Source organism: Pseudomonas sp. B1(2018), from assembly GCF_003097365.1.
Classification (GTDB): Bacteria; Pseudomonadota; Gammaproteobacteria; order Pseudomonadales; family Pseudomonadaceae; genus Aquipseudomonas; species Aquipseudomonas laurylsulfatiphila.
The window spans coordinates 1-56,594 of sequence record NZ_PYUK01000018.1 but is presented as its reverse complement, the minus strand read 5'-3'; the positions used below and the strand labels follow the sequence as shown (position 1 = coordinate 56,594).

At 61.5% G+C, this 56,594-nt stretch carries 52 protein-coding genes and 1 pseudogene (1 of these 53 running past the window's edge); 23 read left to right on the top strand and 30 right to left on the bottom strand.

The features are described from left to right. The 3 genes from speA to C9422_RS24485 form a co-directional block, all read left to right on the top strand. On the top strand, positions 1-1,559 hold the 3' portion of the coding sequence (gene speA, locus C9422_RS24495) for an arginine decarboxylase (RefSeq protein ID WP_007971353.1). Its footprint begins 355 nt before the window's first position; the window shows 1,559 of its 1,914 coding nt (coding positions 356-1,914); the start codon falls outside the window, past its left edge; it ends in the stop codon at positions 1,557-1,559. Positions 1,560-1,791: 232 nt separating this feature from the next. Beyond that, entirely contained in the window at positions 1,792-3,111 is a 1,320-nt protein-coding gene (locus tag C9422_RS24490; protein ID WP_116582439.1) for a type VI secretion system Vgr family protein, read from the top strand. Next, positions 3,108-3,908 (top strand): DUF4123 domain-containing protein, encoded by an 801-nt coding sequence (locus C9422_RS24485; RefSeq protein WP_116582438.1) that lies wholly within the window; start codon positions 3,108-3,110, stop codon positions 3,906-3,908. The genes C9422_RS24490 and C9422_RS24485 overlap by 4 nt, the downstream gene beginning before the upstream one ends. Before the next feature lie 11 nt (positions 3,909-3,919). Here the strand turns inward: C9422_RS24485 and C9422_RS24480 are convergent, their stop codons facing one another. Beyond that, a complete protein-coding gene (locus C9422_RS24480) occupies positions 3,920-5,269 on the bottom strand; it encodes an MATE family efflux transporter (RefSeq protein WP_116582437.1) in 1,350 nt (449 codons plus the stop codon). Positions 5,270-5,429: 160 nt separating this feature from the next. Continuing rightward, on the bottom strand, positions 5,430-5,723 hold the full coding sequence (locus C9422_RS24475) for a hypothetical protein (protein ID WP_116582436.1): 294 nt from the start codon (positions 5,721-5,723) through the stop codon (positions 5,430-5,432). A 259-nt stretch (positions 5,724-5,982) separates the two neighbouring features. On the opposite strand from C9422_RS24475, the gene C9422_RS24470 reads away from it, so the two are divergent. The 5 genes from C9422_RS24470 to C9422_RS24450 all read left to right on the top strand — a co-directional run bounded on the left by C9422_RS24470 (position 5,983) and on the right by C9422_RS24450 (position 10,386). Next, positions 5,983-6,285 (top strand): MazG-like family protein, encoded by a 303-nt coding sequence (locus C9422_RS24470; protein WP_007971343.1) that lies wholly within the window; start codon positions 5,983-5,985, stop codon positions 6,283-6,285. Continuing rightward, positions 6,285-7,034 (top strand): methyltransferase domain-containing protein, encoded by a 750-nt coding sequence (locus tag C9422_RS24465; RefSeq protein ID WP_095964778.1) that lies wholly within the window; start codon positions 6,285-6,287, stop codon positions 7,032-7,034. Before C9422_RS24470 ends, C9422_RS24465 begins: the two co-directional genes overlap by 1 nt. 12 nt (positions 7,035-7,046) lie before the next feature. Beyond that, positions 7,047-7,655 (top strand): DUF4136 domain-containing protein, encoded by a 609-nt coding sequence (locus C9422_RS24460; RefSeq protein ID WP_102700480.1) that lies wholly within the window; start codon positions 7,047-7,049, stop codon positions 7,653-7,655. A gap of 37 nt (positions 7,656-7,692) precedes the next feature. Continuing rightward, on the top strand, positions 7,693-8,256 hold the full coding sequence (locus C9422_RS24455) for a DUF4136 domain-containing protein (protein WP_102700481.1): 564 nt from the start codon (positions 7,693-7,695) through the stop codon (positions 8,254-8,256). Between the two features lie 147 nt (positions 8,257-8,403). Next, positions 8,404-10,386, top strand: coding sequence for a pilus assembly protein TadG-related protein (locus tag C9422_RS24450; protein ID WP_116582435.1), 1,983 nt, complete (start codon positions 8,404-8,406; stop codon positions 10,384-10,386). On the opposite strand, the gene C9422_RS24445 is transcribed toward C9422_RS24450, so the two are convergent. Then, complete coding sequence (locus tag C9422_RS24445; protein WP_116582434.1) at positions 10,383-13,124, bottom strand: PAS domain-containing sensor histidine kinase; 2,742 nt, start codon at positions 13,122-13,124, stop codon at positions 10,383-10,385. The two genes, C9422_RS24450 and C9422_RS24445, sit on opposite strands and share 4 nt — an antisense overlap. Further along, positions 13,121-13,561, bottom strand: coding sequence for a TadE/TadG family type IV pilus assembly protein (locus tag C9422_RS24440; RefSeq protein ID WP_116582433.1), 441 nt, complete (start codon positions 13,559-13,561; stop codon positions 13,121-13,123). Before C9422_RS24440 ends, C9422_RS24445 begins: the two co-directional genes overlap by 4 nt. A gap of 75 nt (positions 13,562-13,636) precedes the next feature. Between C9422_RS24440 and C9422_RS24435 the strand changes: the two genes are divergently transcribed. From C9422_RS24435 to C9422_RS24420, 3 genes are all read left to right on the top strand, one after another. After that, entirely contained in the window at positions 13,637-14,107 is a 471-nt protein-coding gene (locus C9422_RS24435; RefSeq protein ID WP_116582432.1) for a prepilin peptidase, read from the top strand. A gap of 114 nt (positions 14,108-14,221) precedes the next feature. After that, entirely contained in the window at positions 14,222-15,004 is a 783-nt protein-coding gene (locus tag C9422_RS24430) for a response regulator transcription factor (RefSeq protein WP_116582431.1), read from the top strand. 938 nt (positions 15,005-15,942) lie between these two features. Beyond that, the gene (locus tag C9422_RS24420; RefSeq protein ID WP_116582430.1) at positions 15,943-16,206 is read left to right on the top strand and encodes a DUF6124 family protein; all 264 of its coding nucleotides are present in this window, start codon (positions 15,943-15,945) and stop codon (positions 16,204-16,206) included. On the opposite strand, the gene C9422_RS24415 is transcribed toward C9422_RS24420, so the two are convergent. From C9422_RS24415 to cpaB, 5 genes are all read right to left on the bottom strand, one after another. After that, complete coding sequence (locus tag C9422_RS24415) at positions 16,203-17,093, bottom strand: type II secretion system F family protein (protein WP_116582429.1); 891 nt, start codon at positions 17,091-17,093, stop codon at positions 16,203-16,205. The genes C9422_RS24420 and C9422_RS24415 overlap by 4 nt on opposite strands. Before the next feature lie 2 nt (positions 17,094-17,095). Further along, positions 17,096-17,980 (bottom strand): type II secretion system F family protein, encoded by an 885-nt coding sequence (locus C9422_RS24410; protein ID WP_116582428.1) that lies wholly within the window; start codon positions 17,978-17,980, stop codon positions 17,096-17,098. A gap of 9 nt (positions 17,981-17,989) precedes the next feature. Further along, a complete protein-coding gene (locus tag C9422_RS24405; protein ID WP_007980918.1) occupies positions 17,990-19,270 on the bottom strand; it encodes a CpaF family protein in 1,281 nt (426 codons plus the stop codon). Next, complete coding sequence (locus tag C9422_RS24400) at positions 19,267-20,457, bottom strand: pilus assembly protein (protein ID WP_116582427.1); 1,191 nt, start codon at positions 20,455-20,457, stop codon at positions 19,267-19,269. Before C9422_RS24400 ends, C9422_RS24405 begins: the two co-directional genes overlap by 4 nt. Positions 20,458-20,576: 119 nt before the next feature. Continuing rightward, complete coding sequence (cpaB, locus tag C9422_RS24395; RefSeq protein ID WP_116582426.1) at positions 20,577-21,524, bottom strand: Flp pilus assembly protein CpaB; 948 nt, start codon at positions 21,522-21,524, stop codon at positions 20,577-20,579. A gap of 323 nt (positions 21,525-21,847) precedes the next feature. Here cpaB and C9422_RS24390 point away from each other — a divergent pair, with 323 nt between their 5' ends. Continuing rightward, positions 21,848-22,045, top strand: coding sequence for a Flp family type IVb pilin (locus C9422_RS24390; RefSeq protein ID WP_116582425.1), 198 nt, complete (start codon positions 21,848-21,850; stop codon positions 22,043-22,045). A 75-nt stretch (positions 22,046-22,120) separates the two neighbouring features. Next, positions 22,121-22,534, top strand: a complete 414-nt coding sequence (locus tag C9422_RS24385; protein WP_116582424.1) for a response regulator — start codon at positions 22,121-22,123, stop codon at positions 22,532-22,534. A gap of 420 nt (positions 22,535-22,954) precedes the next feature. Here C9422_RS24385 and C9422_RS24370 read toward each other — a convergent pair whose 3' ends face one another. Next, positions 22,955-23,809, bottom strand: coding sequence for a MaoC family dehydratase (locus C9422_RS24370; RefSeq protein ID WP_116582421.1), 855 nt, complete (start codon positions 23,807-23,809; stop codon positions 22,955-22,957). Positions 23,810-23,811: 2 nt separating this feature from the next. After that, entirely contained in the window at positions 23,812-25,164 is a 1,353-nt protein-coding gene (locus tag C9422_RS24365) for a 3-oxoacyl-ACP reductase (RefSeq protein ID WP_116582420.1), read from the bottom strand. Positions 25,165-25,385: 221 nt separating this feature from the next. Between C9422_RS24365 and C9422_RS24360 the strand changes: the two genes are divergently transcribed. Next, complete coding sequence (locus C9422_RS24360; protein WP_116582419.1) at positions 25,386-26,663, top strand: acetyl-CoA C-acetyltransferase; 1,278 nt, start codon at positions 25,386-25,388, stop codon at positions 26,661-26,663. An 84-nt stretch (positions 26,664-26,747) separates the two neighbouring features. Here the strand turns inward: C9422_RS24360 and C9422_RS33000 are convergent, their stop codons facing one another. Both C9422_RS33000 and C9422_RS32995 read right to left on the bottom strand, forming a co-directional pair. Beyond that, positions 26,748-27,476 (bottom strand): methyl-accepting chemotaxis protein, encoded by a 729-nt coding sequence (locus C9422_RS33000; protein ID WP_371317838.1) that lies wholly within the window; start codon positions 27,474-27,476, stop codon positions 26,748-26,750. A 129-nt stretch (positions 27,477-27,605) separates the two neighbouring features. After that, positions 27,606-28,694, bottom strand: a pseudogene (locus tag C9422_RS32995) (cache domain-containing protein); the annotation flags it as partial. 446 nt (positions 28,695-29,140) lie between these two features. On the opposite strand from C9422_RS32995, the gene C9422_RS24350 reads away from it, so the two are divergent. Further along, positions 29,141-30,034, top strand: a complete 894-nt coding sequence (locus C9422_RS24350) for a PA4780 family RIO1-like protein kinase (RefSeq protein WP_116582418.1) — start codon at positions 29,141-29,143, stop codon at positions 30,032-30,034. Positions 30,035-30,159: 125 nt separating this feature from the next. On the opposite strand, the gene cueR is transcribed toward C9422_RS24350, so the two are convergent. From cueR to C9422_RS24325, 3 genes are all read right to left on the bottom strand, one after another. Then, positions 30,160-30,567, bottom strand: coding sequence for a Cu(I)-responsive transcriptional regulator (gene cueR, locus C9422_RS24340; protein WP_116582417.1), 408 nt, complete (start codon positions 30,565-30,567; stop codon positions 30,160-30,162). Further along, positions 30,564-32,957: a heavy metal translocating P-type ATPase gene (locus tag C9422_RS24335; protein WP_116582416.1), complete on the bottom strand. Its 2,394-nt coding sequence runs from the start codon at positions 32,955-32,957 to the stop codon at positions 30,564-30,566. The genes cueR and C9422_RS24335 overlap by 4 nt, the downstream gene beginning before the upstream one ends. Before the next feature lie 191 nt (positions 32,958-33,148). Next, positions 33,149-33,532: a hypothetical protein gene (locus tag C9422_RS24325; RefSeq protein WP_007971844.1), complete on the bottom strand. Its 384-nt coding sequence runs from the start codon at positions 33,530-33,532 to the stop codon at positions 33,149-33,151. A 148-nt stretch (positions 33,533-33,680) separates the two neighbouring features. Between C9422_RS24325 and C9422_RS24320 the strand changes: the two genes are divergently transcribed. Continuing rightward, positions 33,681-33,878, top strand: coding sequence for a heavy-metal-associated domain-containing protein (locus tag C9422_RS24320; protein ID WP_116582415.1), 198 nt, complete (start codon positions 33,681-33,683; stop codon positions 33,876-33,878). Between the two features lie 90 nt (positions 33,879-33,968). Beyond that, positions 33,969-35,165, top strand: coding sequence for a multidrug effflux MFS transporter (locus tag C9422_RS24315; protein WP_116582414.1), 1,197 nt, complete (start codon positions 33,969-33,971; stop codon positions 35,163-35,165). Positions 35,166-35,173: 8 nt separating this feature from the next. Here the strand turns inward: C9422_RS24315 and C9422_RS32300 are convergent, their stop codons facing one another. Beyond that, a complete protein-coding gene (locus tag C9422_RS32300; RefSeq protein ID WP_007971850.1) occupies positions 35,174-35,347 on the bottom strand; it encodes a hypothetical protein in 174 nt (57 codons plus the stop codon). 236 nt (positions 35,348-35,583) lie between these two features. Beyond that, positions 35,584-36,597: a zinc-binding alcohol dehydrogenase family protein gene (locus tag C9422_RS24310; RefSeq protein ID WP_116582413.1), complete on the bottom strand. Its 1,014-nt coding sequence runs from the start codon at positions 36,595-36,597 to the stop codon at positions 35,584-35,586. 126 nt (positions 36,598-36,723) lie between these two features. On the opposite strand from C9422_RS24310, the gene C9422_RS24305 reads away from it, so the two are divergent. Continuing rightward, entirely contained in the window at positions 36,724-37,653 is a 930-nt protein-coding gene (locus tag C9422_RS24305; RefSeq protein WP_116582412.1) for a LysR family transcriptional regulator, read from the top strand. A gap of 316 nt (positions 37,654-37,969) precedes the next feature. Further along, positions 37,970-38,704 (top strand): helix-turn-helix transcriptional regulator, encoded by a 735-nt coding sequence (locus tag C9422_RS24300; protein WP_007971857.1) that lies wholly within the window; start codon positions 37,970-37,972, stop codon positions 38,702-38,704. Positions 38,705-38,782: 78 nt separating this feature from the next. Here C9422_RS24300 and C9422_RS24295 read toward each other — a convergent pair whose 3' ends face one another. The 3 genes from C9422_RS24295 to C9422_RS24285 form a co-directional block, all read right to left on the bottom strand. Further along, on the bottom strand, positions 38,783-39,736 hold the full coding sequence (locus tag C9422_RS24295) for an adenosine deaminase (RefSeq protein WP_116582411.1): 954 nt from the start codon (positions 39,734-39,736) through the stop codon (positions 38,783-38,785). Between the two features lie 82 nt (positions 39,737-39,818). Beyond that, complete coding sequence (locus C9422_RS24290) at positions 39,819-40,784, bottom strand: isopenicillin N synthase family oxygenase (RefSeq protein ID WP_116582410.1); 966 nt, start codon at positions 40,782-40,784, stop codon at positions 39,819-39,821. A 113-nt stretch (positions 40,785-40,897) separates the two neighbouring features. Next, the gene (locus C9422_RS24285; protein ID WP_116582409.1) at positions 40,898-41,980 is read right to left on the bottom strand and encodes a BMP family ABC transporter substrate-binding protein; all 1,083 of its coding nucleotides are present in this window, start codon (positions 41,978-41,980) and stop codon (positions 40,898-40,900) included. Positions 41,981-42,258: 278 nt separating this feature from the next. Here C9422_RS24285 and C9422_RS24280 point away from each other — a divergent pair, with 278 nt between their 5' ends. Further along, positions 42,259-43,347 carry a calcium:proton antiporter gene (locus C9422_RS24280; protein ID WP_116582408.1) on the top strand — a complete coding sequence of 363 codons (1,089 nt, stop codon included), beginning with the start codon at positions 42,259-42,261 and terminating at the stop codon, positions 43,345-43,347. A 125-nt stretch (positions 43,348-43,472) separates the two neighbouring features. On the opposite strand, the gene C9422_RS24275 is transcribed toward C9422_RS24280, so the two are convergent. The 3 genes from C9422_RS24275 to C9422_RS24265 form a co-directional block, all read right to left on the bottom strand. Further along, on the bottom strand, positions 43,473-44,831 hold the full coding sequence (locus C9422_RS24275) for an 8-oxoguanine deaminase (RefSeq protein ID WP_007971866.1): 1,359 nt from the start codon (positions 44,829-44,831) through the stop codon (positions 43,473-43,475). Between the two features lie 258 nt (positions 44,832-45,089). Then, a complete protein-coding gene (locus C9422_RS24270; RefSeq protein WP_116582407.1) occupies positions 45,090-45,779 on the bottom strand; it encodes an SDR family oxidoreductase in 690 nt (229 codons plus the stop codon). A gap of 19 nt (positions 45,780-45,798) precedes the next feature. Beyond that, entirely contained in the window at positions 45,799-46,155 is a 357-nt protein-coding gene (locus tag C9422_RS24265) for a MerR family transcriptional regulator (protein WP_116582487.1), read from the bottom strand. An 82-nt stretch (positions 46,156-46,237) separates the two neighbouring features. Here C9422_RS24265 and C9422_RS24260 point away from each other — a divergent pair, with 82 nt between their 5' ends. After that, positions 46,238-46,729: a hypothetical protein gene (locus C9422_RS24260; protein WP_116582406.1), complete on the top strand. Its 492-nt coding sequence runs from the start codon at positions 46,238-46,240 to the stop codon at positions 46,727-46,729. Here C9422_RS24260 and C9422_RS24255 read toward each other — a convergent pair. The 6 genes from C9422_RS24255 to C9422_RS24230 form a co-directional block, all read right to left on the bottom strand. After that, positions 46,726-47,652 (bottom strand): ABC transporter permease, encoded by a 927-nt coding sequence (locus C9422_RS24255; RefSeq protein WP_116582405.1) that lies wholly within the window; start codon positions 47,650-47,652, stop codon positions 46,726-46,728. The genes C9422_RS24260 and C9422_RS24255 overlap by 4 nt on opposite strands. Next, complete coding sequence (locus tag C9422_RS24250) at positions 47,652-48,758, bottom strand: ABC transporter permease (RefSeq protein ID WP_116582404.1); 1,107 nt, start codon at positions 48,756-48,758, stop codon at positions 47,652-47,654. Before C9422_RS24250 ends, C9422_RS24255 begins: the two co-directional genes overlap by 1 nt. Before the next feature lie 11 nt (positions 48,759-48,769). Beyond that, positions 48,770-50,335 (bottom strand): ABC transporter ATP-binding protein, encoded by a 1,566-nt coding sequence (locus tag C9422_RS24245; protein WP_116582403.1) that lies wholly within the window; start codon positions 50,333-50,335, stop codon positions 48,770-48,772. A gap of 606 nt (positions 50,336-50,941) precedes the next feature. After that, entirely contained in the window at positions 50,942-51,523 is a 582-nt protein-coding gene (locus C9422_RS24240; RefSeq protein ID WP_015093345.1) for a YigZ family protein, read from the bottom strand. Positions 51,524-51,529: 6 nt separating this feature from the next. After that, positions 51,530-52,180: a TetR/AcrR family transcriptional regulator gene (locus C9422_RS24235; RefSeq protein ID WP_116582402.1), complete on the bottom strand. Its 651-nt coding sequence runs from the start codon at positions 52,178-52,180 to the stop codon at positions 51,530-51,532. A 161-nt stretch (positions 52,181-52,341) separates the two neighbouring features. After that, positions 52,342-53,262 (bottom strand): LysR family transcriptional regulator, encoded by a 921-nt coding sequence (locus tag C9422_RS24230; protein ID WP_102702270.1) that lies wholly within the window; start codon positions 53,260-53,262, stop codon positions 52,342-52,344. 139 nt (positions 53,263-53,401) lie between these two features. On the opposite strand from C9422_RS24230, the gene C9422_RS24225 reads away from it, so the two are divergent. Continuing rightward, complete coding sequence (locus tag C9422_RS24225) at positions 53,402-54,751, top strand: aspartate aminotransferase family protein (protein WP_116582401.1); 1,350 nt, start codon at positions 53,402-53,404, stop codon at positions 54,749-54,751. A 74-nt stretch (positions 54,752-54,825) separates the two neighbouring features. After that, positions 54,826-56,319, top strand: coding sequence for a CoA-acylating methylmalonate-semialdehyde dehydrogenase (locus tag C9422_RS24220; protein WP_116582400.1), 1,494 nt, complete (start codon positions 54,826-54,828; stop codon positions 56,317-56,319). The last annotated feature ends 275 nt before the right edge of the window (positions 56,320-56,594 follow it).

Genomic DNA, 56,594 nt, shown 5'->3' with positions numbered 1-56,594 from the left:
AAAACATCATCGCCACCCAGAACGTTTCCATCGGTCTGGAAGCCGGGTCCAAGCCCGAACTGCTGGCGGTGCTGGCACTGGCGCCGAAGGGTGGCACCATCGTCTGCAACGGTTACAAGGACCGTGAGTTCATCCGCCTGGCGCTGATGGGCCAGAAGCTCGGCCACAACGTGTTCATCGTGATCGAGAAAGAATCCGAAGTCGGCCTGGTGATCGAAGAAGCGACCTCGCTCAAGGTCAAGCCCCAGGTCGGCCTGCGCGTGCGCCTGTCGTCCCTGGCATCGAGCAAGTGGGCAGACACCGGCGGCGAGAAATCCAAGTTCGGCCTGTCGGCGGCGCAACTGCTGTCGGTGGTCGAGCGTTTCCGCGCGGCCGGCCTGGACCAGGGCATCCGCCTGCTGCACTTCCACATGGGCTCGCAGATCGCCAACCTGGCGGACTACCAGCACGGCTTCAAGGAAGCGATCCGTTACTACGGCGAGTTGCGCAACCTCGGCCTGCCGGTGGACCACATCGATGTCGGTGGCGGCCTGGGCGTGGACTACGACGGCACGCACTCGCGTAACGCCAGTTCGATCAACTACGACATGGACGATTACGCCGGCGTCGTGGTCGGGATGCTCAAGGAGTTCTGCGATGCGCAGAGCCTGCCGCACCCGAACATCTTCTCCGAAAGCGGCCGCTCCCTGACCGCGCACCATGCCATGCTGGTGATCCAGGTGACCGACGTCGAGAAGCACAACGACGACGTGCCGCAGATCGAGAACAAGGAAGCACTGCCGGAAACCGTGCAGTGGCTGGTGGACCTGCTCGGCCCGACCGATATCGAGATGGTCACCGAAACCTACTGGCGCGCCACGCACTACATGAGTGACGTTGCCTCCCAGTACGCCGACGGCAAGCTGACCCTGGCCGAGAAAGCCCTGGCCGAGCAATGCTACTTCGCGGTGTGCCGTCGCCTGCACAACTCGCTGAAGGCGCGCCAGCGTTCCCACCGTCAGGTGCTGGACGAGCTCAACGACAAACTGGCCGACAAGTACATCTGCAACTTCTCGGTGTTCCAGAGCCTGCCGGACACCTGGGCCATCGACCAGGTCCTGCCGATCATCCCGCTGCACCGCCTCGACGAAGAGCCGCTGCGTCGTGCGGTGCTGCAAGACCTGACCTGTGACTCCGACGGCAAGATCAACCAGTACGTCGACGAGCAGAGCATCGAAACCAGTTTGCCGGTGCACGCGCTGAACGAAGGTGAAGACTACTTGCTGGGTGTGTTCCTGGTCGGTGCTTACCAGGAAATTCTTGGCGACATGCACAACCTGTTCGGTGACACCGACTCGGTGAACATCTACCAGAACGCCGACGGCAGCGTGTACCACGCCGGTATCGAAACCCACGACACCATCGAAGACATGCTGCGTTACGTGCACTTGTCGCCGGAGGAACTGATGACTCACTACCGCGACAAGTGCGCCAGTGCCCGTATCAGCGCAACCGAGCGCACACAGTTCCTCGATGCCTTGCGTCTGGGGCTGACCCGTTCGTCTTACCTGTCTTCCTGAGGTAAGCACCACGCTCATCAGGTTGTCTGAAAATTTTCCTTTTGCCTCGGAAATTTCAGATGACCTGGTGCGGCAATTCTCCTATTCCACGGGAAACTCCCTGCCTTTTCGACTACCCAACGCATTTGGTCTTCTTTTCGCGTAGGTTATTTCCTAATTTGTATTTCGGCACTCTACTCGGCCATGTCTCTCAGCGAGAATCCCCGGCCGCCCCTCCCGTAGAGAAACGCCGATGTTCAATCCAGTCAGCGAACCGCCATTTCGTCTGGATGTTGCAGGTTTGCCCGACGCCTTTGAGGTCCTGGCCTTTACCGGTAGAGAAGCCATCAGCGAGCCATTCGTGTTCGACCTGGAGCTGCTGATCGATGACCCGGTGCTTGACCTTGCCAGTTTGCTGTACCGCCCGGCCTCTTTGCATTTCGGGCCAGCCGGAAACCATGTGCATGGGCAATTGCATGAACTCGTCCAGCGTGATCATGCCTCGGGGCCCCGACTCTGCCAGGTGCGCCTGGGACCAGGACTGGCTTGTCTGGCCCAGCGCTTCAGCCAACGAATTTTCAGCGCCCGTTCGGTGCCGCAAATCCTCGATCAGGTGCTCAAGGAGCATGGCATTACTGGTAAAGATCGACGCCTGGCGCTGAGCGGCGACCACCCGCTCCGGGATTTCTGCACGCAATATCGAGAGTCGGACCTGCAATTTGTCCAGCGACTCTGCGCCCAGGAAGGATTGCATTACCACTTCGAAAACCGGGTCGGGGGGCACTGCGTGGTGTTCAGCGACGATCAGCAACATTTTCGAACCGCAGAGCCTGCGGTTTTGCGCTGCGAGGGCGATCAGCCGGGAGTGCGGCAGCTCGAACGCCAGCGTAGCGCTGCGACAGCGGCGCAAAGTGTCGAATGCCGGACAGACCTGGCGACCTTGCGCAGCGGTCGGGTGATGCCGCTGTCCGGTCATCCGGTTGCCGATTGCAATCGGCTCTGGCTGGTGACCCACGTTGAACATTGGGGCTGCCAGGATACGGCGACGCCGTACCACAACCAGGCCCGTGCCCTGCAATGGCCGACCCGCTTCGACCCACCCAGTGCGATGAGCAAACCACAGATGCACAGCCTGCAGCGGGCGTGGGTCGTGGAGGTCGATGAGCAATCCCCCGACCCGGCAAGACCGGTACCGGTGCAATTCGACTGGCTCTATCAGGGCGAAGGGGCAGCGCCCAGTCACTGTTGGCTGCCATTGGCCGGGCCTTTGCAGGCCGAAACATACTCGCCATTGCGCGAAGGAACCGAGCTGGTCGTGAGTTTCATCGAAGGTGATCCCGACCAGCCGCAGATAACCGGAGTGCTGCATGCGCCGGCAACGATCGAGGAGACCAACGCGGACACTCCCCAGGCCATTTGCACCCCTGATGAGGGCCTGGAGCAATGGTTGCACTCGGCAGAGCCGCTGCTGATGCTGTGCCTGCTGCCCGGCGGTGGCAGTTTCAATCATTGCGCACAGGCGTTGTGCACCTGTCGTCTGGCGACGCAGCTTGGCCAGAGCTCTGGAGCATGATCGCCACACGTACGCCCGAGGCGCCCCTGCAGTGGTTGTTGCTGGATGTGCCGGGCACGCCGCAGGCGGGTGTCATGCTTCGGCAGATGTTTGCACAAGCCCGGTGGTACAAGTTGTTCGAAGGTACGGAGTGGCATGCGCTGCGTGAGCAGGGGCCGCTCCTGATCGATCTGCGCACCTGCCCGGCACTGGCCGATCTGTGCATCGTCGACGGCCAACGCTGGCCCGGATTGCTGATGGTCAGCGAGGTCGGCGCTGCATCGTTGCTCGCGCATTTACGGCGCATGCTCACGGTGACGCTTGGCTTGCACCGGGCCCTTTTGAACTACTACAACCCGATCACGGCCAGCTATTTTTTCGATGCCTGCGATGCCGCTGAACTGAGTCGCTGGCTAGGACCGATCCAGCAGTTGCGCTGGTTCGGCGGCAGTTGGGCCGATCGCGCAACGGGATGTGAGGGGTGGCAGCGCTTGTCCAGCCCCGGGTTGGCGGTCAGCCCGTTGGCCGTCGAGGAGAGCCTCAGTGCCGGGCAACAGGGAAAACTGCAAACCTGCCTGCTCGAACAACTTGCCTGGCGCTGGAACCGATCCACCGGTGCCGATTTCTCCCGCCTGTGGGCCCATGTGCAGGAAGGGCTGGCGCTGGGTTTCAGCGAGCGCCCGGTGCTTGATGGCTGGATATGGCTACGTTTGCAGTATCCCGACGCCGTGCCCGTGCAGCCATTGCCGGGCAGGACGCAGCAGGAACGCCTCGATAGCCTGCGCCACCTGTGGCAGAACGACCGCCCCTGGCCATGAGCTCGATCCGCTCAGTGAGTGCTGCCGGCAAACCAGCCATCGTGACGGCGCAGGCGCCAGGCGATCACGCCGAGGGTCAGGCTGCGCAGCAGCATGAACAACAAAAAGGTTATCCACAGGCCATGGTTGCCCAAGCCTTGCAGTGCCCAGCCGAAAGGCAGCACCAGCACCACGGTAAGCACCATGCCGTTGCGCATTTCCCTGGCGCGGGTGGCGCCGATGAAAAGGCCGTCGAGCAGGTAGCTCCAAACGGCAATCAGCGGCAGCACGGCGAGGTAGGGCAGGTAGATGAACGCGGTGTCGCGCACACTTTGAATGTCGGTCTGCATCTCGATGAACAAATGCCCGGCGAACAGAAACAGCGCGGCAAAGCCCAGGCTTGCCAGCAACGACCAGCCGCCCGCCACCACCAATGAACGTCGCAGGGCATCTCGGTCGCGGGCGCCGAGGGCATGCCCGCACAGCGCTTCCACGGCGTGGGCCAGGCCATCGAGGGCGTGGGCGGTCAGCAGCAAACCGTTGAGCAGCAGGGCATTGGCCGCGACCGTGGCGTCGCCCAGCCGCGCGCCCTGCACCGTGATCAGGAAAAACACCGATTGCAGCGCCAGGCTGCGGATGAAGATGTCGCGGTTGACCGCCAGCAATGGCCGCCAACTGTGCCACAGCGCCAATGCCGCCCAGACGATATGCCCGGGATAGGCGCGCAGGGCCTTGCGGGTCATCAGCAAGCCGATCAGCGCCCCCGTCCATTCGGCAATCACCGAGGCCCGGGCGGCACCGACCACGCCCCATTCGAGGCCGAGGACGAACCACAGGTTCAGGGCGATATTGACCAGGTTGGTACTCAGCAGAATCGCCAGCGGCGCCCGGGCATTCTGGGTGCCGAGAAACCAGCCGACCAGTGCATAACTGGCCAGCGCCGCGGGCAGCCCGAACAGGCGGGTGTGGAAAAACTCGCGGGTCAGTTGATCGAGCTCCGCCGAGGGTTGCATGAAGTGCAGCGCCACTGTACTCAACGGCACGCCCACCGCACCCAGGACCAGGGCCAGGCCAAAGGCGAGCAACAGGCCTTGCAACAGAATCTGCCGCAAGGCCGCACCATCCCCGCGCCCGGCCGCCTGGGCGGCGAACCCGGTGGAACCCATGCGCAGAAAACCCATGGCCCAGGCAAGGAAGGTATACAGACTGGCCCCGACCGCGACGGCGCCAAGTTGATGGGCATGGGGCAGGTGACCTATGACGGTGCTGTCGACCAGTGCCACCAACGGTACGGAAATGTTCGAAAGAATCATCGGCGCGGCGAGTGCCCAGACCCGGCGATGGGTAGGGCGGTCGCGCCAGTCGGCGGTCAGGTTGGACATGCAGGCTCCTTGGGGAGCGGGCATTGTAGCGGCACATTCAGAGCATGCCTTGATCAATTGTGGGAGCGGGCTTGCTCGCGAATGCGGTCGTCCAGTCAATAATGATTCGACTGACACTCCGTCTTCGCGAGCAAGCCCGCTCCCACAGTGTCCGGTGGTGTCAGTGGATGATCCAGCTGAGCAGCCAAAGCCCCAGCATCAACCAGATGATCCCCATGATGAAGGACGCATTGAGAAAGGCGCGGATAGCCGACCACAGCAGGATCAGCCCGAGGATCAAGGTCAGGATGCTGACGACCGAAGTCTCCATGCCCAGCGCCTGGGACAAGCCTTCGACAAAATTGCTGCTGGCGTTGCTCAACAGATTGAACAGCCCACTGAGGCCATCAACGATGAAGCGGATGATCGAGCCGAGTACCTGGCCGAGCCATTCGGAAAAACCTTCTACCTGCATGGAGTGAACGTCCTGATTAAAGAGAATTGAGCCTTGGGCTGTCGATCATGCTGCCGAGTTCCCACAAGCATAGAGGGTTGCACCGCAACTGTGGGAGCGGGCTTGCTCGCGAAGGCATTGGATCAGACACATCAATGTTGGATGTGCCGCCGCATTCGCGAGCAAGCCCGCTCCCACAAAAAACCTGCACGGCACTCAACCGTTGTCACTTGCCATCCTCGGTCATCCCCCCGAAGCTATACGCCTTCAGGAGAGCCCGATGAACCTTGTTGAACTGACCGAACGCCTGCACGCCATCCGTGACCGCAATGACTGGCGGCAATTTCACAGCCCGAAAAACCTCGCCATGGCCGCGAGCGTGGAAATGTCCGAGCTGGTGGAGATTTTCCAGTGGCTGACCGAAGACCAGTCACGCCAGTTGCCGGCGGACAAACTCGCCCATGCCGGGCAGGAAGTCGGTGACATCGTGCTTTATCTGTTGCTGTTGTGCAGCGAGCTGGGCCTGGACATGGAGGCCGTGGTGCGCAGCAAACTGGCGGACAGCGAGCGGAGGTTTAGCTGATGAGCGACCGTCATTTCGATCAACTGGCGACCCGTTTCGCCGAAAAAATCTACGGCGGTGCCAAGGGTGCGATCCGTCTGGCGGTGTTGCAGGCCGATCTGGCCGAAGCCTTGCCCGATCGCCCGCTGCGCGTGCTGGACATCGGCGCGGGCCTTGGCCACATGTCGTTGTGGCTGGCCCAGCGCGGCCATCAGGTGACCCTCGCCGAACCTGCCGAACCGATGCTCGAAGGCGCCCGCCAACGCTTCGCCGACGCCGGGCAGAGCGCCACCTTCATTCAGGCACCCTGGCAGGAACTGCTCGGGCAGCTCACCGAGCCCTACGACCTGGTGCTGTGCCACGCCGTGCTGGAATGGCTGGCCGAACCCCACGCCATCCTGCCGGTGCTGCATCAATTGACCAAGGCGGACGGCTGGCTGTCCCTGGCGTTCTACAACCGCGATGCGCTGATCTACCGCAACTTGCTCAAGGGCCATTTCCGCAAGATGCGCAAGAACGACATGGCCGGTGAAAAGCAGAGCCTGACCCCGCAGCAGCCCCTTGATCCGCGTGAACTGGCGGCGCAACTTGAAGGTCTGTGGCGGGTCGAAACCCAGAGTGGTGTGCGGGTTTTTCACGATTACATGCCGGTGGAATTCCAGGCCCGCGCCGAGCTGGTGGACCTGTTGGAAATGGAACTGGCCCACCGCCGTCATCCAGCCTATGCCGGGCTTGGGCGTTACTTGCACTGGATCTGTCGGCCTGTCTGATCGGAGCACGCAATGAAAAGTCATTCAGGTGTACTGCTGTTCTGCCTGGGGCTGGCGGCCTGTCAGGGCAGCAATCCTTATGTCGCCACGTCCAACCCCTTGCCGCCGGCACCGCCCCAGGCCGCCAAGACCTTCGATCGCAGCGCCTACCCGGCAGCACCCCGTGACTATGGGCGCTACCGCAGTTGGGCCTGGCTCGACGGGCACCTGCCACCGGGCACGGCCTGGGCTGATTCCGCACAGATTGCCGAAGCGGTCAGCAATGCGCTGGATCAGCGGGGTTTGCGTCCGCTACACGACAATCGTCCAGCGGACCTGTTTGTCAGCGCAGACCTGCGGATGGAAACCCGCTTGCGTCAGGTTCAGGACGACTATTACGGCGGCGGTTATGGCGGCTACAACGGCTACGGCCCTGGATATGGCGCATACGCCACCGTGCCGATCATCCGGACCTATCAGGAACAGGTCGTGGTGGTTCAGGTGGATATGTATGACGCCAAAAGCGGTCAGCCGATATGGAGCTCCAGCGCTGAAACCGGCAACCGGGGCAGCGAAAGCGAGCGCGCCGATGCCATACGGGAGGCTGTGGAAAAGGCGATGTCGGCGTATCCTCCTAGTTAGCTTCTGTAGATAAGAAGCATTTCGCAGGAGAACCATCATGTTCCGCCGTTTCATTCTACTGGCCATGGTCGCGCTGCTCAGTGCCTGCGCCGCCAACCAGGTCAATCATGATTTTGACGCCAGCCGCGATTTTGCTGCCTATCGCAGCTGGGCGTGGAAAGAACCCGCCGTGCAATATCGTCCCGATGATCCACGGATCAAGAGCGACCTGACCGACCAGCGCATCCGTCAGGCGGTTGCCGATCAACTGGATCAGCGCGGTCTGCGCCCGGCCGCCGCGGGTGCCAAGGGCGACTTGAATGTGCAGACCTACCTGATTGTCGAAGAGCGGCAACAGCAGGTGACCACCAACTACGGCGGCGGGTGGGGGTACCCGTGGTATGGCTACTACGGCGCGCCCATGTATAACGAAACCCGCAACGTCAGCTACAAGGTCGCCACCATCCAGATCGACCTGCTGGACGGTAAGGACGGCAAACTGGTGTGGCGCGGCAGTGACGAACAGATACTGAGCCGCACACCGAACCCGTCGGATCGTCGTGATGCCATCCTGGAAACAGTCACGCGGATATTGGCCAACTATCCACCGCACGCCTCCTAGAATCAGCCAGTCTCTCAACCCCTGTGCCTCACAGGGGTTTTTTATTGCCTGCGCTGGCGAGTTGCCAGCAGTCTTGGCCACCCTTGTCTACACTGCTTTTCACCAACGGAGGTCGCGCCCGGCAGTGCGCCGGCAAAGGAGTGCGCCATGTCTCCCCGCATGCAGTTTCGCGGCCCGGTCCGGCAACGGGGGGCGATCGGCTTGATGGCCGCTTTGACCCTGACCTTGGCTTTGGCATTCATGTTGTTGGTGGTCGATACCGGCAGGCTGTACCTGGAAAAACGCAGTTTGCAGCGCGTGGCTGACATGGCTGCCCTTGAGGCGGCCACAAGGGGGGGAGACTGTTCCGCCGGATCAACCGCGAACACCTATGCCACGGCCAGTGCGCAACGAAATGGTTTCGCCATTCCCTCCACTGGACGCGCACTGGCAGTGGCCTGCGGTACGCTGACCCTGGATGCCAACAACCTTCGGGTATTCGGTGCAGACCCAAGCAAAAGCGAGGCTATCCGGGTTATCGCCAGCCATGTCGTGCAACAGAGCATTGCCGGTGGCATCGGCGCCTTGGCCGGCGGTGCACCGGCGGGCTCGACGCTGACGCTGAGCGCTACGGCGGTCGCTGCGCTGCCGCCCCCCGTGGCTTCATTGACGATCCGCAGTGCCACCCTGACTTTCGATACCAGCAAGGCGGCCATTACCAGTCTGCTATTCGGGGGGTTGCTGGGCGGCAATGTCAGTATCAGTGCGGCGGGCTGGAACGGCTTGGTCAACACCGACATCAGCTTGCTCAGCTACCTCAATCGGTTGAAAGTTGACCTCGGCCTGATCGCTGGCGGCTACGACCAGGTGCTCGGGAGTACGGTCAATGTCAGCCAGTTGATCCAGACCGCCATCAACGTACTGGACCCCAACGGCACACTGGGAGCCTCCGCAACCATTGTCAGCCTGCAAGCGTTGAAGGTGGCAGCGGGTACGACGTCCGTTGTGCTGGGAAATATGTTGCATGTTGAAAGTGGCACCGACATCTCGACCCTTGCCGTGAATCTCAAGGCCTTCGATCTGATTGAGGGGGTTGTGCAGCTGGCCAACAAGAAAAATGCCTTGGTCGCGACTTTGCCGATCAACCTCGCGGGCCTGGCGCAGATCACTGCACGGGTGCAGGTGATGGAGCCGCCGCAACTGTCGGCCATCGGCAATCCGAAAAACGCGGCGTTGGCCCCTTTGGGACCCAACCGCATCTATGTACGCACGGCCCAGGTCAAGACATTGTTGTCGATCAACCTGCCCGTGCTGGACGCCATCACGCCTCTGGTCAACGCCGTCATCGATCTCGCTGCGCCCTTGGCCAACACTTTGAACGCTTTGCTTGATCTGGACCTGGTGGGCGTCGTCAACTCATTGACCTGCGCGTTGCTCGTGCCGTGCGACACGCCGGACATCAAGCTCTTGCCACCTCCGATACGCATCGACGTGGCGCTGGAGGCCGCCGGGGCCTGGAGTTATGTCACGGCTTACAGTTGTGTGAGTGCGACGAACAAAAGCCTGACGACCAACACCACCACCACACTGATCGGATTGAAGATCGGGCAGATCAACCCTGCCGATGTGTTTGGCTCGCCCACTGTCCCACCCAGCAACACCGTCAATCCCTTGAAGGTCATCGATATCGGCGTGAAGACCTGCCAGCGGCTGCTGATCTTGCCGCCAACCTGTTACAACCATAAGCCTGGCGTTGGCGGAAGCGTCGATATCATGGTCAACACCGCGGTTGCCCAGAATGCCAACATGCCTCACGTCTATTCCGCGCCGGCGGCCACCAACCTGCCGGAGATCAATCAGCCACCGTTTTACTACGCCTACACCACGACCAACATCGTCAACAGCCTGAGCACCACCGTGAGTAACCTGGGCGTGAACATGTATGGGCCGTCGGGCAGTATCGTCGGTGGCCTGGGCAGTATTTTGAGTGAGGTGACGACTGCATTGGTCAATGCGATCAATACGGTACTCAGTCCATTACTGGATACGCTGATCAATACGTTGCTGGCGAGCCTGGGGATCGACCTGAACAAAGTCGAGGTGGGCGCCAACCTCAGTTGTCACTCGGGACGAGCGGCGCTGGTGATCTAGTCCGGCGTCACGATCGGCAGTTCAATGCAGAAACGCGCACCCTCGGTGGCGTTTTGCACGCTCAGTTTTCCGCCCATGTTCTCGACGATGCCATAGCTCACCGAGAGCCCCAGACCGGTGCCGACACCCACCGGTTTGGTGGTGAAGAACGGCTCGAAAATCCGCTCCAGCAAACGCGGGTCGATACCGCCGCCGTTGTCCTCGACCCACAGGCGTACCGCGTGTGTATCCCGTTCGGCGTACACCGAAATCCACGGTTTGAAATCGGGGTTGGCCTCGCGCTTGCCGAGCAATGCATCCCGGGCGTTGACCATCAGGTTGATCAGCACCTGCTCAAGCTGATCGACGTAGCCGCGCACCAGCACTTCAAAACCGGTCTCGCTGATGCGCAGGTCGACACCTTTGCCACGCATCCCTTCGGACAACAGCGCCAGTGTGCCTTCGATGGCCTGGGCCGGGTTGAACGGTTGCTGCTCGATTTCCGAGCGACGGCCGAACACCCGCATGTGGTCCACCACCCGCGCGGCGCGTTGCACCTGGGTGTCGATACGGCTGAGCTTGTCGATCAGGTAATCGACCTGTACGTCGCCGTTGTTCAGGCGCTTGAGGACATTGACGATGGCCATGCGCATCACGTTCAACGGCTGGTTGATCTCATGGGCCAGGCCGGTGGCCATTTCACCGAGGGTGGCCATTTTCGCGCTTTGTGTTAGCTGCTGCTGCGAGCGTCGTACCTCGGTGTTGTCGCGCCCCACGGCCTGGACCTCGAGCAAACGGCCCTGTTCGTCGAACACCCCGCGATCGGACCAGACCCACCAGGCGTGTTCGCGCCCGGGCAGTTGCAGGTTGATCTCGGCGGTGCTCACCGGAAACTCCGGGCTCAACTGGTTCAGCCGCCGGGTGAATGCCTCGCGCTGTTCCCCGGACATCCAGTTGCCCAGATTCACCCCCGGCAATTGCTCGGGCGCCAATTCCAGATAGGTGGCCAGCGGGCGGTTGCCGAAGGTCAGGGTCAGGTCTGGCTGGTAGCGGCAGATCATCGCCGGCGAGTCTTCCACCAGAATCCGGTAGCGTTCCTCACTCTGCCTGACCTGCTCGGTCGCCAGGGTCGCTTCGGTGACGTCCAGCCACAGGCCCACGGCTTCCACCGGCAAGCCGAGGTCGTCGCGCAGCAACTTCGCTTCATCGAGCAGCCAGTGATAGTCACCGTGACTGTCGCGCAACCGATAGCGGGCGCGCACCGAGCCTTCACGCAGCAACAGCCGTGTGCGCTCGAAATACTGCAGGCGGTCGTCGGGATGCACCCGCTCCACCAGTGTTCCGGGTGCGCAGTCGGCCAGGGTCCAGCCGAGCAACGGGAACAGGCTGTCGCTGAAGAACACCGGTTGCAGAGCGCCTTCGTCATAGTGCTGTACATAAATCACCGCCGGTGAACTGGCGATCAGATTGTCCAGGCGTGCATGGGCGGCGGCGGCGCTCTGCTGCTGATTCTTGATGTCGCTGATGTCGTGCATGAAGCCCACCAGCCGACGGTTTTTGCCCACGCCCAGCGCCTGGCCTTGCAGGCGGTACCAGACGGGTTCGAGTGCATCGTCGGGACGATACAGGCGCACGCACAACAGCAGCGGCATGCCCGACGCCTGCAAGTCCTGCAGGCGGATGCGCAGCTCTTCACGGTCGGCGGGATACACCTGGTTGAGCCAGTCCTGTACGGATAAACGCGATGCTCCAAGGTTCAGGGTTGTCGCCAGCGAAGGTGCCAACTGCACCTCTTCGCTGTCGCTGAAGACTTCCCACCAGCCTGTGCCCAGCAACGCTTGCAGCGACTCCAGGCGTTCCAGTTGCAGGTGATGCCGGTGCTCGCGCAGGCGCTCGAGCAAGGGGCTGGCGAGCGCGGCGGTGATTTGCAGCCAGTCGCGTTCGGTGACATCGGGGGCGCGTTGTTGTGGCGTGTAGAAACCGCACAGTAACCAGGCGACCACCCCTTGCGCATCGTGGTAGGGCACGGCGAAGCCATCGGTATTGCCGAACGTGCCTTGCAGGCGCGGGTGTTCGCGCGGGGTCAGGTACTGGGGTGTCGAGCCGCTCAAACTGTCCAGCCCCGTGCCCAGGCGCTGGTCGTTTTGCCATAGCTGCGGTGCATCGAAAGCCGTGTAGTGCTGGTGAATCTGCCAACCCTGTTCCTGCTCATCGAGCAAGGCCAGGGCAATGCAGGGGATCTGAAAGCGCTGGGCCAGGCTTTGCAGTTGTTCACCCAGCACTTCGGGCAGGCGTGTCAGGCTGCACAGGCGCAACTGTTCGGCGATTTGCAGCGCCAGCACCTGGCATTGCTCGCGGTTGCGCGATTGCCGGCGCTCGAGCAACAAGTCGCCGATGTCGAGCATCTGCAACAACCAGGCATCGGCCAAGGGTTGCACCCAGCCGCGCAAATGCAGGGGCGGACCATTGAGACTGTAGAAGTCCAGGTCCAGGGTTTGTCCCTGCCATTGCGCCGGCGCGCCTTCGATGACGAGGCCGCTGTGGGGCAACAGGAAATCGAGCAGGTGCGGTGCCTGTGCGCCTGGGGTTTGCTGGGCCAGCAAGTGGCGCAGCGGACCGCTCAATTGAACGACACGCCCATCGGCATTGAGCTGCATCTGCAATCCGAAGCTGTGCACCTGCAGTGCCTCCGGCGGCTCCGGTGGGGGCGGCGGGTGACGATGCAGCAGACGCCCGAACAGTTTGTCCCCGGCACTCAAAATTGCAGGCTCGCACTGGCCGTGAGGGTGGCCGGCAGATTGGGTACCCGACCGATCCCGGGCAGGTTCAGGAACGGGATGACGGCGCTGATTTTATTGGTGGGGTAACTGATGCGGACTGTCAGCAACCCGCCCACGTAAGTGATGTTGGCGTCGGTGGCGACATTGAAGTTCAGGGCCGGCGCAATCCAGGCCGTTTGCGTGGTCAGCTCCGTCGTGGCGCGGGCAATCAGCGCGGCGCTGTAGCCGGGGGTGGCCGGGTCCAGCGCTACGCTGCGGCGCACGGCTTCGGCGGTCGACTGGTTGAATGACTGCATCAACAGCAGCGGCAGGCTATAGCTGACGATGCCGTAGAACACGCCAAAAAAAATGATGAACACCAGGCCGAACTCAATCGCGGCGGCACCTTTTTGTTTGTGGGGGAGGCTGGCTTTCATGAGTGCGTCTACCCTGACCAACACTGAGTAATGTCAGCATAGAATCATTCAGCCAAAACGGACGTTTTTTACCGAATGCAGAGCTTTGTCCTATTGATCTGGCTGGCGCTTTGCGCCGCACAGGATGCCCGGCAACGGCACATCGCCAATGGCCTGACCCTGGGCGCCGGCGCCCTGGCCCTGGCGTGGTTGCTGTGGAACGGCACGACCTGGCTGGGGGCCGAGGCGCAACAGGGCGGCTGGGCTTTTTTGTTGGCCGTGGGCTTCACGCTACCGGGTTACGCCATGAAGCGAATGGGCGGCGGGGACGTGAAACTCATGGCCGCCCTGGGTCTTGCGACGGACGGTATGCACGTGCTCGGCACGTTTATTGGCGCCGGTTTGGCCAGTGTTTTCTGGCTGCTGTTGGCGCCAAGAGTCTGGCTCCATATGAGTCAAGGGCTTAGAACCCATCTTTTTTATATGGCGCCTGAAATGTCAAAGAGGCAGCCATTTGCACCCTTTGTGCTGGCGGGGCTGATGCTGACATTGGCCTGGCTCCACTAGTCGACCCTTTTGTGTACATAGCCGGAAACTGCGTCTACTTTTCAGACAGACGTTGTACAGCCGCTGGCTGTCGGTGTGGGACGGGTCAACCTTTGACCTGACAGGGAGTTACTCGTGAGCAAGTTTACTTCGGCAGTAAAAGTCCTTGTGGTCGACGATGCGCCATTGATCGTTGAAGAGCTTTGCGAATTTCTGGAGGGCAAAGGTTACCGCTGTGTTCCCTGCGAATCGGGCTATCAGGCGATCAAGCGTTTCAGCGAAGACCTCGATATCGGCCTGGTGCTGCTGGACTTTCACATGCCCGGCATGGACGGCATCGAGCTGATGCAGGAATTGCAACGGCTGTCGGGCAAGCACCGGGTGTTCGAGGCGATCATGCTCACCGGGTGTGCCGACAAGCAGGATGTGATCAAGGCCCTGCGCGCCGGCGTGTCCGACTATTACCAGAAACCGATCGATCTGAATGAGTTGTTCGAAGGTTTGCAGCGCCAGGAAGTGGCCTTGCAGGAAAGGCACAAGAACCTGCAGTTGGGGCATTTGAATCAGAAGCTGCAGTATTTGTCCGAGTCGATCGATGATCTGTACCAGGACCTGGACAAGGTTCGGCGCGGGCCGCAGGCGGCAGACGCGGGTGGTCGGGGTGTCGCTGAAGCTGATGCGGTGGAGGTTCCGGCGATTTTCAATCAGCTGTCTCCGCGGCAACTGGAAGTGGCGCGGTTGGTGGGCAAGGGGCAGACCAATTATCAGATTGCCTGTGAGTTGGGGATTACCGAGAACACGGTGAAGTTGTATGTGTCGCAGGTTTTGCGGTTGACGCATATGCATAATCGGACGCAGTTGGCGTTGGCTTTGTCGCCCAATGGTTCCGGGGGGCGGCAACGGGTTACGGCGCACTGAACTTTTTTGGATGGAGTACATATCCGTTGCTGCGGTAACGGCTGCTTACGGTTCCGCTCTTACAGCGGGTCACTTTTGGCAAACGCCCCAAAAGTAACCAAAAGGTCTCGCCCCTTACGTACGGCCCCTCGCTGAGGCTCGGGGTTCCTTCGCTCCGGTATTCATCAGGGCGCATCGCCTCCGGTCTGCTTCGCGACGACCTCCTCTCGATGTGTTCGACTTCGTCGAACGGCGCTGCGCGCCTGCCCCCTGATGAACACCTCCACTCAGCCTTCCGAGGGGGCGGGTGGATCAAGATCAAGAGCTGCAGGCGAGCTAACGCTCGGCCTGTTGAGTGGTGAAGAGCGGGGGTGTACGCCGATCTGCCTTTTCTCTTCTGTGGGAGCGGGCTTGCTCGCGAAGGCGGCCTGCCGGCCGACCTGAATCTGGCGGATGTACCTCGACCCTGTGGGAGCGAGCTGGCTCGCGAAGGCGGCCTGCCGGCCGACCTGAATCTGGCGGATGTACCTCGACCCTGTGGGAGCGGGCTTGCCCGCGAAGGCGGCCTGCCGGCCGACCTGAATCTGGCGGATGTACCTCGACCCTGTGGGAGCGGGCTTGCTCGCGATGACGTCCTTCCAGCCAACACATTCCTGTGTAGTTTTCCTCAAATCCCCAGGAAATCTCCGACACGCTTTTCAGGTTGTCCGTCGGAAGCGCGATCTCTAGCCTTTGTCGGTCACTGCAAATTCAGTGATCGGGTTTGGTCGCCCGGGTTTAGAATGGCGCACAGTGCCGCGCGAGCGGCATTTTTGTGCTTGCTTAATGGCGAGCCGTGCGTGGGAGGGCCCTGGCCCTGCCGGGTTTCCATTCCCTGGTCGACCAACCTGCGTACAGTTCGCCACCCTTCTGCTTGGTCGCAGTGATGGCGAACTCCAATCCAAGAATGGAGCTTCACCATGATCAAACCCACCCCAAATCCCCCCAAACAATCTGTCCCCCGCAAACCCAGCACGATGTTCGTCATCCCCCCGGACATCGACACCGAAACCCTGCTGGCCCACGCCTGTGAGTCGCTGGCGTCGGCGAGTGTGATGGCGAGTGATTTCGCGGGGTTTCTGCAGGGCTCGCAGCGCAATACGATGCTGGGGATTGCGCAGGTGATCATGCTGGGTGAGCTGGCGGTGAATCGGGCGCTGGATAATCTCGATCCGCAGTATTAGTGGACAAAGGCCCGACCCAGGGCCGTGAAGCCTGGGCCGGCCAGGACGATCAACAACGCCGGGAAGAGAAACAGCATCATCACGACGGACATCTTGGCGGACATCTTGGAGATGTATTCCTGCAGGCGCGTCAGGCGCCGGTCGTCGAGCAACTGTTTGAGCGCCAGCAGGGACTTCATCGCGCCGCCACCCTGATGGATCAATTGTTGAAGGATCACGCAGGTGTCGGTGAACTCGTCTACCGCAAGCAAGCGGGTGGTCTTGTTCAGCTCTTCGCCCAGTTCCAGGCCTGAATCGACGCGGGTCAGAATCAGGCGCAGTTCATGGGTCAGGGCGGGCAACAACTGTCTGCCCTCCTGGCTCAGCACTCGCAGGGATTGCTCCACCGCCATGCCCGATTCGAACAGGGTGCGCAGCAGTGCAATGAAGGTCGAGGTTTCAGTGGCCAGTTGTTTTTGCCGACGCTGTGCCGCGGCAGCCAGCCAGCGCTTGGGCAACAGGTAGCCCATGCTGGTGGCGAGCATCGGGGCGATCCAGTGGTTCTCTACATTCGGGTAGAACAGCCCCTGAATCAACAGGCACAAGGACAGCGCCAGCACCGGCACGCCCACCTGCAAGGCGGCGAACAGTGAGCGTTGGCGTACGCTGCGCCAGCCCAGGCAGTTGAGCAGGGTCTGGGTTTCGTTGTCCATTTTGACCGACTGTTGCCCCAGGCGGCTGGCGCCCAAGGCTTGTAGCAGTTGGGTTAGGTGGCTATCACCCGGCGCCTTGCCATCGAGTCGCTGGGCCACCTGGCGTGCCCGTCGGCTTTGCTCCAGCAAAGCGCTGAGCAACAACAGTGCAGCACCGAAAAGCAGCAGCGCGCTCACCAGCAAGAGCATCTTCATAGTCATAGGCTACGCAACATGCGCCAAAGCGCCAGGCAACCGATCACCTGAAATCCGAAGGCACTCGCCAGCATGGTTTGCCCCGAGCTGTCGTGCCACATGGAAAGCAGGTAGGTCGGATTGGTGAGTAGGAAATAGCCTGCGACCGAGACCGGCAGCAGGGCCAGGACCACGGCAGTGATACGGGTTTCGCCGGTCATGGCCTTCAACTGGCGTGCCGCTTGCTCGCGTTCGCGGATCATCTTGATCAGGTTTTCCAGCAGCTCACTGGCGTTGCCGCCGTAGCGGTGGTTGACCTTCAAGCCGAGTGCGAGCAAGCGCAGTTCGTCTTTCTCGTACAACTCGGCGAAGTCTGAAGCGGCGTCTGCCAGGTTGACCCCCAGTTGCACATTGCGTTGAATTCGGCCCATGGCATTTTTCAACGGGTCTTCGGCCGCATCGATGGCGCCGAGCACGGCATCGGCCAGGGTCCGCCCGGACTTCAGGCTGCGCACGGCATGGTCGAGCAACATCGGCAGCTGTTCGATCATGCGACTGAGGCGACGCTGGTAACGCCAGCTGACGAACAGTCGTAACGCCACCGGAGGCACCAGCAGCACCAGCAGCGCGCCGATCCAGCCACCCAGGGCAATTCCCAGCAGCACCCCGAGTATCCAGAACACCAGCCATCGACCCAGGCGTTCGGTGGGACGTCCGAGTCCGGCGCGCAGGAACGCGCGCTCAAGGCCCGCCCATGACGACTTCTGCTCGACCCGCAGGGGTTGCCCCTGGCTCAGGCGTCCCAGAATCCGTTCGTTGCCCGTCTGGCGCAAGCCGTTATAGAGCAGGCGCAGCGCCAGGCCGAGAAAGATCAGGCAAACGAGGATGAGCAGCGCCGGTTTGAGCATGCCGTGGCCTCAGTACGCCGAGGGAGACAGCGCCGAGTCCCGGCGCAATTTGTCGCCAGCCGGGTTCACGGCTTCGCGCAGGAAACCGAACCCGGTGTGGCGGTCGAAACGGAACAGCGTGTTGGTGACATACACGTCGTCGCGCACACCCACGACTTCCACCACTTCGCTGACGCAGCGGCGGCCGTCGGGCATGCGCGTGAGCTGGATGACCACGTCGAGCGCCGCGCAGATCATCTGCCGCAGGGTGCGCTCGGCGATGCTGCGGCCGGTCAGGCCCACCAGGGTCTCCAGGCGCAGCAGCGCATCCTGGGCGTTGTTGGCGTGTACGGTGCTCATCGAGCCGTCGTGGCCGGTGTTCATCGCCGTCAACACATCGACCACTTCGACGCCGCGAATCTCGCCGAGGATGATCCGGTCCGGGCGCATCCGCAGGGCGTTGCGAATAAGGTCGCTGGCTTTTACTTCGCCATGGCCTTCGGCATTCGGTGGACGGGTTTCCAGGCGCACGACGTGAGGGTGGCCCAGTTGCAGTTCGGCGACATCTTCGATGGTGACCAGGCGTTCCTGAGGGTTGATCAACTGGCTGAGAATGTTCAGCAGCGTGGTCTTGCCGGTGCCGGTGCCGCCGCTGATGAGGATGTTGCAGCGTTTGCCCACGGCTTCCTGAATGAATTCGAAGATCGCGTGATCGATGGTTTGCATGGCCACCAGGTCAGAGCTTTTGAGCATGTCCTGGCGGAATTTGCGGATCGACAGGCACGGGCCATCGAGGGCTATTGGTGGAATGATGGCGTTGACCCGGCTGCCGTCCGGCAGGCGCGCGTCGACCATGGGCGAAGACTCGTCGAGCCGCCGGCCCAGGGGCGCGAGAATCCGTTGCATGACACGTTCGACGTGGTGCGAATCGATAAAACGCAAGTCACTCAGATGCAGCAAGCCTTCGCGTTCGACAAATACCCGGTGTGGACCGTTGACCAGAATCTCGGTCACCGCCGGGTCGCGCAGCAGTACTTCCAACGGGCCGAAACCGGTGAGCTCGTCGACGATCTCCTCGGCCAGACGCTCCATCTCATAGCGGGAAATCGCCAGGTGCAGGCGCGCGATGTACTCGGCCACCTTGTCGATCACGAATTGCGACAGCGCCTGGCGCGTGCCCTCCAGCAGGTTTTTCCCCGACTCTTCGATAGCGTCGATGATGTAGCGGTGCAGCACCAGTTTCAGGCCTTCGTGGTCGGTATTGCCGACCGCGCCGCGATGGGGGGAGCCAAAGAGTTTTTCACTGCTCATTGTGCGCCCCTCAAGCGGTTGAACCAGCCGGTCTTGGGTTTGACCAGGCCTTCGGAGTGCCTGGCCAGGCGCTCGCCGAGTGCGCGCAGACTCTGGGTGAGGCCCTCGCGCGGGGCCAGTTCGAACAAGGTCAGGCCCTGGTTCTTGGCGTTGAGCCGCACTTCCGGGCTGTAGGCGAGGGTGGCGATGATCTCCAGGCCAAACGTCTTGCCCAGGGTATCGGAGTCCGGTGCGACGTTGCGCAGGTAGCGGTCCACGAGCAATTTGGCGTGATCGAGCTTCATGCCTTTTTCGCGCCACAAGTTGAGCACCGTGAGGTTGCGGCGGCAGTCAAGCACGTTCTGATCGGTGTACCACAGCAGTTTGTCGCAATGGCTGACGAAGGTGCGCAGCGCTTCACTGTCGGGTTGGCCGGTGAGGTTTACCACGATGTGCTGGAAGTGTTGACGCAGGGCACTGAGCAACATGTACAGCTCGGCGGCACTGGTGTGCTCCAGCGGTTCATCGCCAGTGGCGTAGGCGAGGATGCGCAGCCCGGCTTCGCAACTGGTGAAGGCGCTGTCGATCAGTGTCGCGTCCAGGCGTCGCAAGTGGCGCAATGCATCGCCGAAATGAAACGAGCTTTCCAGGCCCAGCAGCGCCAGGCTATCGCCTCGGGGCAGTCCAAGGTCCAGCAGCAGCGTGTGCTGTCCGCTTTTTTGCACCACTTGCGCCATGTGCATGGCCAGCAACGCGCCGTCGGCGCTGCTCTGCACGCCATACAGCACGGTCAGGCGGCCCAGGTGCGTGTTCGGTGCGACAGCGGGCAGGCGTTTGCTCAGGCGCCGCACCAGGCCTGCGACTTCACTTGAGCGTGAACCATAGGCCACGAAATCCCTGGCTCCGGCGCGCATCGCATTGAGTACAAGCTGGTTGTCCATGCCGTCGCCCAGCGCGACGATCGCCAGCATCGGCTTGGCTTCCAGCGCGCTTTCGATCAGCGCGCTTTGGGTGACCACGTGGTCGCGGTCCAGGCCGATGAACACCAGGCTGGCGCAGGTCACGTCCACCAGTGCCAACAGTTCGTCAAGGCTGCCGCCACCGGCGCTGACCACCTGGCCCAAGGGCGCAAGGGCGCCTTGCAGCCATTCCAGGTCGGTGCTGTTACGCGTGATCGCGAGGAAGGTTTGACTCAGGTTCTGGCTCATTGCGATAACTCGCTACGTGATATCGCACTTGCCGGCAGGCCGCCGGGCAAAGTGGCCCGGATCAAGCCGTTGAACAATGGCGTAAAAGGTCTGCGCATGGAAAGGCATCCTTGCTCGACTCAGGGTGTTTGTTGAGTGATCTCGTTACCGCGAATGACTTCCACGCTCTGCTTGCGCGGCGCGGCGCCAGGGCTGGTGGTGACAGGTTTGGGTGGCCCGGTCATGGCCAGCTGGCTGAATTGCAATAACTCGCGGTTGGCATTGGCCAGGTTGGCGGCAGAGTTGCTTTCGCCGGCCCAGTAGCGCGCCAGGCGTTTCTCATCGGCGCTGCGCACGGCCAGGCGCAGCACGCCGGCCTGGGTCGCGAGCATCAGGCGGCTCACCAGTTGTTCAGGAACCGCGAGCAACACGGTCCGGGCTGCGGCGCGCGATTGATCCTGTTTGAGTTTTTCCTCGGCGTTGCGTGCCGGGCTGGAAGGCTGGCCGTCGTTGGTCAACCCCAACTGTTCGCCGACCCCGAGCACCCGCAAGGCCGGCACCACGAGTTGGGCCGTTGGCTGAGGATTGAGGGTGTCCATGCGCAGGAACAGCAGCACATCGACATAGTCGCCCGGCGTCAGTTGCCCGCCGACAATGACCACTTCGTCCGTGGCGACCGCCAGGGCGCGTTCATTGGGACGGATCATCCGCGACAGCTTGCTGCCGGCTTCGAAGCTTTCGTCGTTGAGCCAGCTGCCGGCGCTGAGGGCGCGCCACGGGCTGCGGCCAATCGCCTGGTCGAGGCTGGTCAGGCTGCCGGCCGGGGCGGTGTGCAACTGTTCCAACACGACATCGGCGGCGGTGATCGGCGTATAGGGCGCGACATCGTTGACCAGCACGACCACGGGATGGCGGGTCGGGTCATTTGTCGACAGTGGCCCCTGTGGGATGGCCGGCGGTGCATTGACGGTGGATTGGGCAACGACCTCGGGGGGCGGTTGACGACTCAATGTGAGTCCCCAGTAACCGGTAATGATGGCTCCGACCAGAAACAAACCGGCGAGACCCAGAGTGACACGGCTGTTCATGAAGGCTCTCCCTTTCCTGCTGCGCAAACCCCGTCAAGTCCGACGAGACAACTTCGCAATCAGGCAGCTATGAACATGGAACTATTTCGCTATTTGACCGTAGCGCAGGTAGAGCAAAATGCCATTAGCGCGGGGGGAAATATCTAACGAAAGTGCAAAGTTGCGATAAAACGACCCGTTTTTGACGTCAACGAAACGGTTAATACTTTAGTGTTAATGCGTATTTACAGTTGTTGGGCCGGGGAATGCCGACAATGCTGGTGCTGGCACTGGGGAATCATGTTGCGTCCGTGCAACACCCGTCGTCGTCCAGGAGAAATGTCATGTCTTTTTCCAAGCTTGTTGAGAAGGTCAAATCCGGGATCGTTTTTTACAAGGGCCTGGCAAGGGATACCGAGGGTGCGTCCGGTATCGAGTACGCGATCATTGCCGCCATGGTCGCGGTGGTGCTCGCCGGTTTCAGCCCGGGTGTCCAGAACGCCATCACGGCCACGTTCAACACTATTCAAGCGGCGCTTTGACGAGGAAGTCGATAATTTGCTGTCGCTTCACAGGGTTTCTAACGTCAGCGCTTCGTCCCTTGCAGGTGTCACCTCATGAACGCTCACGCACAGCCACGCCAACAGCTGCTTCTGGTGGATGACGAAGAGGACGCATTGCTTGAGTTGGCGGAGTTGCTGGAGGGTGAGGGGTTCAATTGTTTTGCCGCCACTTCGGTCAAGCTTGCGCTGCAGCATCTGACCCGGCACCCCGATATCGCTTTGGTGATCACTGACTTGCGTATGCCGGAGGAGAGCGGCATGTCGTTGATCAGGCGGTTGCGCGAACATACGTCTCGCGAGCATTTGCCGGTGATTGTGATGTCGGGGCATGCGGGCATGGATGATGTCAGTGATATGTTGCGTTTGCAGGTGCTGGATCTTTTTCGCAAGCCGATTTATCACGTGCGGTTGTTGGAGACGTTGAATAATCTGTTTCCGTTGCCGCAGGTTTATTTGGTCAAGGGGTGATTGGGTGATCTCTGGGTTGAGTACATATCCGGTTCTTCGGTAACGGCGACTTATGGTTTCGCCCTTACGGCGAGTCCCTTTTGTCAAACGACACAAAAGGAACCAAAAAGTCTCGCCCCTTACGTACGGCCCCTCGCTGAGGCTCGGGGTACCTTCGCTGCGGTATTCATCCGGGGGCATTGCCCTCCGGTCGGCTTCGCTTCGACCTACATGCAATGAGTTCGACTGCGTCGAACGGCGCTGCGCGCCCATCCCCGGATGAACACCTCCGCTCAGCCTGCCGAGGGGGCGGGTGGATCAAGATCAAGAGCGGCAGGCGAGCTAACGCTCGGCCTGTAGGAGCTGCCGCAGGCTGCGATCTTTTGATCTTGATCTTCCACCCTTTCGACATGGCCAAAATCAAAGGTAGGAGCAAGCTTATCAGGCCACCGGCCGCCAATGCCCGACCATGTGCTCCAGCTCTCCGACACCCACCAACTGAAAGTCCCCGCTCGCCCCCGCCTCGCTGGCCAGCAACGTCACCTCACTGGGCAGCCGTACCGGCTTCTTGAACTGCACCGCGATCTCGACGTTCGCCACAGGCAGATGCCCGGCCAGTGCCGCCAGTGTGCGCGCCTTGTTCCACAAGCCATGGGCGATGGCGGTCGGGAAACCGAAGAGTCGGGCGCTGGCCGCGCTCAAGTGGATCGGGTTGTAGTCGCCGGACACCTTGGCGTATTGCCGACCGATGTCCGAGGGCGCTTTCCAGTGCTCGACTTGGTTCATGTCCAGACTCGTTACCAGGTTCTCCTCAAGCGGTTCACCCTCGAGTTTGACGCCGCGGCAGAGCATCCGGCTTTGTGCCTCCCACAGCGGTCCCAGTTGATCGTCGAGGGTGGTCAGCAAATCGAACGTCGCGCCTTTGGCGTGGGGTTGCAGGTTCTGCACCTGTACGCTGACACGCACCCGATTCACCCCGCCCATGGGGCGTAGCAGACGAATTCGATTGCTCAGGTGAATCAGCCCCAGCAGCGGGAACGGGAAGTCCCTGGCTGTGAGCAATTGCATCTGCAAGGCAAAGCCGAGGATATGCGGATAGGTCGGCGGCAGCAGGCCGTTGTCGGCGAAACCACAGACCTTGCGATAGGCCGCCAGGCGTTCGGGATCGACGTCGATCCAGCAGCGCAAACCCGAATCGGGCAGGACGGTGCCGGTGATTTTTCGCCGTGTCGCCGCTCGAGCGTACAACCCCGGGAGGCTGGGTTCGCGGTTGAGAGTGTGCCAGTCGGTGATCATCCTCAAGCCCCCAGAACGCTTTGCCCGCATACGCGCAACGCTTGCCCGGTGAATGCGCCGGTACCCGGTTGCGCGAGCCAGGCCACGGCTTCGGCGACGTCCTGTGGCAGGCCGCCCTGGCCGAGGGAGCTCATGCGCCGTCCGGCTTCGCGCAGGCCGAAGGGTATGTGCGCGGTCATTTGCGTTTCGATGAATCCCGGTGCCACGGCGTTGATGCTGATGCCGCGTTCGGTGAGCAGCGGCGCCCAGGCTTGCGCGAGACCTATGAGCCCGGCCTTGCTCGCTGCGTAGTTGGTTTGCCCGCGATTGCCGGCGATGCCGCTGATAGAGGCCAGCAGAATCACCCGGGCGTTGTCGTGCAGGGCGCCGCTATCGAGCAAGGCTTTGGTCAGCACTTGCGGTGCGTTGAGGTTGACGGCCAGTACGGCGTCCCAGAAGTCCGGGGTCATGTTGGCCAGGGTTTTATCGCGGGTGATGCCGGCGTTGTGCACCACGATGTCGAGGCCGTCGGGCAATTGTTCGATCAACTGCGCAGCGGCGTCTTCGGCGCAGATGTCGAGGCTGATGCTGCGCCCGCCGAGGCGTGCGGCGAGGGCTTCGAGGTCGGTTTTGGCCGCCGGCACATCGAGCAGGATGACGTCGGCACCGTCGCGGGCCAGGGTCTCGGCGATGGCTGCGCCAATGCCGCGTGCTGCGCCGGTAACCAGTGCCTTGCGCCCGGCGAGCGGGCGCGTCCAGTCGCTGACGGGCGTCGAGCACGGATTCAGGCGAATGACCTGCCCGGACACGAAGGCGCTTTTCGGCGAGAGGAAAAACCGCAGCGGACCTTCCAGTTGCGCCTCGGCCCCTTCGCCGACATAGATCAATTGCAGGGTGCCACCGCTGCGCAGTTCCTTGGCCAGGGAACGGCTGAAACCTTCCAGGGCGCGCTGCGCACTGGCGGCGAAGAGGTCACGCAGGGTTTGTGGATCGCGTCCGAGAATCACCAGGTGCGCACAGTGATCGAGGTTCTTCATCAACGGTTGGAAGAACTCGCGCAGTTGCTTGAGCTGATCGGTGTGCAGCAGGTCACTGGCGTCGAACACCACGGCCTTGAGTTTCGGTCCGTGGCCGGGAATCCAGGCCGTGGCCATCGAAGGCTCGGTGCCGTAGCTGTAGATCGCGTCGGTCAGGCGGTTGGCGAAAGCGCTGACGTGTTCCGCCAATGGCCCGCCGCCGATCAGCAGCGCACCTTCCACGGGCCGCAGCCGGCCTGCCTGCCAGCGCTCCAGTCGAGTCGGTGTCGGCAACCCCAGGGCACCGACCAGACGATGGCCGATGGACGAATTGGCGAAGTCGATATAGCGGTCAGACATGGAACGCGCTCCGAAAGCTGGGGTTCAAAGTGTGGACCATGAATGGCGATCAGTCGTTCGATCCACGAGATAAGGCCTACGCTTGGTCATTGTAGGAGCTGCCGAAGGCTCGGGCCGCGTTCGGACGATCTTTTGACTTTGATTTTTCAAGATCAAAAGATCGCAGCCTTCGGCAGCTCCTACAGGGGTAGTTTCAATTTCCTTTTTCATCAGGAGTTCTTATGACCCAGCTGCGCCGCGTCGCGATCATCGGCGGTAACCGGATTCCTTTCGCCCGCTCCAACGGCCCCTATGCCACGGCCAGTAACCAGGTGATGCTCACCGCTGCCCTCGAAGGCCTGATCGAGCGCTACAACCTGCATGGCCAGCGCATCGGCGAAGTGGTCGCTGGCGCCGTGCTCAAGTTGGCGCGGGACATGAACCTCACACGCGAGTGCGTACTCGGCTCGCGGTTGTCGCCCACCACCCCGGCCTACGACATCCAGCAGGCGTGCGGCACCGGGCTGGAAGCGGCGTTGCTGGTGGCGAACAAGATTGCCCTGGGCCAGATCGACTGCGGCATCGCCGGTGGCGTGGACACCACCTCGGATGCACCGATCAGCGTCAGCGAAGGGCTGCGCAAAATCCTCCTGCAAGCCAATCGCGCGAAAACCACCGGCGACAAACTGAAGACCTTCCTGCAATTGCAACCCAAACATCTGATCCCCGAGTTACCGCGCAACGGTGAGCCGCGCACGGGGTTGTCCATGGGGCAGCACTGCGAACTGATGGCCCAGACCTGGAACATCCCTCGCGAAGCCCAGGATCAATTGGCGCTTGAGAGCCATCAGAAGCTGGCGGCGTCCTACGCCGAAGGCTGGCACAACGATCTGATGACGCCGTTCCTGGGACTCACCCGAGACAACAACCTGCGCCCGGATTCGACCCTGGAAAAGCTCGCCGCACTCAAGCCGGCCTACGAGAAAAGCGCCAAGGGCACCCTGACCGCGGGCAACTCCACGCCGCTGACCGACGGGGCGTCACTGGTGCTGCTGGGCAGCGAGGAATGGGCGCAGGCGCGAGGGTTGCCGATTCTTGCCTACTGGCGTGACGGCGAGGCGGCGGCGGTGGATTTCGTCAACGGTGCCGAAGGGTTGTTGATGGCACCGGTCTACGCCGTGCCGCGCTTGCTCGCGCGCAATGGCCTGACCCTGCAGGACTTCGACTACTACGAAATCCACGAAGCCTTCGCCGCGCAGGTGCTGTGCACATTGAAGGCCTGGGAAGATCCGCAGTACTGCAAAACCCGTCTCGGGCTGGATGCGCCGTTGGGCTCGATTGACCGCAGTCGGCTCAACGTCAAGGGCAGTTCATTGGCGGCAGGGCATCCGTTTGCCGCCACGGGCGGGCGCATCGTCGCCAACCTGGCGAAGTTGCTGGATGCGGCGGGCAAGGGGCGGGGGCTGATTTCGATTTGCGCGGCGGGCGGGCAGGGGGTTACAGCGATTATCGAGCGTTGATGCACAAAAGATCGCAGCCTGCGGCAGCTCCTACAGGGTAGGTGTAGGAGCTGCCGAAGGCTGCGATCTTTTATCCTTTTATTTTCAGGTGCGGAACCTGCGCACCAGCCCGTCCAGCTCGTTCGACAGCCCGGCCAGGCTCTGGGAGTCCAGGCGTGCCGAGTTGGCCAGTTCCGCCACCAGTTGCGCATCGCCATGGATCTGGCTGATGTGCCGGTTGATGTCTTCGGCCACTTGATGCTGTTGTTCCGCCGCCGTGGCGATCTGGGTGTTCATGTCACGGATCACGTCCACCGACTCGCGAATCTGCCCGAAGCTGTTGCGCGCCTCACCGATGCGCGTCACCGATTGCTGGGACACTTCCAGGCTGGCGTGCATCTGTTGGGTCACCTGGCTGGTGCGTTTGGCCAGGTTGCCCAGCAGCCCGTCGATTTCCGCCGTGGAGTCGGCCGTGCGCTTGGCCAGGGCCCGTACTTCGTCGGCCACCACGGCAAAGCCGCGACCCTGTTCACCGGCCCGTGCCGCTTCGATCGCGGCGTTCAGCGCCAGCAGGTTGGTCTGTTCGGCGATCGAACGGATGGTCCCGAGGATCGACTGAATGTCATTGCTGTCGCGCTCCAGTTGTTGCATCGACTGGGCCGACTGTTCGATTTCCTGGCTCAGGCGATCCACGCTGTTCACGGCCGCATCGATCTGTTGCTGACCTTCGCGTGCCTGGCGCTGGCCACTGTCGGCGGATTCCGCCGCCTGGCTGCAAGAGCGTGCGACTTCGTTGGCGGTGGCGACCATTTCGTGGAACGCCGTGGACACCATGTCCACCGCTTCACGCTGGCGTCCGGCGGCTTCGGCCATGTCGCTGGAGACCTGGGTCGAACTCTTGGACGTGGCGAGGATCTTGCCCGCTGCGCCGCCGATGTTCTGGATCAGGTTGCGAATCGCGGTCAGGAACTGGTTGAACCAGTTGGCCAACTGCGCGGTTTCGTCGTTGCCACGGATTTGCAGGTTCTGGGTCAGGTCGCCTTCACCTTGGGCGATGCCTTCCAGGCCGCTGGCCACGCTGCGGATCGGACGCACGATGAGGCTGGCAAAACTGGCGCCGACGATGGCGAAGATGACGGCCAGGACGGCGGCGATGATGGCGATCAACCAGGTCAACTGGGTCGCGGAGCTCATCACGTCGTTCTGTTTGATCAGGCCGATGAAGGTCCAGCCCAGTTGCTCCGACGGCCAGACGTTGGCCATGTAGCGCTCGCCGTTCAACTCTACTTCCACCAGGCCCTTGCCGGCCTTGGCCAGTTGCGCGTAGCCCTCGCCCAGGCTGTTCAGCGGTTTGAAGTTGTGTTCCGGTTGTTTCGGATCCACCAGGACCGTGCCGGTGTTTTCCAGCAGCATCAGGTAGCCGGTTTCGCCGAGCTTGATCTGTTTGACGATTTCGGTGAGCTGCTTGAGCGTCACGTCGATGCTGACCACGCCACCATTGGTGCCCAGCTTGTTGTCGATGGTGCGCACGGTGCTGACGTAGGTCGCGTCGTCCTGGGCCCAGTAGTAGGCCTCGGTGCGGAACGGCTTGCCCGGTTTGGCCTGGGCGGCCTTGTACCAGGGGCGCTGGCGCGGGTCGTAGTTGCTCAGTTTCGGATCATCCGGCCACGACACGTAGCCGCCCGCCGCCGTGCCGAGGATGGCATAGGCGTAGGACGGATGGCTGTTGCCCAAGTCCTGGAGCAGGGTGAAGACTTTCTTGTCCATCTCGCCCTGGGGAACGCTCTCGGCGTTGGCAGCCATGTAAGTCTTGAGGCTGTCGTCGGAGTTTCGGATCAGCGGCTGCTTGGCCAGGTAATCGACGTTCTGGCTGATGCCGTCAAAAAACAATTGCATGGCGTTGCTGACCTGACGAATCTCTCGGGCACTGCCGTCGATAAATTCGTCTCTGGCATCACTGCGCAGGTTCAGCACAACGAGGGTGGCGACCAGCACCACGGGCAGGCAGGCGATGATTGCAAACGCCCAGGTCAACTTCTGTTTGATGTTCATCCGCGCTCCAGATTTTCTTGTAGGCCCACGCAGTGCAGATGACTCGCGGTTTATTGGCAGCCGTAATCGTTCTTGGTCAACCCGGGTCCCTGAGTGCGGCATCGCTTTTTTTGTGGCAGCGATTGTCGGACAAATCACTTTGTCACTAAGGACTTCGGCTGTTGTCGGCGGAAATTGAGGCCTGTTGAGAAAAATCCTACGGAAGGCTTGAGAGGTGGTGTCAGCTTCTGTCGCAATTGCCCTCAATGTCCTTGCACAACAAGTGGCGCAGGCTCGGCTATGATCCGGAGCGGCCCGTGGCGGTCGTCGGTTTTACCTGTGGAAATCGGCACATTGTGTGCTTGTGCAATGTTCATAAGTCGGCAACCCCTCCCCCCCGTGAGTGGATTGCCGTATAACGAATGACTTTCGCGTGTTTGGTAATAAAGGACCCACAATAAAAGCTGATGAAGACTCCAAAACGCATTGAACCCCTGATCGAGGACGGTCTGGTCGACGAGGTGCTGCGCCCACTCATGAGTGGTAAAGAAGCAGCTGTTTATGTGGTGCGCTGCGGTAACCAGTTACGTTGCGCGAAAGTCTACAAGGAGGCGAATAAACGCAGTTTCCGTCAGGCGGCCGAGTATCAGGAAGGCCGCAAGGTGCGCAACAGCCGTCAGGCCCGGGCGATGGCCAAGGGCTCCAAGTTTGGCCGCAAGGAAACCGAAGACGCCTGGCAGAACGCTGAAGTGGCGGCGCTGTTCCGTCTGGCCAATGCCGGCGTGCGGGTGCCCAAGCCGTTCGACTTCCTTGAAGGCGTGTTGCTCATGGAGCTGGTGGCCGACGAGTACGGTGATGCCGCGCCGCGCCTGAACGATGTGGTGCTGGAGCCGGACCAGGCACGGGAATATCACGCGTTCCTGATTTCGCAGATCGTACTGATGTTGTGTACCGGCCTGGTGCACGGCGACCTGTCCGAGTTCAACGTGCTGCTGACGCCGACCGGCCCGGTGATCATCGACCTGCCACAAGCGGTGGATGCGGCGGGCAACAACCACGCGTTCAGCATGCTGGAGCGCGACGTGGGCAACATGGCCTCCTACTTCGGGCGGTTTGCGCCGGAATTGAAGAAAACCCGGTACGCCAAGGAAATGTGGGCCTTGTACGAGGCTGGCACCTTGCACCCGGCCAGCGTCCTGACCGGTGAGTTCGCCGAATCGGAAGATCTGGCCGACGTGGGCGGCATCATGCGCGAAATCGAGGCTGCACGCCTGGATGAAGAGCGCAAGCAAGCGGCACGCGCGGCGGACGATGCGCCGCCGGGCAAGACCGAAGAACCGCCTCCACCTTGGATGCAGTGATCGGCTAAAGAAAAACCCGGCTTCGGCCGGGTTTTTTGCACCCCCTGTAGGAGCTGCCGCAGGCTGCGATCTTTTGATTTTGTTTTTTAGAAGCAAGATCAAGAGATCGCAGCCTGCGGCAGCTCCTACAGGGTGGGAGTGCAGCAGCCGGATTCCAGGTTCTTGAGAATCGGGCAATCCGGCCGATGATCGCCATGGCAGTGCTCAACCAGATCCTGCAACGTATCGCGCAACTGCCCCAGTTCACGGATCTTCCGGTTCAGCTCATCGATATGCTGACGGGCCAAAGCCTTCACATCGGCGCTGGCGCGCTGGCGGTCTTGCCAGAGGGTCAGCAGCTTGCCGACTTCCTCCAGGGAAAACCCCAGGTCCCGCGAGCGCTTGATGAACGCCAGCGTGTGCAGGTCGTCATCGCCATACACCCGATAACCGCTGTCGGTGCGATGGGCAGCCTTGAGCAGGCCGATGGATTCGTAATAACGGATCATCTTTGCGCTCAGGCCGCTGTGGCGGGCCGCTTGGCCGATGTTCATCGGTTGTCCTCCAGGTCCTTGGGTTTCCAGGTTTTCAACAGTAGCGCATTGCTTACCACGCTGACGCTCGACAAGGCCATGGCCGCACCGGCCAGCACTGGATTGAGGAAGCCAAACGCCGCCAGCGGAATACCGATCAGGTTATAGACGAAGGCCCAGAATAGGTTCTGCCGAATCTTGGCGTAGGTCTTGCGACTGATCTCCAATGCAGCCGGTACCAGTCGCGGATCGCCGCGCATCAGGGTGATACCGGCTGCATGCATGGCGACGTCGGTGCCGCCACCCATGGCGATGCCGATGTCGGCGGCGGCCAGTGCCGGGGCGTCATTGATGCCGTCGCCGACCATTGCCACCACGCCGGTTTCCTTTAGTGCGGCGACCGTCGCGGCTTTGTCCGCCGGCAGTACTTCGGCATGCACATCCTGGATGCCCAACGCCTCGGCCACCACCTTGGCACTACCGCGATTATCACCCGTCAGCAGGTGGCTGCTGATGTTCCGTGCGCTCAGTTGCTGCACCGCTTGCAGCGCGCCGGGCTTGAGGGTGTCACCGAAGGCGAACAGGCCCAGCACCTGGGGGGCGGGGGATTGTTCGATCAGCCACGACAAGGTCCGGCCTTCTTGTTCCCACGCGATCGCCGAGTCGGCCAACGGTCCGGCGTTCAAGCCGCTGTCTTCCAGTAGGCGCCGATTGCCCAAGGCCAGGCGACGACCCTCCAGTGTGCCGGCAATGCCGCGGCCGGTCAGGGACTGGCTGTCGCTGACGTCGGCCACCTTCAAGTGGCGTTCGGCGCAGGCATCCAGAACAGCCTTGGCCAACGGATGCTCACTGCCGCGTTGCAGGGCGCCGGCCAGTTGCAGCAGGCTCGCTTCATTGCCGTCGATGGCACTCAGATGAGCAATGCGCGGGGCGCCGGAGGTCAGGGTGCCGGTCTTGTCGAACACCACCGCGCTGACTTCATGGGCACGCTCCAGGGCTTCGGCATCCTTGATCAGGATCCCGTAGCGTGCCGCCACGCCGGTGCCGGCCATGATCGCCGTCGGCGTGGCCAGGCCCAGTGCGCAAGGGCAGGCGATCACCAGCACCGCCACGGCGTTGATCAACGCGGTTTCCATCGGCGCGCCATACAGCCACCAGCCGATCAGGGTTACCAGGGCAATCAACAGCACGGTGGGCACGAACACCTGGCTGACTTTATCCACCAGTTTCTGGATCGGCGCCTTTGCGGCCTGGGCGTCTTCCACCAGGCGGATGATCCGTGCCAGTACGGTTTCCGCACCGAGGGCCTGGGTCCGCACCAGCAACCGTCCTTCACCGTTGATCGCGCCGCCCGTGACTTTGTCGCCGGGCTGTTTGGGCACCGGCAGGCTCTCGCCACTGATCAGGGCTTCATCGGCGTGGCTCTGGCCTTCTATCACTTCGCCATCGACCGGGAAGCGCTCTCCGGGTTTGACCATCACCAGGTCATTGAGGCGCAGGGCGCTGATGGCGACTTCCTGCTCGCGGCCATCGAGCACCTGAATCGCTCGTTCCGGGCGCAAGGCTTCGAGGGCGCGGATGGCGCTGGCGGTCTGGCGCTTGGCGCGGCTTTCCAGGTACTTGCCCAGCAATACCAGGGCGATCACCACCGCCGAGGCTTCGAAATACAGGTGCGGCATGCGCCCGGCGGCGGTGGCCCATTCATACATACTCAAGCCATAACCGGCGCTGGTGCCCAGGGCCACCAGCAAATCCATGTTGCCGGCCCCGGCGCGTACGGCTTTCCAGGCCGCGACGTAAAACCTGGCACCGAAGATGAATTGCACCGGCGTGGCCAAGGCGAATTGCGCCCAGGCCGGGAGCATCCAGTGCACGCCGAACGGTTGCAGCAACATCGGCAGGACCAGTGGCAAGGCGAGGACGATGGCCATGATCAAGGCCAGGCGTTCGCGATGCAGGCGCTGTTGCTGATTGTCGGCCGGCGGGTGTTCGGCTTCCCATACGCTGGCGGCGTAACCGGCCTTGGTCACGGCCGCGATCAAGGTTTGCGGATCGACCTGGCCGAGCAGTTCGAGGTGGGCGCGTTCGTTGGCCAGGTTGACGCTGACGCTTTTCACGCCCGCCACCTTGCCCAGCGCCCGCTCGACCCGACCGACGCAGGACGCGCAGGTCATGCCGTCGATGCTCAGTTCCAGGCTTTGCTGCGGCACGCTGTAGCCGGCCTTGGCCACGGCATCCATCAGGGCCGGCAGGCTGTCGCTGGGTGCCTGGACCCGGGCCTGTTCAGTGGCGAGGTTGACGCTGACGGCACTGGCGCCAATGACTTTGCTCAAGGCGCGCTCGACACGCCCGGCGCAACTGGCGCAGGTCATGCCGGCAATCGGCAGGTCGAACGTGGTGGATTCGGACATCGGTCGCACTCCCTGTAGTAGATGACCACAGGATCAACCTTGCCATGCTGGCAAGGTCAAGTGCCAATCTTATACCCACCACTGAGTGAATGTGGGAGCGGGCTTGCTCGCGAAGGCGTCGTGTCAGTCGACATCAATGTTGCATGACACACCGCTTTCGCGAGCAAGCCCGCTCCCACAAGGGTTGTGGGTCAGTAGCCGAGTCCGGCGCGCTTGAGGTACATCCCTTCCTGCGTCATCGCGATCCGGTACTTGAGCACATCGCCGGCCTTGAGCTGGATATCCTGCGACCCCGGCGCGAGCATGCCCGGATTGCAACCCGGCATTTGCCCCGGGAGTAACTTGAGGCGCAGCGAGACAACGCCGGGCGGCAGGTTGAACGAGGTGCTCTGCTCCTGAAACAGCCGTGCCGCCAATTGGTCCTGGATGTACACACCGATCTCGCAGCTGGTCGCGACTTCCAGGCGCTCGCGGGAAATGATCAGCACGCCATAATCCTGACCGGCAGCATTGACCGAAGGCACGGCGGCGAAAAGGCTGAGAAAGCCAAACAGGCTGAAAACCGACCAGCGCATGGCTGAATCTCCTGAGTTCGAGTCATTGATGGACGCAGCTTGGCCGAGCGTAGCGCCGATTGCCAGCCCGGCAGCTAACTTCAGAACTTGACCTTGCCATGATGGCAAGCTCGAAACTGGACTTAACCCTCGGAATAGGAGTCATCCCATGCAAGTGTTCAACGTTGAAGGCATGTCTTGTGGCCACTGCGTCAAGGCCATCACTCAGGCCGTACAGGCCAAGGACCCGGCAGCCAGTGTGCGGGTCGATCTGGCGGCGAAAGAAGTCGGTGTCGAAAGTGCGCTGACTGCCCAGCAAGTGATCGAGGCGATCAGCGAAGAGGGGTATGGCGTCAAACTGGTCTGATTTTGATAGTTAGCGAGCTACCGGAATGTTCAAGGCGTCCATGCGCGGCTAGACTGTCGGGCTGCCGACTCCTGCCTCACTGGATGCCTGATGAACTTCCGTACCATTCTGATTCTCGGCGCCTTGAGCGCCTTCGGTCCGCTGGCGATCGATTTCTACCTGCCGGCGTTCCCGGCCATGGCGCTGGCTTTCGGCACGGACGAAAATCACGTCCAGATGACGTTGGCGGCCTACTTCCTTGGCTTGTCCATCGGTCAGTTGGCCTATGGCCCGGTGGCGGATCGTTTCGGGCGACGCATTCCGTTGCTCGCCGGTGTCGGCCTCTTCACTGCTGCCTCGGTGGCGTGCGCCTATGCGCCGAACCTGGAATGGTTGATTGGTGCGCGTTTCGTCCAGGCGTTGGGTGGCTGCGCCGGCATGGTGATTTCCCGGGCGGTGGTCAGCGACAAATGTGATGCGGTGGGCTCGGCGAAAGTCTTTTCCCAGTTGATGCTGGTGATGGGGCTCGCGCCTATCCTCGCGCCCTTGCTGGGTGGGTTGCTGGTCAACACCACTGGCTGGCAGTCGATCTTCCTGGCCTTGACCGGGTTCAGTGCGTTGGCGGGGCTGGCGGTGGCGACGGGATTGCCGGAAAGCTTGCCGGCCCACATACCGCGCCAACCGCTGTCGGGCGCGTTGCGCCAGTACGGTCGGTTGCTGGCCGACCCGATATTTCTTGGCCACGCCTTGACCGGGGGCATCGCCATCGCCGGGATGTTTGCCTATATCGCCGGATCACCTTTCATCATCATCAAGCTCTACGGCGTTCCGGCGGAGCATTTCGGCTGGTTGTTCGGCACCAATGCGGCGGGCTTCATTCTGGTGGCGCAGGTCAACGCGCGGCTGCTGGCCAAACGTGGCCCGACGTTCTTGCTGGCGCGCGCGGTGTGGGTTTATCTCGCGGCCGGTCTGACCCTGCTCGCTGTCAGCGCTCTGCATCCGGCCCAGCTGTGGCCGCTGCTGATTCCATTGTTCATCTGTATTTCCAGCCTCGGTTGCATCAGCCCCAACGCCGCCGCCTGTGCGATGAGCGGGCAGGGCGCACGAGCCGGCAGCGCGTCAGCGCTGCTCGGTTGCCTGCAGTTCAGTGTGGCGGCCGGCGCCTCCGCGCTGGTGGGCATTTTGCACGATGGCAGCGCCGTGCCGATGGCCATGGTCATCAGCCTGTGCGGAGTTCTGGTGGTGAGCGCTGCAGTGCTCACCCGGCGTTTGCAAAATGCCCGGGCGCTGGCGCAAGCCCAGGCTTGAGGCCGGAATCAGCCGGCAGCGCGCTGCGGGTGGAGGATGGGAATCTGGTGAGGAGCCTGGATGCGGGCTTCGAGGGTACGCGTGAAAGCGCGAGCTTCTGCTTCGCTGCGGAACGTCACCGCATGCTGGTCTAAGCGGACTTGCCACTGGGATTTTGCCAATTCTTTTATCAGGATCTTCACAACGGATCACCTCTCGTAAAAGACGTTACGCAAAAGACTGCCTCGCAGGAGATTCGATTGTAGTCCTGAATACGAGCAGCATTGTGACAAGGATCAACTGTCGGACTGACGGTTTGTAACTAAAAAAAACACGACTTTTCGAGGGCGTCCACAGGGGGTGTCTGTGACCGGAACGCTCCGGTCGCAGACGAAAAAACGCAGAAACAATGAAATCAGGAAGGGTTTTTTTCAGCGTTTCAAAACCCTTCCAGCACAATCTTGCCCTTGGCCTTGCCGCTTTCCAGCAGGGCATGGGCACGACGCAAATTGGCCGCGTTGATCGTGCCGAAGTGTTCGCCCACTGTGGTTTTCAGTGTCCCGGCATCGATCAGCCAGGCGACGCGATTGAGCAGGTTGTGCTGCTCGATCATGTCCGCGGTTTCAAACAGCGAACGGGTGTACATGAACTCCCAGTGCAGTGACAGGCTCTTGCGCTTGAGCTTGGTCACGTCCAGCGACTTGGGGTCATCGATCAGCGCCAGCTTGCCTTGGGGCGCCAACGCCTCGACCAGTTGGTCCAGGTGCAGGTCGGTCTGGGTCAGGCTGGCGACGTGGGTGACCTGATCCACACCGGCGCGCTTGAGTGCTTCGCTCAGTGGCTGGCCATGGTCGATCACCAGATCGGCACCCAACTCTTTCACCCAGCTTTGGGTCTGCGCACGCGAAGCGGTGCCGATGACTTTCAGGGCCGTCAGCTGATGAGCCAGTTGCGTAAGAATCGAGCCCACGCCACCTGCCGCGCCGACGATCAACAGGCTCTGGCCTTCGTCGGTTTTGCTTTCGCGCACTTGCAGGCGTTCGAACAACAGTTCCCAGGCCGTGATCGCGGTCAGCGGCAGGGCGGCGGCCTCGGCGAAACCAAGGGTCTTGGGCATGTGGCCGACGATGCGTTCATCCACCACATGCAACTCGCTGTTGCCGCCCGCCCGGGCGATGGAGCCGGCGTAAAACACCTTGTCGCCGACCGAGAACAGCGTCACGTCACTGCCCACGGCCTTGACCACGCCAGCCACGTCCCAGCCCAGCACCTTGGCCGCACCGCCTTCGGGCTGGACGTTCTGGCGCACCTTGGTGTCCACCGGGTTGACCGAGATGGCTTTGACTTCCACCAGCAAGTCGCGAGGTCCGGCAACCGGCTCCGGCAGCTCGATGTCTTGCAGGGCTTTGTCGTCACTGATCGGTAACGAGGCGTAGTAGGCAATGGCTTTCATGGGCGACTCCTGAACACTAATAAAAGAAGTGATTCGATGGGGGGGATGATTGGCTATTTCTCCTGAAGATAAAACCGGCTAAAAGAGCAGTCTCTTTCAATATTTTTTTGATAATCGGTGCTTTTGATGCTGCGTTTCGATGACCTGCAGTTGTTTGTCCGGGCGGCGGACCTGGGCAGTCTGTCCGCCGCCGCGCGGGGCATGGACATGTCGGCGGCGGTGGCCAGTGCAGCGCTCAAGCGCATCGAACGGCAACTCGGCGCCCGTCTATTGGCCCGCTCGACCCGCAGCTTGCGCCTGACCGCCGAAGGCGAGGGCTTTCTCGAATATGCCCGCGCGGCCCTGAGCAATCTCGACGAGGGCCGGCGATTACTGGCCAGCGGTCAGGACCAGGTCAGCGGGGTTCTGCAACTGTCGGCGCCGTCGGACTTTGGCCGCCATCTGCTGTTGCCCTGGCTTGACCAGTTTCAGCGCGAGCATCCGAAACTGACCGTGCGCCTGCTGCTGGGGGATCGCATTGCCGACCTGTTCCGCCAGCCGGTAGACATTGCCTTGCGCTACGGTGAACCGGAGGACTCCAGCCTGGTAGCGCTGCCCATCGCCCCGCAGAACCGCCGGGTGTTGTGCGCCGCTCCCGACTATCTGGCTCGCCACGGCGAACCGCGGCACCTTGAGCAACTGGCACAGCACAATTGCCTGTTGTACATGCTCGGCAGCAGGGTCCACGATCACTGGAGTTTTCACGACGGCAAACGCGAAGTCAGCCTGACCGTCAGCGGCGATCGCTTCAGTGACGATGCCGATGTCGTTCGGCTTTGGGCCGTGGCCGGTGCCGGGATCGCCTACAAATCCTGGCTCGATGTCGCCGCCGATGTACTGGCCGGCCGCTTGAAGGTGCTGATGCCGGAACTGCTCTGCGAGCGCGCACCGTTGAATCTGTTGTGCGCCCATCGCGCACAATTGAGTAAGCCGGTGAACCTGTTGCGCGAAATGCTTGTCAGCCGATGCGCCCTGTTGAGCAGTCAATTTCCGGGTTTTTCGGATATCGCTGATTAGTCGCACAAAAAAAGAGAAATTTCCCTCAGGAACGATCACCACCTATGCCGGGCGGAGGACAGGATCCGCCGACCAACCCGCATATACTAGCGCCCTCATCATGTCAGTAGCGTCGATCCCCCCATGGCGGGTCCACGTTCGAGTCGGCCCGGCAGCACGGTCATCCTTCTGGCCTTCGCGGTATCGGCCAGGCAGCGCTGATGGGTGAGCAAGGCGTTGCCGGATTCTTGGCAGTTTCCGCGGATTGGCCGACGACACATTACTGGTCAAGATGTTTCTGGTCAGAAGACGAAACGATTCAACAGGGAGTGAATACATGGAACATGCACCTTGCATCAGCCAGATCGCCACTTTGCTGGCTGACCCAAAGCGCAGCGCAATGATGTGGGCCTTGATGGATGGTTCGGCGCGAGCAACCGAAGAGTTGGCATTGCTGGCCGGCCTGTCACCGTCTTCGGCCAGTGCACACCTGGGACGTTTGTCCGCTGGAGGTCTGTTAAGGGTTGAAAACCGTGGCCGCAAACGCTTCTTCCGCCTGGCTGCCCCCGAGGTCGGGGCGGCAATCGAGGCGCTGGCCAGCGCGACCTTCGCCAGCGCGCCCCAGGATATTCCGGAGGTATTCAAGCGCAATGCGCCACTCGTCAAACCCCGGGCAGTGCGCTCGTCATTGCTGAGTGCCCGGCTGTGCGACGATCACTTGGGGGGTACCCTGTCCGCCGACCTGTATCAGCGACTGCTGGAAGCGGGCTGGATCGAACATTCGGATCAGCGGGTCACGGTCACGCTCAAGGGCGCGACGGAGTTGGCGGCACGGGGTGTGTTCATCCAGGCGCTGGCCCATCACAACGGCAGGGTTGCCTGCGCGTGCCCTGACTGGAGCGAAAGACGCCCGCACATGGGCGGCTCGCTGGGGGCCGCTTTGTTGCAGCTGTTCATGCAGTCGGGGTGGCTGAGCCTGCCCAACGATTCCCGGGCCTTGCAGGTGACGGCCTCCGGGCAACGCGAAATTCATCGCTTTGCCCTGGAAACCGAGCTGGAAATGGCGTTGTAGGCGCCGGCTTGCCAGCGATGGCGGCCTCCCATCCAGCATCGCTGGCAAGCCAGCTCCTACACGGTTTGCGTTTGCCCCTTAGGGTTTCACCAACCGCGCATCGAGACTGTTCTGCGCCAGGCGTCTGGCCTGGTCCTGGGTCATGCCCAGGTGAGTGTGCAGGGCATGGAAGTTCTCCGTGACATAACCGCCGAAGTACGCCGGGTCATCGGAGTTCACGGTCACTTTCACACCGCGTTCCAGCATGTCGAGAATGTTGTGCTGCGACATGTGATCGAACACGCACAACTTGGTGTTCGACAGAGGGCACACGGTCAGCGGGATCTGCTCGTCAATGATCCGCTGCATCAGGCGCTCGTCTTCGATGGCGCGTACGCCATGGTCGATGCGCTGGATTTTCAGCAGGTCGATGGCTTCCCAGATGTACTCGGGCGGGCCTTCTTCACCGGCGTGGGCGACGGTCAGGAAGCCTTCGTGACGGGCACGGTCGAACACGCGCTGGAACTTGCTCGGTGGGTGGCCCATCTCCGAACTGTCCAGGCCCACGGCGACGAACGCATCGCGGAACGGCAGCGCCTGGTCGAGGGTTTTCTGTGCTTGGTCTTCGCTCAGATGGCGCAGGAAGCTCAGGATCAAACCGCTGGTGATGCCCAGTTGCTGCTCGCCATCCTTCAGCGCGGCGGCGATGCCGTTGAGCACCACTTCGAAGGGGATACCTCGGTCGGTGTGGGTCTGCGGGTCGAAGAACGGTTCGGTGTGAATCACGTTCTGCTCTTTGCAGCGCAGCAGATATGCCCAGGTCAGGTCATAGAAATCCTGGGACGTGCGCAGTACGTCGGCACCCCGGTAATACAGGTCGAGGAACTCCTGCAGGTTGTTGAAGGCATACGCCTTGCGCAAGGTTTCGACGTCGCTCCATGGCAAGGCAATCTTGTTGCGCTCGGCCAGGGCGAACAACAGCTCGGGTTCCAGCGAACCTTCCAGGTGCAGGTGCAATTCTGCCTTGGGCAGGGCGTTCAGCCAGTCATACATGATTCTTTTCTCATCAGGTGCAATGGTCGCCATTCTACAGAGGGTTTCCGCAACAATTGGTAAAACCTGACCAGGCGGTTCATCACACTGCTTCCTGTTCCCGTCGATAAGCGTAGGTGTCGGCGAAGCGCGAGAGCAGGAACCCGGCGCAGGTGGTGGCCGGGTATTTCGCCGGGTGCAATGCATCCTGACAACCGGGCAGGCATTCGATGCGGGTATCCGGATGCGGCTCGGCGAAGAACGGCATCGAATAGCGATCCACGCCGAGCGGGCTGATCACCCGGTGCGGCGTCGACAGGTAACGGTCGTTGCTCCAGCGCGCCATCATGTCGCCGAGGTTGACCACGAACGTACCGTCGATCGGTGGCGCGTCGATCCATTCGCCTTTGACGTTGCGTACCTGCAAGCCACCGGCGGCGTCCTGATAGAGCAGGGTGATGCAGCCGTAGTCGGTATGGGCGCCGGCGCCTTGCTGCTCGGTGGAGCTGGCCGTGTGACGCGGCGGGTAGTGGATCAGGCGCAACACGCTGACCGGGTCATTGAAGCGAGTGTCGAAGAAGTCGCGCTCAATCCCCAGCGCAATGGTCATTGCCCGCAACAGCGTTTGTGCGAGGGCCTGCATGTCGACGTAGTGTTGCTCCATCAGCGCTTCCCAACCGGGCAGGGACGGGTGGCGATTGGGGCCGCGCAAGGGTTTTTCCGCCAGTACGTCAGGGTGGTCGGCCGGCAGGTGCAGGCCCATGTCGAAAGTTTCCTTGAGGTCGCTGGGTTTGCTCGGGTCCAGCTGTTCGGTGGCGATGGCGCCGTAGCCGCGATGATGACGGCTCTGGGTGATGTCGATCTTGAGTTTTTCGGCGGCGGGTTGGGCGAAGAAGCGTCTGGCGTGGTCGAGCAGGGCGTCGATGCGGACGGCACTGATTGGATGGCCCTTGATGTAGAAGAAACCCCACTCGCGGCAGGCGTGGTCGATGTGTGCGGCCACGGCTGGCCAGGCGTTCTGGTCGTCGCTGTAGAGCGGGGCGATGTCGATGATGGGAAGTGGGTTCATGCGCAGTCCTTGAAAACGCTGAATTTCCAATGTAGGAGCTGCCGCAGGCTGCGATCTTTTAAAAGCAAGATCAAAAGATCGCAGCCTGCGGCAGCTCCTACAGGGGATGTGTGTTACTTCGGTATTTCCGCCTTCATGCCTTCCACGTAGTAGTTCATCGACGCCAGTTCCGCCGTGGTCGCGCTCACCCCCGCCGGGATTTTTTCGACGCCGGCCTGATCCTTGATCGGCCCGGTGAACGGCTGCAGCGTACCGCTCTTGATATTGGCGATGAGCTGTTCGGCTTCGCTTTTCACCGCTGCCGGCACCAGGTCGCTGATCGGCAGCTCAACCGTGCCCTCTTTCAAGCCGCCCCAGTAGTCCTGGGACTTCCAGTCATGATCGATCAGGCTTTGGGCTGCCTGAATGTAGTGCGGCCCCCAGTCGTTGACGATGGAGGTCAGCACCGCCTTCGGCCCGAAGTGCGCCATGTCCGAAGCGTAGCCCACCGCATACACGCCGCGACGTTCGGCGGCCTGGATCGGCGCCGGGCTGTCGGTGTGCTGGAACACCACGTCCACGCCCTGGTCGATCAGCGCATTGGCGGCATCCGCTTCCTTGCCCGGATCGAACCAGGAGTTGACCCACACCACCTTGATTTCGGTACCGGGGTTGTATTTGTTCAGGGCCAGCTGGATGGCGTTGATGTCGCGGATCACCTCCGGGATCGGGAACGAGGCGACATACCCGATTTTTTTGGTCTTGGTCATCTTCGCCGCGAGGAAGCCACCGACGTAGCGACCTTCATAGGTGCGTGCCAGGTAGGTGCCGAGGTTCTTGTCCTGCTTGTAGCCGGTGGCGTGTTCGAAGGTCACCTGGGGAAACTGCCTGGCGACTTTCACGGTCGGGTTCATGTAGCCGAAGGAGGTGGTGAAGATCAGGTCGTATTTGTCCTTGGCCATGTTGCGGATCACCCGCTCGGCGTCGGCCCCTTCGGCGACGTTCTCCACGTAGTTGGTGGTGATCTGCGGGCCGAATTTTGCCGCGAGCTCCTTGCGTCCCTGTTCATGCTGATAGGTCCAGCCGTGGTCGCCGATCGGGCCGATGTAGACGAAGCCGACTTTCAGCGGGTCGTTGGCACTGGCACTCAGGCTGGCGCCGAGGCCGATGGCGGCGGTAACGGCGCAAAGCAGCTTCTTCAACGGACGGTTGTGCATGAATTGGAGCTCCATTTTGTTCTGTGGTTGGCAGGGGCAATGCAAATGGCTGACCAACCGGACAACAAAACCAAAAGATCGCAGCCTTCGGCAGCTCCTGCATGGCTTCGCGTAGCTCTGTAGGAGCTGCCGAAGGCTGCGATCTTTTTCAACACCGGAACCAACGCAGTGCATCTGCCCAACCTCACGCCACCCTCTGGTGCGCTAAGGTAAAACGAAACGTTAACGCCACCCCGCAGTCAGTAGCTCATCGGCACCACTCGGCAAAAAGGCTCGCCATGCTCACCACCCTCAAGCAAGAAGGCTTCCTGCTGTTGGCGTTGATCGCCGCGTGCGTGGCCTATCCGCTGGAGCACTGGATGCTGCACAGCGGCCAGGGCATCGCATTGATCAGCGGGTTGGTGCTGATCGCCTTCATCGTCGCCGCCTCCATGCGCGTTGCCCATCAGGCCGAGTTGCTGGCGGAGAAGGTTGGTGATCCCTACGGCACGATGATCCTGACCCTGGCCGCCGTGCTGGTGGAAGTGGTGATCCTGGCGATCATGATGAGCAACGAAGCCTCGGCCACGCTGGTGCGCGATACGATCTACTCGGCGGTGATGCTCGACATCAATGGCATCCTGGGCCTCGCGGCGTTGATGGGCGGGCTCAAGCATGGCGAACAGTCCTATAACGACGATTCGGCGCGCAGTTACAGCGTGATGATTCTCACCGCCATGGGGGTCTCGATGGTGGTGCCGGAGTTCATTCCCGAAGCGCGATGGAAGCTCTATTCGGCCTTTACCATCGGCACGATGGTGGTGCTCTACGCCTTGTTCCTGCGCATGCAGGTCGGGCCGCACAGTTATTTTTTCAGCTACAGCTACCCGGACAAGCGCCGCCGGAAGGAGCCCGGCGCGGAACCGCAGCCGGTCAATCTGGTGCTGAGTATCGGCACCTTGGTGTTCGGGGTGGTGGTGATTGGCGCACTGGCCGAAGTGATGTCCAGGACCCTCGATCTGGGGCTGGAAGGAACGGGGGCACCGCCGGTGATTACGGCGATCCTGGTGGCGGCGATCTCTGCGGCGCCGGAGATCTTGACCGCGTTGCGCGCGGCACTGGCCAACCGCATGCAGTCGGTGGTCAACATCGCCATGGGCGCGTCACTGTCGACGGTGATCCTGACGGTGCCGGTGATGGAGGCGATGGCGCTCTATACCGGCCAGCCATTCCAGATGGCCATGACCCCGGTGCAGACCGTGATGGTGTTTCTCACCCTGATCGTCAGCGCGATCAATCTCAACGATGGAGAAACCAACGCCATCGAAGGGATGACGCATTTCGTGTTGTTTGCGACGTTTATCATGTTGTCGCTGCTGGGACTCTGAAGGCCCCCACAAAACCAATGTGGGAGCGGGCTTGCTCCAGAAGGCGTCGTACCAGTCAATACTCATGTGACTGACACTCCGCTTTCGCGAGCAAGCCCGCTCCCACAGTTTTAAACGGTGTTGTGTCAGGTCCCGGCAATCAACTGTCGCGCCGCCTGGCTGTGATCGGCAATCAAGCCCTTCAGGTCCAGCCCCTCGACCTGCCCGTCAATCACTCGCCACTTACCGCCGACCATCACCCGGTCCGCGCGATCGGCGCCGCACAGCAGCAGGGCCGAGACCGGATCATGGCTGCCGGAGAAGCGCAGTTCATCCAGCTTGAACAGCGCCAGGTCGGCCTGCTTGCCTACTGCCAACTCGCCGATATCGGTACGTCCCAACAGACTGGCCGAACCTTTGGTCGCCCAGCCGAGCACGCGTTCCGGGGTGATCTTCTCGGCGCCGTAGCGCAGGCGCTGGATGTACAGGGCCTGGCGCGCTTCGAGCATCATGTTCGAGGCATCGTTGGAGGCCGAACCGTCCACGCCCAGACCCAGCAGGGCGCCGGCGTCAGTCAATTCGATGCTCGGGCAGATGCCCGAGGCCAGGCGCATGTTCGAACTCGGGCAATGGCAGATACCGGTTCCGGCGGCGCCGAGGCGGGCGATCTCGTCCGGGTTGAAATGGATGCCATGGGCCAGCCAGGTACGTGGGCCGAGCCAGCCGACGCTGTCCAGATAATCCACGGTGCGCAGGCCGAAGCGTTGCAGGCAGAAATCTTCTTCGTCGAGGGTTTCTGCCAGGTGGGTGTGCAGGCGCACGTCGAGTTTGTTCGCCAGTTCGGCACTGGCCGACATGATTTCCGGGGTCACCGAGAACGGCGAGCAGGGTGCCAGGGCGATCTGGATTTGCGCGCCATCACCGCGTTCGTGGTACTCGGCGATCAGCCGCTGGCTGTCGGCGAGGATCACTTCGCCTTCCTGCACGGTCTGTTGCGGCGGCAGGCCACCGTCCTTTTCACCGAGGCTCATGGAGCCGCGGGTGAGCATGGCGCGCATGCCCAGTTCGCGAACGCTCTCGACTTGCACGTCGATGGCATTTTCCAGACCTTCCGGGAACAGGTAGTGATGGTCGGCGGCGGTGGTGCAGCCGGACAGCAGCAATTCGGCCAGTGCGACCTTGGTGGCGAGGGCGAGTTTTTCCGGGGTCAGGCGTGCCCAGACCGGGTACAGGGTTTTCAGCCACGGGAACAGCGGCTGATTGACCACCGGCGCCCAGGCGCGGGTCAGGGTTTGATAGAAGTGGTGATGGGTGTTGATCAGGCCCGGCAGGATCACATGCTCGCGAGCATCGAACACTTCATTGCACGGCGCGCAAGGTTGCTGGCCTGCGCCTAGCACTTCGACGATCAAACCGTCTTGCAGCACCAGGCCGCCACGGGCATCGAGACCGTTGGAGGTGAAAATGGCGAGGGGATTTTTTAACCAGGTACGGGTCGCAGGCATGTTGGCCGGCTCCTCTGAAAATTGGGTTCAGGGTTGCCAGCTCAGTGTTGCCCTGTCTGCTGATCCAGGTTCGCCGGGGAGGCGAGGTGGGCAGTTTCGATCAAAACGCCGTTATGGGCAAGCCCGGTCCGACAGGACAACAAAACTCCTGTGGGAGCGAGCTTGCTCGCGATAGCGGTGTGTCAGTCAAATCGTTGTTGGTTGTGCCGCCGTCATCGCGGGCAAGCCCGCTCCCACAGGGTAGTGTGTTGGCAGTGATTACCAGGGAATGGTCTCACCCCGGTAATTGATGAAGTGATGCCCGCCCTTGCCGACATATGCATTCACCTGATCAACCAGGCCGCGGGTACTGGTTTCGACATCGATGTCCGCGCCTTCACCACCCATGTCGGTCTTCACCCAGCCCGGGTGCAGCGACAGGACCGTGAGCGTTGTATCGCCCAACTGAGTGACGAAGCTGTTGGTCATGGAATTCAGTGCCGCCTTGCTGGCTTTGTACAACGCCAGCTCCGGCGCATCGGGCATGGTCACGCTGCCCAGCACCGAACTCATGAACGCCAGCACGCCGCTGTCCGGGCGGATCTGTTCGACAAAACGCTGGGCCAGGTTGATCGGCGCCACGGCGTTGGTGAAAAACAACTGACCGACGTCGGCCATCGTCGCGCCACCGTTGGGTATCTGGACATCCGGCCCCTTGACCCCGGCATTGACGAACAACAGGTCAAACACCTCGCCCTTGAGTTGTTGGCTCAGGGCGGACACCGCTGGCTGATCGTCCATGTCGAGTTTTTCGATCCGCACCTTGCCCAGGGCCTGCAAGGCCTCGGCCTTTTGCGGGTCGCGCACGGTGGCAGTGACTTGCCAGCCATCGGCCAGCAGGGTTTTCACCAGCCCGAGGCCGAGCCCTCGGGAGGCGCCGATGATGAGTGCGGTTTTTGCCTTGGACATGAGTGGCTTCCTTGAGAGTTCAGGATCGTGGATTCAATGGACACTGTTGCCCGAGCCGTTGTTGCAACTCTTCGCGTAGCGCGCCGAGTTCGGCCATGCGGGCTTCGATCAGTTTGAGTTTGTCTTGCAGCAGTTGCGTGACGGCGCTGTCCGGGTCGGGCGACTGCCAGATTGCAGCGACGCTGTTGCCGATCTCGCCGAGGGTAAAGCCCAGCCGTTGAGCGGTCTTGATGTACTGCACCAGTTGCACCATGTCTGGCGGATAGTCGCGATACCCGTTGGCGCTGCGTTGCGCCGCGATCAATCCGCGTTGCTCGTAGAAGCGCAGCGTGTCGCGGCTGACGGCGCTGGCCCGGGCTAATTCACCGATGCGCATCATGACGTCTCGAAGGGGCTTGACCCTGGAGCATACTCCAGGCTTTAGCCTTGTTGCTCCCTGAATTGATGGAGCAATGACGATGTGGACTGCAGCGCAATATCGCCGGTTGGTGCAAGGCAGTGCCTGGTATGACTTGTTGGTGACGATGGCGTTTGTCACGCCGTGGAGTTTTGCAGCGTTGCATGGGGTTTTGACTGCGCTGAGCCAGGCGTTGAGTTTGCCGGGTGAGTTGCCGCCGTTCGAACCGGTGCACATGTTGATGGCGAATCTGTTGGGCTCGATCGTCTGCGTATGGTCGGTGCTGCGGATTCGTGATCCGCAGCAGGTTTTCGGGCGGTATGACGCCGTGGCCAGATTTCTGTTCTCGGCCTGGCAGGCTTATGCCCTGATCCAGGGGGCGAGTTCGATTCTGGTGGTTTTTCTGGTGTTTGAATTGGCTTGGGGCGTTGCTCAGGTGTTGCCTGTTCGGGCGCCTTCGCGAGCAAGCCCGCTCCCACATTTGACCGAGTTCACGCCAACTCCCTGTGGGAGCGGGCTTGCTCGCGAAGGCGCCGGCCCGGTCACCACCTAATGCCCGGCCTGCCACGGCTGCCCCAACGACACCGGCGCATACAACCGTGTCCGCAGCGCATCCCGTGACAACAGCACCAGTACCACAATGGTCGCGACATACGGCAGCATCGCCAGCAGGCTCGACGGAATCGCCAGTCCCAATCCCTGCGCCACCAGGTGCAGGATGCTGGCGAGCCCGAACAGGTACGCGCCGAGCAGCAGGCGCCACACCCGCCAACTGGCAAACACCACCAGCGCCAGGGCAATCCAGCCGCGCCCGGCGCTCATGTTTTCCGCCCACATCGGCGTGTACGCCAGGGACAGATAGGCCCCGGCCAATCCGGCCATGGCGCCACCAAACAACACCGCCAACGTACGTACTGACAACACCGGCAAACCCATGGCACTGGCGGCAGCGGGATTTTCCCCGACGGCTTGAATGATCAGCCCGACACGGCTTTTCAGAATGACCCAGGCCACCAGCGCAAACAGTGTGAACGACAGATAGACCAACAGGTCCTGGGCAAACAGCATCCGCCCGATTAGCGGGATCTCGCTCAGATAGGGAATCGCCAAGGGTTCGAAACCCGCCAGCGGCTTGCCGACCCAGGCCGCACCGACAAAAGTCGACAGGCCCACGCCGAAAATCGTCAGGGCCAGACCGGTGGCCACCTGATTGGCATTGAACACCAGCGCCACCAGAGCAAACAGCGATGACAGCAGCATCCCGGCGAACATCGCCAGCACTACGCCGAGCCACAGGTGCCCGGTGTTGAACGCGACGATGAAACCGATCACCGCGCCAAACAGCATCATGCCTTCCTGGCCCAGATTGAGGACGCCGCTTTTCTCGCAGATCAGTTCCCCCAGCGCCACCAACAGCAACGGCGTACCGCAGCGGACCATGGCGTAGAAAATATTGCTCAGCAGATCGATATCCATCACAACGCTCCTGCGTGTACGGCGGTGGCTTGGGCACGGCGGGTCCAGCGCAGGTTCAGGCGCGGCCGGTAGAGAATCAGCACATCGCTGGCCAGCAGGAAAAACAGCATCATGCCCTGGAACAATTGGGTGATCGCTTGCGGCAGGTTCAGGCTCATTTGTGCGCTTTCGCCGCCGATGTACAGCAGCGCCATCAACAGGCTGGAAAACAGGATCCCTAGCGGATTCAGGCGGCCGAGAAACGCCACGGTGATCGCCGCATAGCCGTAGCCCGGCGAGACCTGCGGCACCAACTGACCGATCGGCCCGGTGACTTCGCACACACCGGCAAGGCCGGCCAGACCGCCGCTGATCAACAGCGCGAGCCAGATCAAATGTTTCTCGCGAAAGCCGACGAATCCGGCGGCCCGCTTGTCCAGCCCGAGCACCTTGATCTGGAAACCGACGAAGCTTTTCTGCAACAGCACCCACACCGCCACCAAGGCGAGCAGGGCGAAATACACCCCGGCATGACCCCGGCCATCCTCCATCAGGAGCGGCAAGCGGCTGGCCTCCCCGAACATCGCTGACTCGGGGAAATTGAACCCGGCGGGATCCTTCAACGGACCGTGAACGCAGAACAGCAACAGGTTCAGCGCGATGTAGTTGAGCATGATGCTGGTCAGGATTTCATTGGCGTTGAAGCGCGTGCGCAACCATGCGGCCAGGCCGGCCCAGGCGGCACCGGCCAGGGTGCCGGTTAGCAGGATCAGCACCAGCGCCCAGCGGCTTTGCATATCGATGATATTGACTGCCAGCGCACTGCCGGCCAATGCACCGAGCAGCAGCTGACCTTCGGCACCGATGTTCCAGATGCGCGCCTGGTAGGCGACGGCCAGGCCCAGTGCGCACAGCAGAATCGGCAGGGCTTTGACCAACAATTCAGAGACGCCATACAGGTCGCTGACCGGAGCGATCAGCAGTGTGTGCAAGGTCAGCAGCGGGTCATGCCCGAGCGCGATGAACAACAACGATCCACAGCCCAAGGTCAGCGCAGCCGCCAGCAACGGCGAGCACCACAGCATCAGCCGCGATTGCTGGCCGCGGGGTTCAAGAGAAAGCAGCATGTGACACTCCGTTAGCATGTGGCGGATGCGAGTGATTGAGGGGCAGCGAACTGGCCGGCCATCCAGCCGCCGACATCGCTCAGGCGCGTATCGACCGTGGCGTGGAGCGCCGACAGTCGGCCGCCGCACAAGGCGCCGAGGCGGTCGCTGATCTGGAACAGTTCGTCGAGGTCTTCGGAAATCACCAGGATCGCCGCGCCGGCATCGCGCAAGGCAATCAAGGCGCGGTGAATGGTGGCGGCCGCGCCGACGTCCACACCCCAGGTCGGGTGCGCGGCGACCAGCAGCCTGGGTTGCTGAAGGATTTCCCGGCCGAGGATGAATTTCTGCAGGTTGCCGCCGGACAGGCTGCGGGCCGGGGTCTGGCTATCGGGTGTCTTGACCCCGAAACGGCGGATGATTTCCTCGGCCAGCGTTTCGACTCTGCTGCGCCGGATCAGACCCTTGCTCACCAGCCCTTGCTGGAAAGCGGTCAGTAGCGCGTTATCTGCCAGGCTCAACTCTGGCACCGCGCCATGGCCCAGGCGTTCGGCAGGGACGAAGCTCAGGCCAAGTCTGCGACGTGCGTCGGGGTGTAAATGGGCAACCGGTTCCTGACCAAAGCGCAGGGTTGCGCCTTCGTTGCGATTGAGGCGTTGTTCGCCGCTGAGCAAAGCCAGCAGCTCGTCCTGGCCATTGCCCGCGACCCCGGCGATACCGACGATTTCGCCGCTGCGCACTTCAAGGTTGATGTCCTTGAGCGAGCACCCGAACGGGTCCGGGTTGTGCCAGGACAATCCGCGTACCTCAAGGAACGCATCACCCCCGGCCACCTTCGGGTAGTTCGCGTTCAGCTCGGCCGCCTCACCGACCATCAGGCGCGCCAGTTGCTGATCCGTACAGTCGGCTGGCACGCAATGTCCGGTCACGCGCCCGCCGCGCAGTACCGTCGCGCTCTGGCACAACGCGCGGACTTCCCCGAGCTTGTGGCTGATGAACAAAATGCTGCAGCCCTCGGCGGCGAGCCGGCGCAGGGTGACGAACAAGTCGTCGGCCTCTTGCGGCGTCAGCACCGAAGTCGGTTCATCGAGAATCAGCAGGCGGATGTCCTGCATCAGGCAGCGAATGATTTCCACCCGTTGCCGTTCCCCGATCGATAGGCTGTGGACAAGTCGCTCCGGTTCCAGCGCCATGCCATAGCGTCGCGACACCTCGCGAATCTTCGGCTCAAGTTGTCTGGGTGTGCCTGCCGCCGCGCCCATGGCCAGGGCGATGTTCTGCGCCACGCTCAAGGTTTCGAACAGCGAGAAGTGCTGGAACACCATGCCAATGCCCAGGCCTCGCGCCTGGGCCGGGTTGCGCAGGCTCACCCGCTGCCCCTGCCAGATCACCTCGCCCGAATCGGCTTGTGTGACGCCGTAGATGATTTTCATCAGCGTGCTTTTGCCCGCGCCGTTTTCGCCAAGCAGGGCATGGATCTCGCCAGGGGCAATGGTCAGGTCGATGGCATCGTTGGCCAGGCAACCGGGGTAGCGTTTTGTGATTGCGCGCAGTTGCAGGCGCGGAACCGGATCCGGGATTGGAGCGTGATTGGGCATGACAGGCTCGGTGCTGTTGGACTTGTGCCTGTGGATAAAGCAATTTTCTGGCCATCAGGTCAGGAAAATTTTCAAGTCCTGTGAGCCGAGGTGTTGAGCCCGCGGCTTTCAAATGAGCCACGCAGAACCCGGCACCAGATGGGGGCAAGGGTGTAAATCAAGCCCCGATTTTGCTCGTGGGCTTTTGCTTAAAAAATGATCAATCGACCACAAGCCATACCGTGCAGGGTGCCGAGACGGCCATGAACGGGTTATCCACAGATTGCTCCACAGTATTTGTGCGCAAGCTCAAGGCATGGGCATAAGCACTGGGTGGCTTTCTTCTAAAGGTGATAAATCGTTGTAACTGTTTGTTTTTACTTGAATTTGATGCGCTTGATGGCAGATTGGACGAAAATTGAGCAAAGTCCGCAAAGCCGCATGACAGAAGGGTTACAGCGGTATGTGCTCAGGTTATCCACAGCCGGGTGCACAGCAGATGTGGGCAAATATGGAATAAGTGGAAAAGCGGCGTGCCCCAAAAGATCGCAGCCTTCGGCAGCTCCTACATGTGGGTCGTGCTCTTCTGTAGGAGCTGCCGAAGGCTGCGATCTTTTGCTCTTGTTTTCAGCGCTGCAAAAGAATACGTCCACGACTCAAATCGGCCAGCTGTGACTGCAAGGTATCGATCTGCGCATCGCCTACCGCCAACTGCAACTCGACCCCATTGGCGGTGAAGCTTTCATCCACAACCAGTCCACCTGCCTCCGCCACCCGCAGCTTGACCAACGCCAGTTCGGCAAACCCGCAAGCGCAACGCAACGGCACCCGGCTGATCAACTCAACCTTTGGCGCCGCTTGCAGGCATTTGTTCGCACCGCCGCCATAGGCCCGGGCGAGACCGCCGGTGCCCAGCTGGATGCCGCCATACCAGCGAATCACCAGCACCGCGACCTGATCACAATCCTGTGCCTCTATCGCCGCCAGAATCGGCCGACCTGCCGTGCCGCCGGGCTCGCCATCATCGGTGCTGCGATATTGATCGCCGAGCTTCCATGCCCAGCAGTTGTGCGAGGCATTCAAGTCACTGTGCTGTTCAATGAACGCCTGGGCCTCGGCCGGGCTGGAGATCGGCGCGGCGAAGGTAATGAAGCGGCTCTTGCGAATCTCTTCGCGGTATTCGCAAAAACCGCTGAGGGTAAAAGGCATATGTATTTAGATGGCAGGTTGCAGGCCGCAGCCCTTGAGAATGATGCGGATCAGGTTGTCCCCGGCGTCTTCCATGTCTTGCTTGGTCAACTTGGTGCGCCCGGTGACGCGGCAGATCTGCGTGGCGAAGTCGGCGTAATGCTGGGTGCTGCCCCACAACAGGAAGATCAGGTGCACCGGGTCGACCGGGTCCATTTTACCGGCGTCGATCCAGGCCTGGAACACGCCCGCACGGCCCTGGAACCAGGCGCGATAGTCCTGGTTGAAATACTCGGTCAGGCACTCACCGCCACTGATGACTTCCATGGCGAATATTCGCGAAGCTTGCGGCTGGCGGCGGGAGAACTCCATTTTGGCGCGAATGTAACGGGTCAAGGCCTCGGTCGGATCATCCTCGGCGGTGAGGGTGTTGAAGGTGCTGTCCCACAACTCGATGATGTTGCTCAGCACCGCCACGTACAAACCAAGTTTGTTGGTGAAGTAGTAATGCAGGTTTGCCTTGGGCAGCCCGGCGTTCTGGGCGATGGTGTTCATGCTCGTGCCTTTGTACCCGTGACGGGCGAACTCGTCTTCGGCGGCTTTGATGATGGTCTCTTCGTTCTTCTGACGAATGCGGCTGACGGGTTTTCCGCCGTGGGCTGGGACTTCAAAGGTCATAGGCACTTCCGAACAGGTAGGTGGGTGCAGCCAGTGCGTTGATAGCGTAAAACCGAAACCACCACAACCCTGTAGGAGCTGCCGAAGGCTGCGATCTTTTGATCTTGATTTCAAGGATCAAAGGATCGCAGCCTTCGGCAGCTCCTACAGGGGAGGATTGTTCAGCGTGTCGCGGCCAGGCTCTCGAGAAAACTCTCCAGCACCAGATGCGGGCGACGGCCCTTGCGTGTGACCGACGCCAGGCTCAGGTCATAAAAGCGTGCTTTCGGTTTCAGCGCGCGCAGACGACCTTGCTGAACCCAGAGGCTGGCATAGTGATCCGGCAGATAACCGATATAGCGCCCGGTCAGGATCAGGAACGCCATACCCTCGCGGTCCGAGGCACTGGCGGTGCAATTGAGCGCCTGGTAGTGGGCCTGGATCTCCGCCGGCAAGCGGAAGGTGGGGGCGATGGCGTCCTGACTGTTCAGGCGCTCGTCGTCCAGTTGTTTGTCGTCGACATAAAACAGCGGATGGCCGACCGCGCAGTACAACAGAGATCGCTCGCTATACAGCGGTTGATATTCCAGTCCGGAAAGCGCGCTGGCCTGCGGCACCACGCCGACGTGCAGGCGACCGTCGAGCACGCCTTGTTCGACCTCATTGGGCGCGATCATGCGGATCTGGATCTGCACGTCCGGGCCGCGCTCTTTCAACTGCGCGAGGGCATGGGTGATGCGCATGTGGGGCAGGGTGACCAGGTTGTCCGTCAGGCCAATGATCAATTCGCCACGCAAGTGCTGGTGCAGGCCGTTGACCTCGGTGCGGAAGCTTTCCAGCGCACTCAACAGTTGCAACGCCGATTGATAGACCTCGCGGCCTTCTTCGGTCAGGGAAAAACCGGCGCGTCCCCGTTGGCACAGGCGCAGGCCGAGGCGTTGCTCCAGATCGCTCATCTGCTGGCTGATCGCCGAGCGACCGATGCCCAGCACGGTTTCCGCCGCGGAGAAGCCGCCGCATTCCACCACGCTGCGAAAGATCCTCAGCAGGCGAATATCAAAGTCGCTGACCTGGGCCAGCGGATCGGGACGGCGAGTGCTCATGCGGGTTACTCAAAAGTTTAGTGAATGGCTGACTGAACATTAGAAGAGTTGCATTTCACCGACTTTATCCCCGTGGCAATTTAGCTGCAACAACGGTTTTCAATCCTTACGCCGCTTATTGCCTTGCGAGGTTTTGCCCATGAACTTGCCTGAAAACGCCCCGACTTCGCTGGCCAGCCAGCTCAAGCTCGATGCTCACTGGATGCCTTACACCGCCAACCGTAACTTCCAGCGCGACCCGCGCCTGATCGTTGGCGCCGAAGGCAGCTGGCTGACCGACGACAAGGGCCGCAAGGTGTATGACTCGCTGTCGGGCCTGTGGACCTGTGGCGCCGGCCACACCCGCAAGGAAATCCAGGAAGCGGTCGCCAAGCAACTGGGCACGCTCGATTACTCGCCAGCCTTCCAGTACGGTCATCCGCTGTCGTTCCAGCTGGCCGAGAAAATCACCGACCTGACCCCGGGCAACCTGAACCACGTGTTCTTCACCGACTCGGGCTCCGAGTGCGCTGACACCGCGGTGAAGATGGTCCGTGCCTACTGGCGCCTGAAAGGCCAGTCGACCAAGACCAAAATGATCGGTCGTGCCCGTGGCTACCACGGTGTGAACATCGCCGGCACCAGCCTCGGCGGCGTGAACGGCAACCGCAAACTGTTCGGTCAGGCGATGATGGACGTCGACCACCTGCCGCACACCCTGCTGGCAAGCAACGCCTACTCTCGTGGCATGCCGGAGCAGGGTGGCATTGCCCTGGCTGACGAACTGCTCAAGCTGATCGAACTGCACGATGCGTCGAACATCGCGGCGGTATTCGTCGAGCCATTGGCCGGTTCCGCTGGCGTGCTGGTTCCGCCACAGGGTTACCTCAAGCGTCTGCGTGAAATCTGCGACCAGCACAACATCCTGCTGGTGTTCGACGAAGTGATCACCGGTTTCGGCCGTACCGGCACCATGTTCGGCGCCACCACCTTCGGCGTGACCCCGGACCTGATGTGCATTGCCAAGCAAGTCACCAACGGCGCGATCCCGATGGGCGCGGTGATTGCCAGCTCCGAGATCTACCAGACCTTCATGAATCAGCCGACGCCTGAATACGCGGTTGAGTTCCCCCATGGCTACACCTATTCGGCACACCCGGTGGCTTGCGCGGCGGGCCTGGCAGCACTCGACCTGCTGCAAAAGGAAAACCTGGTACAGAGCGTGGCTGAGGTCGCACCGCATTTCGAAAACGCGCTGCATGGCCTCAAAGGCACCAAGAACATTATCGACATCCGCAACTTCGGCCTGGCCGGTGCGATCCAGATCGCACCACGTGACGGCGATGCGATCGTGCGTCCGTTCGAAGCCGGCATGGCGCTGTGGAAAGCCGGGTTCTACGTACGCTTCGGCGGCGACACCCTGCAGTTCGGCCCAACCTTCAACAGCAAGCCGCAGGACCTGGATCGTCTGTTCGACGCGGTCGGCGAAGTGCTGAGCAAGATCGACTGATTTCTCCTTCTATATACCTATAAGCAACGGGCGTCCGGGAACGGGCGCCTGTGGACAACTTTTCAGGAGCTTCCATGAGCGTTATTCCGCATTTGATCAATGGCGAACTGGTGACCGAGAACGGTCGCGCGGTTGATGTGTTCAACCCGTCTACCGGCCAGGCTATTCACAAGTTGCCGCTGGCGACCCGCGAAACCATCCAGAGCGCCATCGACGCGGCCAAGGCTGCATTCCCGGCCTGGCGCAACACGCCGCCGGCCAAGCGTGCCCAGGTGATGTTCCGCTTCAAGCAACTGCTGGAGCAGAACGAAGCACGTATCGCGCAACTGATCAGCGAAGAGCACGGCAAGACCCTGGAAGATGCTGCCGGTGAACTGAAGCGCGGCATCGAGAACGTCGAGTTCGCTTGCGCGGCTCCGGAAATCCTCAAGGGCGAGTACAGCCGCAACGTCGGCCCGAACATCGATGCCTGGTCTGACTTCCAGCCGTTGGGCGTTGTTGCCGGTATCACGCCATTCAACTTCCCGGCCATGGTGCCGCTGTGGATGTACCCGCTGGCGATCGTCTGCGGCAACTGCTTCATCCTCAAGCCGTCCGAGCGTGACCCGAGCTCGACGCTGCTGATTGCCCAGTTGCTGCTGGAAGCCGGCTTGCCTAAAGGCGTACTGAGCGTGGTGCACGGCGACAAGACGGCGGTGGATGCGTTGATCGAAGCGCCGGAAGTCAAGGCGCTGAGCTTTGTCGGTTCGACGCCGATTGCCGAATACATCTACTCCGAAGGCACCAAGCGCGGCAAGCGCGTTCAGGCCCTGGGTGGTGCGAAGAACCACGCCGTGCTGATGCCGGATGCGGATCTGGACAACGCCGTCAGCGCACTGATGGGCGCGGCTTACGGTTCTTGCGGTGAGCGCTGCATGGCGATCTCCGTGGCCGTGTGTGTCGGTGACCAGGTCGCCGATGCTCTGGTGGCCAAACTGGTTCCGCAAATCCAGGGGCTGAAAATCGGTGCCGGTACTTCCTGCGGTCTGGACATGGGCCCACTGGTGACTGGCCAGGCTCGTGACAAAGTCAGCGGTTATGTAGAAGACGGCGTAGCCGCCGGCGCGACGCTGGTGGTGGATGGTCGTGGCCTGACCGTGGTCGGTCATGAAGAAGGCTTCTTCCTGGGTGGTTGCCTGTTCGACAACGTCACGCCAGAGATGCGTATCTATAAAGAAGAGATCTTCGGGCCGGTGCTGTGCGTTGTTCGGGTCAACAGCCTGGAAGAAGCCATGCAACTGATCAACGATCACGAGTATGGCAACGGCACCTGCATCTTCACCCGTGACGGCGAAGCGGCGCGGTTGTTCTGCGACGAGATCGAAGTCGGCATGGTCGGCGTCAACGTACCGTTGCCGGTGCCGGTCGCCTATCACAGCTTCGGCGGCTGGAAGCGTTCGCTGTTCGGCGACCTGCATGCCTACGGCCCGGATGGCGTGCGTTTCTACACCCGTCGCAAGGCCATCACCCAGCGCTGGCCGCAGCGTGCGAGCCATGAAGCTTCGCAGTTCGCGTTCCCTAGCTTGTAAGTAGAAGGGCGTAGAAGGCCGACCCATTGGGTCGGCCTTTTTGTTTTAGAGGCTTTTTTGATCTATATGACAGATTTGTGAAAATCAGTGCTTGACGGCAGATTCTGGAGGCCTATAATTCGCCCCACTTCCGGCGCAGTCGAAACGAAAAACTCCTTGATAAACAAAGAGTTACGCAGTTTTCGATAGCGGGTTGCTTCAGGTCATCGAAGCCGAAAGGAAGTTGAAAAAGAGGTGTTGACAGCAGCGAGTAACGCTGTAGAATTCGCCTCCCG

Coding starts and splice junctions, on each gene's coding strand:
- C9422_RS24350 (WP_116582418.1), top strand. CDS start 29,141: ATGAAGACTCCAAAACGCATTGAACCCCTGATCGAGGACGGTCTGGTC.
- C9422_RS24320 (WP_116582415.1), top strand. CDS start 33,681: ATGCAAGTGTTCAACGTTGAAGGCATGTCTTGTGGCCACTGCGTCAAG.
- C9422_RS24290 (WP_116582410.1), bottom strand. CDS start 40,784: ATGAACCCACTTCCCATCATCGACATCGCCCCGCTCTACAGCGACGAC.
- C9422_RS24415 (WP_116582429.1), bottom strand. CDS start 17,093: ATGAAGATGCTCTTGCTGGTGAGCGCGCTGCTGCTTTTCGGTGCTGCA.
- C9422_RS24390 (WP_116582425.1), top strand. CDS start 21,848: ATGTCTTTTTCCAAGCTTGTTGAGAAGGTCAAATCCGGGATCGTTTTT.
- cpaB (WP_116582426.1), bottom strand. CDS start 21,524: ATGAACAGCCGTGTCACTCTGGGTCTCGCCGGTTTGTTTCTGGTCGGA.
- C9422_RS24300 (WP_007971857.1), top strand. CDS start 37,970: ATGGAACATGCACCTTGCATCAGCCAGATCGCCACTTTGCTGGCTGAC.
- C9422_RS24405 (WP_007980918.1), bottom strand. CDS start 19,270: ATGAGCAGTGAAAAACTCTTTGGCTCCCCCCATCGCGGCGCGGTCGGC.
- C9422_RS24250 (WP_116582404.1), bottom strand. CDS start 48,758: ATGCTGCTTTCTCTTGAACCCCGCGGCCAGCAATCGCGGCTGATGCTG.
- C9422_RS24295 (WP_116582411.1), bottom strand. CDS start 39,736: ATGTATGACTGGCTGAACGCCCTGCCCAAGGCAGAATTGCACCTGCAC.
- C9422_RS24440 (WP_116582433.1), bottom strand. CDS start 13,561: ATGAAAGCCAGCCTCCCCCACAAACAAAAAGGTGCCGCCGCGATTGAG.
- C9422_RS24280 (WP_116582408.1), top strand. CDS start 42,259: ATGCTCACCACCCTCAAGCAAGAAGGCTTCCTGCTGTTGGCGTTGATC.
- C9422_RS24235 (WP_116582402.1), bottom strand. CDS start 52,180: ATGACCTTTGAAGTCCCAGCCCACGGCGGAAAACCCGTCAGCCGCATT.
- C9422_RS24465 (WP_095964778.1), top strand. CDS start 6,285: ATGAGCGACCGTCATTTCGATCAACTGGCGACCCGTTTCGCCGAAAAA.
- C9422_RS24240 (WP_015093345.1), bottom strand. CDS start 51,523: ATGCCTTTTACCCTCAGCGGTTTTTGCGAATACCGCGAAGAGATTCGC.
- C9422_RS24220 (WP_116582400.1), top strand. CDS start 54,826: ATGAGCGTTATTCCGCATTTGATCAATGGCGAACTGGTGACCGAGAAC.
- C9422_RS24365 (WP_116582420.1), bottom strand. CDS start 25,164: ATGTCTGACCGCTATATCGACTTCGCCAATTCGTCCATCGGCCATCGT.
- C9422_RS24485 (WP_116582438.1), top strand. CDS start 3,108: ATGATCGCCACACGTACGCCCGAGGCGCCCCTGCAGTGGTTGTTGCTG.
- C9422_RS24385 (WP_116582424.1), top strand. CDS start 22,121: ATGAACGCTCACGCACAGCCACGCCAACAGCTGCTTCTGGTGGATGAC.
- C9422_RS24470 (WP_007971343.1), top strand. CDS start 5,983: ATGAACCTTGTTGAACTGACCGAACGCCTGCACGCCATCCGTGACCGC.
- C9422_RS24460 (WP_102700480.1), top strand. CDS start 7,047: ATGAAAAGTCATTCAGGTGTACTGCTGTTCTGCCTGGGGCTGGCGGCC.
- cueR (WP_116582417.1), bottom strand. CDS start 30,567: ATGAACATCGGCCAAGCGGCCCGCCACAGCGGCCTGAGCGCAAAGATG.
- C9422_RS24265 (WP_116582487.1), bottom strand. CDS start 46,155: ATGCGCATCGGTGAATTAGCCCGGGCCAGCGCCGTCAGCCGCGACACG.
- C9422_RS33000 (WP_371317838.1), bottom strand. CDS start 27,476: ATGGTGTCCACGGCGTTCCACGAAATGGTCGCCACCGCCAACGAAGTC.
- C9422_RS24310 (WP_116582413.1), bottom strand. CDS start 36,597: ATGAAAGCCATTGCCTACTACGCCTCGTTACCGATCAGTGACGACAAA.
- C9422_RS24275 (WP_007971866.1), bottom strand. CDS start 44,831: ATGCCTGCGACCCGTACCTGGTTAAAAAATCCCCTCGCCATTTTCACC.
- C9422_RS24410 (WP_116582428.1), bottom strand. CDS start 17,980: ATGCTCAAACCGGCGCTGCTCATCCTCGTTTGCCTGATCTTTCTCGGC.
- C9422_RS24455 (WP_102700481.1), top strand. CDS start 7,693: ATGTTCCGCCGTTTCATTCTACTGGCCATGGTCGCGCTGCTCAGTGCC.
- C9422_RS24370 (WP_116582421.1), bottom strand. CDS start 23,809: ATGATCACCGACTGGCACACTCTCAACCGCGAACCCAGCCTCCCGGGG.
- C9422_RS24255 (WP_116582405.1), bottom strand. CDS start 47,652: ATGGATATCGATCTGCTGAGCAATATTTTCTACGCCATGGTCCGCTGC.
- C9422_RS24435 (WP_116582432.1), top strand. CDS start 13,637: ATGCAGAGCTTTGTCCTATTGATCTGGCTGGCGCTTTGCGCCGCACAG.
- C9422_RS24450 (WP_116582435.1), top strand. CDS start 8,404: ATGTCTCCCCGCATGCAGTTTCGCGGCCCGGTCCGGCAACGGGGGGCG.
- C9422_RS24490 (WP_116582439.1), top strand. CDS start 1,792: ATGTTCAATCCAGTCAGCGAACCGCCATTTCGTCTGGATGTTGCAGGT.
- C9422_RS24245 (WP_116582403.1), bottom strand. CDS start 50,335: ATGCCCAATCACGCTCCAATCCCGGATCCGGTTCCGCGCCTGCAACTG.
- C9422_RS24420 (WP_116582430.1), top strand. CDS start 15,943: ATGATCAAACCCACCCCAAATCCCCCCAAACAATCTGTCCCCCGCAAA.
- C9422_RS24480 (WP_116582437.1), bottom strand. CDS start 5,269: ATGTCCAACCTGACCGCCGACTGGCGCGACCGCCCTACCCATCGCCGG.
- C9422_RS24230 (WP_102702270.1), bottom strand. CDS start 53,262: ATGAGCACTCGCCGTCCCGATCCGCTGGCCCAGGTCAGCGACTTTGAT.
- C9422_RS24305 (WP_116582412.1), top strand. CDS start 36,724: ATGCTGCGTTTCGATGACCTGCAGTTGTTTGTCCGGGCGGCGGACCTG.
- C9422_RS24260 (WP_116582406.1), top strand. CDS start 46,238: ATGTGGACTGCAGCGCAATATCGCCGGTTGGTGCAAGGCAGTGCCTGG.
- C9422_RS24475 (WP_116582436.1), bottom strand. CDS start 5,723: ATGCAGGTAGAAGGTTTTTCCGAATGGCTCGGCCAGGTACTCGGCTCG.
- C9422_RS24335 (WP_116582416.1), bottom strand. CDS start 32,957: ATGTCCGAATCCACCACGTTCGACCTGCCGATTGCCGGCATGACCTGC.
- C9422_RS24315 (WP_116582414.1), top strand. CDS start 33,969: ATGAACTTCCGTACCATTCTGATTCTCGGCGCCTTGAGCGCCTTCGGT.
- C9422_RS24325 (WP_007971844.1), bottom strand. CDS start 33,532: ATGCGCTGGTCGGTTTTCAGCCTGTTTGGCTTTCTCAGCCTTTTCGCC.
- C9422_RS24360 (WP_116582419.1), top strand. CDS start 25,386: ATGACCCAGCTGCGCCGCGTCGCGATCATCGGCGGTAACCGGATTCCT.
- C9422_RS24270 (WP_116582407.1), bottom strand. CDS start 45,779: ATGTCCAAGGCAAAAACCGCACTCATCATCGGCGCCTCCCGAGGGCTC.
- C9422_RS24225 (WP_116582401.1), top strand. CDS start 53,402: ATGAACTTGCCTGAAAACGCCCCGACTTCGCTGGCCAGCCAGCTCAAG.
- C9422_RS24400 (WP_116582427.1), bottom strand. CDS start 20,457: ATGAGCCAGAACCTGAGTCAAACCTTCCTCGCGATCACGCGTAACAGC.
- C9422_RS24285 (WP_116582409.1), bottom strand. CDS start 41,980: ATGCACAACCGTCCGTTGAAGAAGCTGCTTTGCGCCGTTACCGCCGCC.